47 protein-coding genes and 1 other RNA gene (2 of these 48 cut by a window edge) are annotated in these 57671 nt (G+C 45.2%); 15 read left to right on the forward strand and 33 right to left on the reverse strand.

Features of this window, described 5'->3' with window-relative positions:
* The 4 genes from dnaJ to grpE all read right to left on the reverse strand — a co-directional run.
* Nucleotides 1–693 carry the 5' portion of a molecular chaperone DnaJ gene (dnaJ, locus tag F0231_RS04540; RefSeq protein ID WP_171758535.1) on the reverse strand. It extends 453 nt beyond the left edge of the window, so the window shows 693 of its 1146 coding nt (coding positions 1–693); the start codon lies at nucleotides 691–693; its stop codon lies beyond the left edge, outside the window.
* A gap of 284 nt (nucleotides 694–977) precedes the next feature.
* Complete coding sequence (dnaK, locus tag F0231_RS04545; protein WP_171758536.1) at nucleotides 978–2891, reverse strand: molecular chaperone DnaK; 1914 nt, start codon at nucleotides 2889–2891, stop codon at nucleotides 978–980.
* Nucleotides 2892–3113: 222 nt separating this feature from the next.
* Nucleotides 3114–4385 (reverse strand): dicarboxylate/amino acid:cation symporter, encoded by a 1272-nt coding sequence (locus tag F0231_RS04550; protein ID WP_171758668.1) that lies wholly within the window; start codon nucleotides 4383–4385, stop codon nucleotides 3114–3116.
* A gap of 283 nt (nucleotides 4386–4668) precedes the next feature.
* A complete protein-coding gene (gene grpE / locus F0231_RS04555; RefSeq protein ID WP_171758537.1) occupies nucleotides 4669–5265 on the reverse strand; it encodes a nucleotide exchange factor GrpE in 597 nt (198 codons plus the stop codon).
* 144 nt (nucleotides 5266–5409) lie between these two features.
* Between grpE and nadK the strand changes: the two genes are divergently transcribed.
* From nadK to bamE, 3 genes are all read left to right on the forward strand, one after another.
* Entirely contained in the window at nucleotides 5410–6294 is an 885-nt protein-coding gene (gene nadK / locus F0231_RS04560) for an NAD(+) kinase (protein WP_171758538.1), read from the forward strand.
* 189 nt (nucleotides 6295–6483) lie between these two features.
* Nucleotides 6484–8148, forward strand: a complete 1665-nt coding sequence (recN, locus tag F0231_RS04565) for a DNA repair protein RecN (RefSeq protein WP_171758539.1) — start codon at nucleotides 6484–6486, stop codon at nucleotides 8146–8148.
* Between the two features lie 175 nt (nucleotides 8149–8323).
* Nucleotides 8324–8683: an outer membrane protein assembly factor BamE gene (gene bamE / locus F0231_RS04570; RefSeq protein WP_171758540.1), complete on the forward strand. Its 360-nt coding sequence runs from the start codon at nucleotides 8324–8326 to the stop codon at nucleotides 8681–8683.
* 94 nt (nucleotides 8684–8777) lie between these two features.
* Here the strand turns inward: bamE and F0231_RS04575 are convergent, their stop codons facing one another.
* Both F0231_RS04575 and F0231_RS04580 read right to left on the reverse strand, forming a co-directional pair.
* A complete protein-coding gene (locus F0231_RS04575; protein ID WP_171758541.1) occupies nucleotides 8778–9134 on the reverse strand; it encodes an RnfH family protein in 357 nt (118 codons plus the stop codon).
* Nucleotides 9124–9567, reverse strand: coding sequence for an SRPBCC family protein (locus F0231_RS04580; protein WP_171758542.1), 444 nt, complete (start codon nucleotides 9565–9567; stop codon nucleotides 9124–9126). Before F0231_RS04580 ends, F0231_RS04575 begins: the two co-directional genes overlap by 11 nt.
* 118 nt (nucleotides 9568–9685) lie before the next feature.
* On the opposite strand from F0231_RS04580, the gene smpB reads away from it, so the two are divergent.
* The gene (gene smpB / locus F0231_RS04585) at nucleotides 9686–10171 is read left to right on the forward strand and encodes an SsrA-binding protein SmpB (RefSeq protein ID WP_171758543.1); all 486 of its coding nucleotides are present in this window, start codon (nucleotides 9686–9688) and stop codon (nucleotides 10169–10171) included.
* Between the two features lie 67 nt (nucleotides 10172–10238).
* Nucleotides 10239–10605: a transfer-messenger RNA gene (ssrA, locus tag F0231_RS04590) on the forward strand.
* A 94-nt stretch (nucleotides 10606–10699) separates the two neighbouring features.
* Here the strand turns inward: ssrA and F0231_RS04595 are convergent.
* Entirely contained in the window at nucleotides 10700–11497 is a 798-nt protein-coding gene (locus F0231_RS04595; protein WP_171758669.1) for a M15 family metallopeptidase, read from the reverse strand.
* 30 nt (nucleotides 11498–11527) lie between these two features.
* The gene (locus F0231_RS04600) at nucleotides 11528–12220 is read right to left on the reverse strand and encodes a DUF429 domain-containing protein (protein WP_171758544.1); all 693 of its coding nucleotides are present in this window, start codon (nucleotides 12218–12220) and stop codon (nucleotides 11528–11530) included.
* Between the two features lie 85 nt (nucleotides 12221–12305).
* Between F0231_RS04600 and F0231_RS04605 the strand changes: the two genes are divergently transcribed.
* Complete coding sequence (locus tag F0231_RS04605; RefSeq protein WP_171758545.1) at nucleotides 12306–12722, forward strand: VOC family protein; 417 nt, start codon at nucleotides 12306–12308, stop codon at nucleotides 12720–12722.
* Here F0231_RS04605 and lhgO read toward each other — a convergent pair.
* Nucleotides 12717–13934, reverse strand: coding sequence for an L-2-hydroxyglutarate oxidase (gene lhgO, locus F0231_RS04610; protein ID WP_171758546.1), 1218 nt, complete (start codon nucleotides 13932–13934; stop codon nucleotides 12717–12719). The two genes, F0231_RS04605 and lhgO, sit on opposite strands and share 6 nt — an antisense overlap.
* Before the next feature lie 206 nt (nucleotides 13935–14140).
* On the opposite strand from lhgO, the gene F0231_RS04615 reads away from it, so the two are divergent.
* From F0231_RS04615 to F0231_RS04630, 4 genes are all read left to right on the forward strand, one after another.
* Nucleotides 14141–15100 (forward strand): L-threonylcarbamoyladenylate synthase, encoded by a 960-nt coding sequence (locus F0231_RS04615; protein ID WP_171758547.1) that lies wholly within the window; start codon nucleotides 14141–14143, stop codon nucleotides 15098–15100.
* A gap of 428 nt (nucleotides 15101–15528) precedes the next feature.
* Nucleotides 15529–16809 carry a hemolysin family protein gene (locus F0231_RS04620; RefSeq protein ID WP_171758548.1) on the forward strand — a complete coding sequence of 427 codons (1281 nt, stop codon included), beginning with the start codon at nucleotides 15529–15531 and terminating at the stop codon, nucleotides 16807–16809.
* 61 nt (nucleotides 16810–16870) lie between these two features.
* Entirely contained in the window at nucleotides 16871–17596 is a 726-nt protein-coding gene (locus tag F0231_RS04625; RefSeq protein ID WP_171758549.1) for a DUF3581 domain-containing protein, read from the forward strand.
* Between the two features lie 147 nt (nucleotides 17597–17743).
* On the forward strand, nucleotides 17744–18280 hold the full coding sequence (locus F0231_RS04630) for a hypothetical protein (protein ID WP_171758550.1): 537 nt from the start codon (nucleotides 17744–17746) through the stop codon (nucleotides 18278–18280).
* Nucleotides 18281–18288: 8 nt separating this feature from the next.
* Here the strand turns inward: F0231_RS04630 and F0231_RS04635 are convergent, their stop codons facing one another.
* Together F0231_RS04635 and F0231_RS04640 are read right to left on the reverse strand one after the other, a co-directional pair.
* Entirely contained in the window at nucleotides 18289–19266 is a 978-nt protein-coding gene (locus tag F0231_RS04635) for a pentapeptide repeat-containing protein (RefSeq protein WP_171758551.1), read from the reverse strand.
* A gap of 98 nt (nucleotides 19267–19364) precedes the next feature.
* The gene (locus F0231_RS04640; protein WP_171758552.1) at nucleotides 19365–20249 is read right to left on the reverse strand and encodes a LysR substrate-binding domain-containing protein; all 885 of its coding nucleotides are present in this window, start codon (nucleotides 20247–20249) and stop codon (nucleotides 19365–19367) included.
* A gap of 104 nt (nucleotides 20250–20353) precedes the next feature.
* Between F0231_RS04640 and F0231_RS04645 the strand changes: the two genes are divergently transcribed.
* Together F0231_RS04645 and F0231_RS04650 are read left to right on the forward strand one after the other, a co-directional pair.
* Nucleotides 20354–21604: a D-amino acid dehydrogenase gene (locus F0231_RS04645; protein ID WP_171758553.1), complete on the forward strand. Its 1251-nt coding sequence runs from the start codon at nucleotides 20354–20356 to the stop codon at nucleotides 21602–21604.
* 304 nt (nucleotides 21605–21908) lie between these two features.
* The gene (locus F0231_RS04650; RefSeq protein WP_171758554.1) at nucleotides 21909–23447 is read left to right on the forward strand and encodes a sodium:alanine symporter family protein; all 1539 of its coding nucleotides are present in this window, start codon (nucleotides 21909–21911) and stop codon (nucleotides 23445–23447) included.
* Between the two features lie 132 nt (nucleotides 23448–23579).
* Here F0231_RS04650 and F0231_RS04655 read toward each other — a convergent pair whose 3' ends face one another.
* From F0231_RS04655 to guaB, 5 genes are all read right to left on the reverse strand, one after another.
* The gene (locus tag F0231_RS04655) at nucleotides 23580–24173 is read right to left on the reverse strand and encodes an acetate uptake transporter (RefSeq protein ID WP_171758555.1); all 594 of its coding nucleotides are present in this window, start codon (nucleotides 24171–24173) and stop codon (nucleotides 23580–23582) included.
* 200 nt (nucleotides 24174–24373) lie between these two features.
* On the reverse strand, nucleotides 24374–26065 hold the full coding sequence (locus F0231_RS04660; RefSeq protein ID WP_171758556.1) for a chitinase: 1692 nt from the start codon (nucleotides 26063–26065) through the stop codon (nucleotides 24374–24376).
* Between the two features lie 212 nt (nucleotides 26066–26277).
* Nucleotides 26278–27801 (reverse strand): Na+/H+ antiporter NhaC family protein, encoded by a 1524-nt coding sequence (locus F0231_RS04665; RefSeq protein WP_171758557.1) that lies wholly within the window; start codon nucleotides 27799–27801, stop codon nucleotides 26278–26280.
* A 154-nt stretch (nucleotides 27802–27955) separates the two neighbouring features.
* Nucleotides 27956–29509, reverse strand: a complete 1554-nt coding sequence (gene guaA / locus F0231_RS04670; protein WP_171758558.1) for a glutamine-hydrolyzing GMP synthase — start codon at nucleotides 29507–29509, stop codon at nucleotides 27956–27958.
* Between the two features lie 242 nt (nucleotides 29510–29751).
* Nucleotides 29752–31215 (reverse strand): IMP dehydrogenase, encoded by a 1464-nt coding sequence (gene guaB, locus F0231_RS04675; RefSeq protein ID WP_171758559.1) that lies wholly within the window; start codon nucleotides 31213–31215, stop codon nucleotides 29752–29754.
* 263 nt (nucleotides 31216–31478) lie between these two features.
* On the opposite strand from guaB, the gene xseA reads away from it, so the two are divergent.
* Nucleotides 31479–32801, forward strand: coding sequence for an exodeoxyribonuclease VII large subunit (xseA, locus tag F0231_RS04680; protein ID WP_171758560.1), 1323 nt, complete (start codon nucleotides 31479–31481; stop codon nucleotides 32799–32801).
* Here the strand turns inward: xseA and F0231_RS04685 are convergent.
* The 14 genes from F0231_RS04685 to F0231_RS20930 all read right to left on the reverse strand — a co-directional run bounded on the left by F0231_RS04685 (nucleotide 32794) and on the right by F0231_RS20930 (nucleotide 46996).
* Entirely contained in the window at nucleotides 32794–33015 is a 222-nt protein-coding gene (locus F0231_RS04685; RefSeq protein ID WP_171758561.1) for a zinc ribbon domain-containing protein, read from the reverse strand. The genes xseA and F0231_RS04685 overlap by 8 nt on opposite strands.
* A 68-nt stretch (nucleotides 33016–33083) precedes the next feature.
* Nucleotides 33084–34079, reverse strand: a complete 996-nt coding sequence (locus tag F0231_RS04690; protein ID WP_171758562.1) for a sensor domain-containing diguanylate cyclase — start codon at nucleotides 34077–34079, stop codon at nucleotides 33084–33086.
* Between the two features lie 310 nt (nucleotides 34080–34389).
* Complete coding sequence (locus tag F0231_RS04695; protein WP_171758563.1) at nucleotides 34390–35259, reverse strand: alanyl-tRNA editing protein; 870 nt, start codon at nucleotides 35257–35259, stop codon at nucleotides 34390–34392.
* A 95-nt stretch (nucleotides 35260–35354) separates the two neighbouring features.
* Nucleotides 35355–36857 carry a ribosome biogenesis GTPase Der gene (der, locus tag F0231_RS04700; RefSeq protein WP_171758564.1) on the reverse strand — a complete coding sequence of 501 codons (1503 nt, stop codon included), beginning with the start codon at nucleotides 36855–36857 and terminating at the stop codon, nucleotides 35355–35357.
* A gap of 214 nt (nucleotides 36858–37071) precedes the next feature.
* Nucleotides 37072–38229: an outer membrane protein assembly factor BamB gene (gene bamB / locus F0231_RS04705; protein ID WP_171758565.1), complete on the reverse strand. Its 1158-nt coding sequence runs from the start codon at nucleotides 38227–38229 to the stop codon at nucleotides 37072–37074.
* Between the two features lie 9 nt (nucleotides 38230–38238).
* Nucleotides 38239–38853 carry a DUF6880 family protein gene (locus F0231_RS04710; RefSeq protein WP_171758566.1) on the reverse strand — a complete coding sequence of 205 codons (615 nt, stop codon included), beginning with the start codon at nucleotides 38851–38853 and terminating at the stop codon, nucleotides 38239–38241.
* 64 nt (nucleotides 38854–38917) lie between these two features.
* Nucleotides 38918–40186 carry a histidine--tRNA ligase gene (gene hisS / locus F0231_RS04715; protein ID WP_171758567.1) on the reverse strand — a complete coding sequence of 423 codons (1269 nt, stop codon included), beginning with the start codon at nucleotides 40184–40186 and terminating at the stop codon, nucleotides 38918–38920.
* 59 nt (nucleotides 40187–40245) lie between these two features.
* Nucleotides 40246–41364, reverse strand: coding sequence for a flavodoxin-dependent (E)-4-hydroxy-3-methylbut-2-enyl-diphosphate synthase (ispG, locus tag F0231_RS04720; protein ID WP_171758568.1), 1119 nt, complete (start codon nucleotides 41362–41364; stop codon nucleotides 40246–40248).
* Between the two features lie 8 nt (nucleotides 41365–41372).
* Nucleotides 41373–42359, reverse strand: a complete 987-nt coding sequence (rodZ, locus tag F0231_RS04725; RefSeq protein ID WP_171758569.1) for a cytoskeleton protein RodZ — start codon at nucleotides 42357–42359, stop codon at nucleotides 41373–41375.
* Between the two features lie 327 nt (nucleotides 42360–42686).
* A complete protein-coding gene (locus tag F0231_RS04730; RefSeq protein WP_171758570.1) occupies nucleotides 42687–43814 on the reverse strand; it encodes a bifunctional tRNA (adenosine(37)-C2)-methyltransferase TrmG/ribosomal RNA large subunit methyltransferase RlmN in 1128 nt (375 codons plus the stop codon).
* 172 nt (nucleotides 43815–43986) lie between these two features.
* Nucleotides 43987–44415 carry a cysteine desulfurase sulfur acceptor subunit CsdE gene (gene csdE / locus F0231_RS04735; RefSeq protein WP_171758571.1) on the reverse strand — a complete coding sequence of 143 codons (429 nt, stop codon included), beginning with the start codon at nucleotides 44413–44415 and terminating at the stop codon, nucleotides 43987–43989.
* Nucleotides 44416–44437: 22 nt separating this feature from the next.
* Nucleotides 44438–45247 carry a tRNA cyclic N6-threonylcarbamoyladenosine(37) synthase TcdA gene (gene tcdA / locus F0231_RS04740; protein WP_171758572.1) on the reverse strand — a complete coding sequence of 270 codons (810 nt, stop codon included), beginning with the start codon at nucleotides 45245–45247 and terminating at the stop codon, nucleotides 44438–44440.
* Between the two features lie 77 nt (nucleotides 45248–45324).
* A complete protein-coding gene (mltA, locus tag F0231_RS04745; RefSeq protein WP_171758670.1) occupies nucleotides 45325–46437 on the reverse strand; it encodes a murein transglycosylase A in 1113 nt (370 codons plus the stop codon).
* Nucleotides 46438–46507: 70 nt separating this feature from the next.
* The gene (locus F0231_RS20930; protein WP_253825724.1) at nucleotides 46508–46996 is read right to left on the reverse strand and encodes a DUF2850 domain-containing protein; all 489 of its coding nucleotides are present in this window, start codon (nucleotides 46994–46996) and stop codon (nucleotides 46508–46510) included.
* Nucleotides 46997–47136: 140 nt separating this feature from the next.
* Between F0231_RS20930 and argA the strand changes: the two genes are divergently transcribed.
* Both argA and F0231_RS04760 read left to right on the forward strand, forming a co-directional pair.
* On the forward strand, nucleotides 47137–48474 hold the full coding sequence (gene argA / locus F0231_RS04755; RefSeq protein ID WP_171758573.1) for an amino-acid N-acetyltransferase: 1338 nt from the start codon (nucleotides 47137–47139) through the stop codon (nucleotides 48472–48474).
* 214 nt (nucleotides 48475–48688) lie between these two features.
* Nucleotides 48689–48865: a hypothetical protein gene (locus F0231_RS04760; RefSeq protein ID WP_171758574.1), complete on the forward strand. Its 177-nt coding sequence runs from the start codon at nucleotides 48689–48691 to the stop codon at nucleotides 48863–48865.
* 30 nt (nucleotides 48866–48895) lie between these two features.
* On the opposite strand, the gene recD is transcribed toward F0231_RS04760, so the two are convergent.
* From recD to recC, 3 genes are all read right to left on the reverse strand, one after another.
* The gene (gene recD, locus F0231_RS04765) at nucleotides 48896–51004 is read right to left on the reverse strand and encodes an exodeoxyribonuclease V subunit alpha (RefSeq protein ID WP_171758575.1); all 2109 of its coding nucleotides are present in this window, start codon (nucleotides 51002–51004) and stop codon (nucleotides 48896–48898) included.
* A 2-nt stretch (nucleotides 51005–51006) separates the two neighbouring features.
* Nucleotides 51007–54624 carry an exodeoxyribonuclease V subunit beta gene (gene recB, locus F0231_RS04770; protein WP_171758576.1) on the reverse strand — a complete coding sequence of 1206 codons (3618 nt, stop codon included), beginning with the start codon at nucleotides 54622–54624 and terminating at the stop codon, nucleotides 51007–51009.
* A 296-nt stretch (nucleotides 54625–54920) separates the two neighbouring features.
* Nucleotides 54921–57671, reverse strand: the 3' portion of a protein-coding gene (gene recC, locus F0231_RS04775; protein ID WP_171758577.1) for an exodeoxyribonuclease V subunit gamma. Its footprint extends 711 nt past the window's final position; 2751 of the gene's 3462 nt are visible here — the last part of the coding sequence; its start codon lies off the right edge, out of view — the gene reads right to left on this strand; its stop codon occupies nucleotides 54921–54923.

Genomic DNA, 57671 nt, shown 5'->3' on the forward strand with positions numbered 1-57671 from the left:
AATACGATCGCCTGTATCCACGCCTGCTGGGATCTTAACGTTAAGAGTTTTCGTTTTCTGTTTGCGGCCTTGACCATGACATGATTTACATGGGTTCTTAATGATCTTGCCTTTACCGTTACATGTCGGACACGTTTGCTGAACCGCAAAGAAGCCTTGACGCATTTGTACTTGGCCATGACCATGACAGGTGCTACAAGTCTCTGCTGAAGAGCCTTTCTCAGCACCGCTACCATCACAAGTATCACACTCTACCAGTGTTGGTACTTCGATCTCTTTAGACACACCACGAACCGCTTCTTCAAGCGTTAATTCCATGTTGTAACGTAGATCTGAACCACGCTGCGCACGATGACCACCGCCACCACGACGACCACCACCGAAGATATCACCGAAGACATCACCGAAAATATCGCCAAAGTCAGCACCGCCGCCACCGAAGCCGCCACCGCCGCCCATGCCACCTTGTTCAAAGGCAGCATGACCGTACTGGTCATAAGCGGCACGTTTTTGAGCGTCAGTAAGAATTTCGTACGCTACTTTTACTTCTTTAAACTTTTCTGCAGCGCTGTCATCACCCTGGTTACGGTCTGGGTGGTATTTCATCGCTAAGCGCTTGTACGCTTTCTTAATATCGCGCTCTGATGCATCGCGGCTTACGCCTAATACTTCGTAAAAATCACGTTTTGACATGTTCTTCGTCACCAATGTAGTACTGCAAACAGTGGGTTAGTCGGCCACCGCTTGGTGTTTGTATCATTCTAGATAAAGGCTTTAGCTTTAAGAAAAGTGCTTATCTGGAAGGACATTGTATTTACAAACATACGGGCGTGTGAGTTTCCCCAAACGCCCGTATTTAAATTGTTAAAAAGACATTTATCTATGCTAGAACGCGTTAGTTCAAGGAGAAGGCACGGAGCTTACGGACGTAAGTGAGTACCTTCGACGCAGACATCACGTGTTATAGCGATGATAAATTATTTTTTGTCGTCTTTAACTTCTTCAAACTCTGCATCTACAACATCGTCGTCTTGCTTAGGCTGTTCACCTGCATCCGCGCCTGCTTGTTGTGCTTGAGCTTGCTGCTGAGCGATTTCCATCAGTTTTTGAGCTGCTTGCATTAGCTCTTGAACTTTAGCGTCGATCGCTTCTTTGTCGTCGCCAGACTTAACTTCTTCTAGCGCCTTGATTGCAGCTTCAATCTTCTCTTTCTCGTCTGCAGGTAGAGCTTCACCAGCTTCTTCTACTTGCTTACGAGTACCGTGAATCATTTGGTCTGCTTGGTTACGTGCAGTTACTAACTCTTCGAACTTCTTGTCCGCTTCTTTGTTAGCTTCTGCTTCTTGTACCATTTTCTCGATTTCTTCGTCTGATAGACCGCCAGAAGCTTGGATAGTGATCTTCTGTTCTTTACCAGTCGCTTTATCTTTCGCAGATACGTTTAGGATACCGTCAGCATCTAGGTCGAAAGTTACTTCGATTTGTGGCATGCCACGTGGTGCTGGCTGGATACCTTCTAGGTTGAACTGACCAAGAGACTTGTTGTAAGTCGCTTGCTTACGCTCACCTTGTAGTACGTGGATAGTTACCGCGCTCTGGTTGTCTTCAGCTGTAGAGAACACTTGGTCCGCTTTAGTAGGGATAGTTGTGTTTTTCTCGATTAGCTTAGTCATTACGCCGCCCATCGTTTCGATACCGAAAGATAGAGGAGTAACGTCTAGTAGAAGTACGTCTTTAACGTCACCTGCTAGTACACCACCTTGAACTGCAGCACCCATTGCTACTGCTTCATCTGGGTTCACGTCACGGCGAGCTTCTTTACCGAAGAACTCAGCAACTTTAGCTTGAACCATTGGCATACGAGTCTGACCACCAACTAGGATTACGTCAGTGATGTCGCCTACAGATAGGTCAGCATCCGCTAGAGCAACTTTTAGTGGCTCAAGAGAACGTTGAACTAGGTCTTCAACTAGAGATTCTAGTTTCGCACGTGTCACTTTAACGTTCATGTGCTTAGGACCAGTTGCATCAGCTGTTACGTAAGGTAGGTTTACGTCAGTTTGAGTAGTAGAAGAAAGCTCGATTTTCGCTTTTTCTGCTGCTTCTTTAACACGCTGCATTGCTAGTGGATCAGTTTTAAGATCGATACCTTGCTCTTTCTTAAACTCTTCTACTAGGTAGTTGATCATGCGGTTATCAAAGTCTTCACCACCTAAGTGAGTATCACCGTTAGTTGCTAGAACTTCGAAAGTCTTCTCGCCTTCAACTTCATCGATTTCGATGATAGAGATATCGAATGTACCACCACCAAGGTCGTATACCGCGATAGTGCGGTCGCCGCCTTGCTTGTCTAAGCCGTAAGCTAGAGCAGCTGCAGTTGGTTCGTTGATGATACGTTTAACGTCTAGACCTGCGATACGACCAGCATCTTTAGTTGCTTGACGCTGAGCATCGTTAAAGTAAGCAGGAACAGTTACAACAGCGCCAGTTACTTCCTCACCAAGGAAGTCTTCAGCTGTTTTCTTCATTTTCTTCAGGATTTCAGCTGAAACTTGAGGAGCCGCCATTTTTTGGCCTTGTGCTTCTACCCAAGCGTCACCGTTGTCAGCCTTAACGATTCTGTAAGGCATGATTTCGATATCACGCTGAACTTCTTCATCTTCAAAGCGACGGCCAATAAGACGCTTAATTGCAAATAGCGTGTTTGTTGGGTTTGTAACCGCTTGACGTTTAGCTGGTTGGCCTACTAGCGTTTCACCTTCTGTGAATGCAACAACTGATGCTGTTGTACGCTCACCTTCTGCGTTTTCGATTACGCGTGGTTTGTCGCCGTCTAGTACAGCAACACATGAGTTAGTAGTACCTAAGTCAATACCAATGATTTTACCCATCAGGCTATCTCCGAATAATTTTCTATTTTCGTTTTGCTATATCCCCTATGTGGGGATGGAGAATCGGGTTTCAACCCTTGCTCACAAACAAAAATATGGATGTTTGCTTCTCGTATGCCACATAGATAAGGGCGGCAAATGGCTTTTCAAGGGAAGAAGTGAAAAAAAATGAAAAAAAAGCGAACCCTTGGGCTCGCTTTTGATATTTCGAAACTTTGCAGATTAAGCTTGAGCAGTTTTAACTTCTACTTCCGCTTCTTCTTTACCGATTTCACCTTCAGTTTTCGCAACGATTGTGTTCACCGCTGTGTCACCTACTACGTTAGAAGACGTACAGAACATATCGTTGATACGGTCTACTGCTGCGATAATTGCAAGACCTTCTGGTGGAAGACCTAGTTGGTGAAGAAGAACACCCACCATTACAACACCACCACCAGGAACACCACCAGCACCAATAGATAGAAGCAGGATAGTTAGACCAAGAGTAAATACATCAGCCGTGTTGATTGGTTGACCAAACGCGTTTGCTACAAAGATAGTTGCTAGTGCGATGTAGATAGATACACCAGACATGTTCATTGTTGCACCTAGTGGTACACCGAAACCTGCCACTGACTTAGACACTTGCAGTTTTTCAGTCAAAGTGCGCATTGTAACTGGAATTGTCGCGTTCGAGCTTGCTGTTGATAGAGAGAATAGGATCTGCTCACGAGTTGCACGTAGGAACGTTTTAGGAGAAGTACCTGTCGCAATACCTACCGCTGTTGGGTAGAACACGAAAATCCAGAACACAAGCATAGCAATAACCAGTGCTACGTAGCCCGCTACAGACATAAGCGTGTTTGCATCTAGTGTCGCACCTAGTTGAATCATTAGAGCGAATACACCGTATGGCGCTAGGCTCATTACTAGGCCAACCAGCTTCATCATGATTTCATTCGCCATCTTGAACGTACGGATAGCTGGGCCGCCACGTGAATCAAGCGCTTGAATTGCAAGACCTGTCAGGATTGCCATGAAGATGATTTGCAACATGTCGCCATTCGCAAACGCTTGAACTGGATTGCTTGGTACGATGTTAACAACAAGAGAGAAAATGTCAGGTGTTTCAGTCGTTGTCAGCTTCACTGACTCTGAAATAGTACCCGCAAGGTTTGCATCTGCACCCGGTTGGAAGATCATGCCAATAGTTAGTGCAGCAGTAATCGCGATGATGGTGTTAATAATGTATAGAGCAAAGGTTTTACCACCAAGACGACCAAATGCAGTGATGTCTTTTAGATCAACGATACCACACACAATCGATACGTAGACCAAAGGAACTACAAGCAGTTTAATCAAAGATACAAACATACCACCAGCGCCTTCCGCAGCACCAAGAAGGTAAGTATCAAAGATAGCAACGCCACTGAATAAGTACTGAATTGCTGTACCGATCAGTAGACCAGCAAACAAGCCTACAAAAATCTTGCTTGAAAGCGATTTATCCATCATTCATCTCCAGAATGTTGTGTTTATAAATTATGTTTTTATAGATAATTCCGCCACTATTCTGGGCGGAGTTCGCACATAATACACACAAAAGTTACAAAATAAAGATTTTGTTTACGATAGTGTTACAACTTTCAAATTGGAAATAAATTTTATAGAACAACTTGATTACAAGATTTATCCACTGCATCAACTAGTTAATTGGTTGAAATTCCCTTTACCGTACAAACAAAAAAAGAGAGCCAATTTAGGCTCTCTTTTTAAAAGTTAGATCTCGGTTAGATTATTTAGAAACCATAACCATTGCTGGGCGAATCACACGACCATTCAACTCATAACCTTTCTGCATCACGAACATAACCGTGTTTGGCTCATGATCTGGGCTTTCTTGAATAGACATCGCTTGATGCAGTTCAGGGTTGAATGCTTCACCTTCAGGGTTAATCTCTTTCAAACCGTTTTTGCTCAGCGTATCTTGGAAAGTCTTGTGCGTAAGCTCAACACCTTCAAGAATCGGTTTAACCACTTCGTTTTCTGCGTCAGCCGCTTGAATAGCACGCTCAAGGTTATCAATAACTGGCAGTAGTTCTTCAGCAAACTTGTTTAGTGCAAACTTGCGTGCTTTGTCGATTTCAGTTTCAGTACGACGACGCATGTTCTCTACTTCCGCTTTTGCACGTAGAACGCTGTCTTGCTGATCTTTCACTTTCGTTTCGCTTGAAAGAAGCGCAGCTTCTAGTTGAGCAATCTTAGCGTCTTTTTCATCACCAATTTCTTCAAGCTCAGCTTCTGCTTCTTGTGCAGCCGCCTCTACTTTTTCAGCCTCTTCGATGATTTGATCCAGCTCTTCTTCTGTAACTTTGTTTTCTTCGTTGCTCATGATATCTCCAGAATTCATATCTACTGGTACCCAATACATCACGTTTATCGTATTGAGTTACACAAAAACTCGCATAAATAGCTAACTTGCCATTATTATGGGGATGAAGATTGTCGATTCAAGCCTATTTGGTGCGGAAAACCTATGAAAAAACCTTTTGAAGTGATCGCTATCATCGGAAAACCTAGAGATCAGCAAGCAATCGCCACCCATAGAGAGCTCTATAGCTGGCTAACTGCAGAGGGTTATAAGGTTTACATTGATGATCGTTTGAGTGAAATTTTAGATGATATTCCTCAAGATGACTTTGCGAGCTTAATTCAACTCGGTCGCAGTGCTGACCTAGCGATTGTCGTCGGTGGTGACGGGAACATGCTTGGTGCAGCGCGCGTTTTGTCACGTTTCGATATTTCAGTCATAGGTGTGAACCGTGGAAACTTAGGCTTTCTTACCGATCTCAATCCTGAAGATTTTCAATCTGCACTCAAAAAAGTGCTCGAAGGCGAGTTCATCGAAGAAGAGCGTTTCCTATTGGAAGCAGAAGTACATCGCCACGGCCAAGTAAAAAGCCACAACGCTGCCCTCAACGAAGCAGTCCTCCACCCGGGGCAAGTCGCCCACATGATTGAATTTGAAGTCTATATTGATGATAGCTTTGCGTTTTCATTGCGTGCAGACGGCCTAATCGTTTCAACACCAACAGGCTCTACCGCTTACTCATTATCCGGTGGTGGTCCGATTCTGTCGCCAAGCCTCAATGCGATTTCACTTGTCCCAATGTTCCCTCACACCTTATCGAGCCGTCCTTTGGTCGTTGATGGAAACCGCCGTATTAAACTGCTGGTCTCGCCAGATAATCGCGGTACACAAGAAGTGGGATGTGACGGCCAAGTCTCTTTACCTGTATCACCAGGTGATGAAGTGCATATTTACCAAAGCCCAAACATCTTAAAACTGATCCACCCTAAAGATTACAGCTACTACCATGTACTGCGTAACAAGCTTGGTTGGTCTAGTAAGTTGTTCTAAATCCTCACCATCTTAAAAAGTCGGCTATTTAGCCGGCTTTTTTCGTTAAGACATTAGAGACCACCTAGTCACTTAAAACCTCAACTCTGATCCTTCTCACAAAAAATTCCACCTGTGACTTTACTGTATAAAGAAACAGTATATACTGATCTTATACACAGTATTGTTCATTTAAACAGGTACAACAAAATGCTGGCTCATCTAAGCGTTAATAATTTTGCAATTGTTAAGTCTCTACAGCTAGAGCTATCCAAAGGAATGACAACCATCACTGGTGAAACTGGCGCGGGTAAATCCATCGCTATTGACGCTCTTGGTTTATGTTTAGGCGGGCGCGCGGAAGCCAGCATGGTACGACAAGGGGAAGAAAAGACCGAAGTAAGTGCGGCCTTTTCCCTAGAGAACAACATCAACGCAACACGTTGGTTAGAAGATAACGATCTACTTGACGGTAATGACTGCATATTACGTCGTATCATCAGCAAAGAAGGTCGCTCTAGAGCATTTATCAACGGCAGCCCTGTTCCACTTTCACAGCTTAAATCACTGGGTCAGCTACTGATCAACATTCATGGTCAGCATGCACACCACCAGCTAATGAAAAGTGAATACCAAATGGCAATGCTTGACCAATATGCAGGCCACTCTAATTTACTTAAGAGCACTCGCAACGCCTACCAAACTTGGCGACAAGCAGACAACAGCTTAAAACAATTGAAAGAGAACAGCGCGGCAAACTTGGCTCAAAAGCAGCTACTTGAATACCAAATCAAAGAGCTTAACGAACTTTCTTTGGGAGAGGACGAATATGAAGAACTCGAACAAGAACACAAGCGACTATCCAACAGTGGCGAACTTGCCTCTACCTGCCAACAAGCCATCGAGCTTATTTACGAAGGTGAAGAAGTTAACGCGCTTGGTATTTTGCAAACAGCCAATCACTCCTTAATCCAATTAGCAGAGCTAGACGAAAAATTATCAGAACTACCGAACATGGTGGCAGAAGCGATTATTCAACTGGAAGAAGCCAACGCGGAGTTACGCAACTACCTCGATAACATCGACGTAGACCCTGCGCGTATGGTTTATGTTGAAAAACGTTTTTCTAAAGTGATGTCGATGGCAAGAAAGCACCACGTTATGCCTGACGAGCTTTACCAACACCATCAAGATCTATTGGCTCAAATTGAAGCCCTCGACTGTTCTGATGAAAGACTTGAAGAGATTGAGCAAGAGGTAGAAGCGAAGTACCAACACTTCTTAGTTACAGCGGAGAAACTGCATAAATCTCGCACTCGTTACGCCAAAGAACTTAATAAGCTGATCACTGCAAGTATGCACGAACTGAGTATGGAGAAAGCGCAATTTAGCATCGAAGTGAACAACGAAGGTATGCACCCATCACCACTAGGTATGGACGCTGTTTGTTTTGTGGTATCAACCAACCCAGGCCAACCAATGCAACCTATCGCGAAAGTGGCGTCTGGTGGTGAGCTGTCCCGAATATCTCTCGCGATCCAAGTCATCACCGCTCAGAAAGTCGATACACCAAGTTTGATTTTCGATGAAGTGGATGTAGGTATTAGTGGCCCAACCGCTGCTGTTGTCGGCAAGATGCTACGCAAGCTAGGAGACTCGACGCAGGTACTTTGTGTGACTCACTTACCTCAAGTAGCAGGTTGCGGTCACCAACAATTGTTCGTCGCTAAGCAGACAAAAGCAGGAAAAACAGAAACTCAAATGCGTCGCTTAGACAATGAACAACGTGTCTCTGAACTCGCGCGCTTACTAGGCGGCAGTGAAATCACCGATTCCACCCTAGCGAATGCCAAAGAGCTACTTATTGCCGCTTAACTTCAATTTGAGGAGTCAAAGTTCCATTTGTTAAGAAATTTTGACTCCAGTTTGCAACCAAATTCAAAAATCATGGTCTGAAACAATTCAAAACGCTCTCAGCTTTTTACTTTGGCGCCTAGCTTGTTTATTATCGGCTGAGTTTTAGAATTTATCAGTTACAAAGAATTTAAGTATGCAATTTAAAAAGTGGCTTATCGCTGTTCCACTCGCTATGACAATGCTGACAGGCTGCTCCCTTCTCGAAAAGCTGGTATATCGCATTGATATCAACCAAGGTAACTATGTCGAGCAGTCAGCTGTAGAACAGCTTAAGTTTGGTATGACTAAAGGACAAGTTCGTTATGTGATGGGCTCACCTATGCTCATTGAAAACGGCTACCCTGACACTTGGTACTACATCTACCATCACACAGAAGGTCATAACGATTCTGTACAAAAGAACTTAATCGTAAATTTCAATGGCGAAGGGCAGCTAGTCGATATTTCTGGTGACTTCCCTGCAAGTACTGAGTTTTTTGAGAGCATCAACTAGTACTAATGAAACACTATAAAGGCTGACGCATGCGTCAGCCTTTTTCATTTGAACTCGTAAAGCGTTTGAGTGAGTTTTTCAGAAATGAGGCTCGTTATGCCTCTTCCTTTCTCAATGGATTTTTCTTTCCACCCGTCACAGGATCAGCATTACCCGCCGCTTTTGCTTGTTCTGCGCGCTTTCTGCGAATCTCTTTTGGATCAGCCAGTAATGGCCGGTAGATTTCAATACGATCTTTATCTTGAATCGTCGCATCAAGCTTAACGTTGCGGCTAAATACGCCAACTTTATTCGTTTTCAGATCAATCTCAGGGTAAAGCTCCAAAACACCTGATTGTGCAATGATCTCTTCGACGGTCATTTCTTTGTTTACAACCAAGGTAAACACACGTTGCTCTTGCGGAAGTGCATAAACCACTTCTACATGAATCATGTCAGACTCAATACTCATAAACTGGGTACACCTGCTTAGCACGTTTTGTAAAAGCATTAACCATGTTACTGGTCAGCTCGTTGAAAACCTTTCCAAAGGCCATCTCAATCATCTTGCTTGAGAATTCAAACTCCAATTTAAGTTCTACCTTACAAGCTTGATCATCCAGAGGGGTAAAGAACCAACCTCCTTTTAAGGTTTTGAACGGCCCATCAACAAGGTTCATGATAATGGCTTCACCACTCACTAACTCGTTTGATGTGGTAAATGTTTTGCTAATCCCTGCTTTTGCTACATCAACCGAAGCGACCATGGCATTTGGGTTTGATTCAATCACACGTGAACCCGAGCAACCTGGTAAGAACTCAGGGTAACTCGCAACATCATTCACCAGATTGAACATCTGCTCGGCACTAAACGACACCAATGCAGAACGGCTGACTTGCTTCATATTGATTCCTCTTCACATCTGCTTGAACCTCAAGCATGATGCAATTTTACTTTTATTTGCACTCAGCGCAAATAAAGGGATTTCCTAACTTAAATCCTAACCGTATAATGCAGCTATTATGGCAAAGAAAAAATCTAAACAAAAAGCGGGTAGCAATACCATCGCTGTTAATAAGAAAGCTCGCCACGAATATTTTATCGATGATGAAATTGAAGCCGGCATGGAGCTACAAGGCTGGGAAGTTAAGGCACTTCGCGAAGGCAAAGCAAATATCGCAGAAAGCTACGTCTTTATGCGTGACGGCGAAGCCTTTGTCAGTGGCATGACTATTACTCCACTTCAACAAGCATCGACTCACGTTGTCGCGAACCCGACACGTGTTCGTAAACTACTTATGAGCCGTCGCGAGTTAGATAACCTGTTAGGTCGTATCAATCGCGAAGGTATGACGTTAGCTGCGCTTTCACTATACTGGTCTCGCTCTTGGGTGAAGATGAAAATCGGTGTGGCGAAAGGTAAGAAGCTGCACGATAAACGTACTGATCTTAAAGAAAAAGATTGGGCTCGTGAAAAAGCGCGCGTAATGAAGAGTTCACTGCGCTAATATTGAGCACTTAAACGCACAAGGCTAGACAGGTTACACTTTTCTGGTACTATGCGAAGAACACTTTGGGGCTGATTTAGGATTCGACAGGAATTTTGCAGTCTGAGGTGCATGCCGTGGGGCGGTTGGCCACGTAAAAAGCCGCAAAAAAATAGTCGCAAACGACGAAAACTACGCACTAGCAGCTTAATAACCTGCTCAGAGCTCTCTCGCCCTAGCTTTCGCACGTAAGACGGGGACCAACGAGAGATCAAACCCAAACGCGCTAGCCCGGATTCTCCCGCCTGAGAGATGAACGGCGAAATTTAATTCAGGATAGTCATTTACTAGCGTGTCGGTTCGCAGGTACTTGGTGAATTTAAAGATCGACTAAGCATGTAGTACCAATGATGAATGGTTTTTGGACGCGGGTTCAACTCCCGCCAGCTCCACCAAACGTTTGGAAAGGCGCTAACTCTTTGAGTTAGCGCCTTTTTTATTTTCTATTACCTGTGAAGTACATCCGTTGTACTAAACATTGGTACTAACCTAAAACGCCTTCACCGTCTTATATGCGCACATGGCTCTAGCCTTCTCAGCACCTTGCCCTTTGTTTTGCTCAAAGCACGTTCGGTACGTACTGATGTAGCGGTTAAACAGCTGCGTCGCTTCTGGCTTGGGTTTGGAGATCAATTGGTTTACGAACTTCCTTGAGCCAACTTCAAAGTGTTGTGTATCAATTGGTGTGTTCCAGTCCCCACCCCAAATAAGAAATCCGTGATGGGCAAATAGATCGACCACCTCTTCCGCCATGCCTGTTCGGGTTAGCTCTGAGCGGGCACGAAACTGAGTTCGGTTGATGTATTGAGTTGCGGATTGAGTCGGTTTCACTTTAATTGTTCCGTTATCCCCAAACTCTAAAAATGGGTTTTGCACTGGGTTAATATCAACCGCTACGCCATAAGCATGCTTCGACCAACTGTTACCACCTGTTATCGCCCGAGCATTAAATGCGCTGCTGTTGTTGGCATCCATCGAGGCATTATCATCGCCTTTAAACTCTCGCATTAAACGTGCGGAATGAAGAGGAAATTTACGCTGCTTTAATGTCTTAAAGATTTGATCGACAGAGGGGGCCACGATATCCAAGACAATCACACTTCCTGTCTTCATTTCACCAGCAAAGTTTACAAACTCAAAATCAACTTTGCTTAATCGCTCACACCCTATCGGTGCATTGCTTGGCAAAACACCTGTCTTTTTCATCATTCCGCATTGCCACTCCGAAATAGGGGCGACGTTTGCACTTGCACCTGCGCTGGCTACAAGCAATAACGCAGTTAACATTGTTTTTATCGTCATTATTCTCTGTTTCATTTAACTCGCCTGCCAATACACGATTTCGTTAGCCAACGGCGCTTTCATTTCAGGTAGCGTCGACAATTTCGGCCATTTTGAGGCAATAAACATCAACGCAAAGGCATCAATCAAGTCATCAGGTTGAGCCATGCTACGCTTAGTTTGCTCGATGGCATCGGTCAGTATAGAGATCCACTGTGGGCAATACTGATTCAGAATAGCAAGCCGCTCTTCCCTGCCCTCTATCGTTTTTTTACTGTGAGATAGAGGCTGTTTATTAAGTGCTTTGAAAGCAACTTCGGGGTGAGACTCCCTAAGCATGACCGAGTTATGTTGACTTAGTAGCGCATCGACTTCGCGTATTTTCGGCAAGATATACCAAGTTTGTTTAGAGATCTTTTTCCCCAATTGTTCCATATTGATTTGGCACGCCTGCTGATACGTTTCTGCATAGGCAGCCTCCTTGCAAGGAACAGGAAATACCGATGAGCCTCGCTTAGGCGCTAAGAACTTTCTCGCGGCTTTATCACATAACCTATCTGGCTGTGAGATATCACTAAAGCCAATCGGTATGTCGATCAACGCTCTGCTCTGGGTAAGTAAATTTGCTATTTCACTCAAAGAAGTCACAATTTGAAAAGATGGCGAACCACTGTTGATCTGCCAAACAACCCAGCCTGCTTTGCAACCGTCAATCCCAAGGTATCGCATCTTGTCTCCATCGTTTATTCAGATAGCTAATCGAGCCGAGTCATTTTTTCGTATAGTTAAAACAAGCAAACGACTAAGGCTCTCTATGACTGCATCAAATCCCATTCGCATACTTGCGATTGACCATATTGTGCTAAGAACCTCTAACTTAAAAAGAATGCTCGCCTTTTATCAAGATATTCTTGCGTGTCCATTAGAAAGAGAGCTGCCCGAACTCGGCTTAACTCAACTCAGAGCAGGCAGTGCACTGATCGATATCGTGACGGTAGACAGTGAATTGGGACAACTGGGAGGCAAAGCCCCCCAACAAAATGGTCGTAACGTTGATCATTTCTGCCTACAGATAGCCGCGTTTGATGAACAACAACTGCGTGATTACCTTCGTTCACACAATATTGCGACCAATGACTTTGTTGAAAGGTATGGCGCGCAAGGCTTTGGACGCTCCGTTTATATTGAAGATCCTGAGGGCAATGTGGTCGAACTCAAACCTCAGTTATAGTTTTTGCTTGTCTGCAATCTTATCGCAAATATAGCCACCAATCGGGATAGCAGAAGTCGCCGCTGGAGATGGCGCATTACACACATGCAAAGAGCGCGGGCTTTCGGCAAACAAGAAGTCGTGCACTAAGCTGCCATCTTTGTCTACGGCTTGCGCCCTTATGCCTGCGGGATATGGCTGCAAGTCTTCAACTTCTATCTGTGGGCAGTATTTATTCACCAGCTTGAGATAACCCGCTTTCGACCACGAGTTTTTAAACTCCACCAGCCCAGTTTTAAAATGCTTAGCCGTAACCTTCCAAAAACCGGTAAAGCTCAGCATCTCTAGGGTATCTTTGATATCAAAGTTAAATCGCCCATACCCTTCTCGCTTAAAGCCTTGTACTGCATTTGGCCCAACAGTGACACTGCCATCAATCATGCGAGTTAAATGCACACCTAAGAATGGTAAGTTTGGATCTGGGATTGGGTAAATAAGGTGACTAACAACATCATTGTGCTTGGCGGGTAGACGATAATATTCGCCTCGATACGGGATGATTTGAAAGTCGGTCTCTAGACCCATCATCCTTGTCATGCGATCTGCCATTAGCCCAGAACATACCACTAAAAACCGGCCCTTAAATGATGACGACTTGGTCACTCTTTTAGTGGTGACCTCAACATGATCTGAATGCTCAGCTATCCCAGTCACCAAAGTTCCAATCATTAACTCTCCACCAGTTAATTCAAACTCTTGAGCCATCGCTTGAGTCACTTGCCTATAATCAACGATACTCGTTGTAGAGACGGCAATAGCGCCTAGCCCTATAATGTTTGGCTCTCTGCGTTTAAGTTCCTGTTGATCGATAAGCTCTACGTCTATGCCATTTTGCTGGCAACGTTCAAACAAGGCATTCATTCGCTGTAGTTCAACTTGGGTGGTCGCCACTAACAACTTACCGCAGTTCTCTACCTTAATATCATGCTTGAGACAAAACTCAGTCGTTGCTTTGACACCGGCTTTGCATAACTCCGCCTTGAGACTGCCAGGGGCATAGTAAACTCCCGCATGAATCACACCGCTGTTATGACCGGTTTGATGGAAGGCTAAGCTTTGCTCCTTTTCAATCAGCAAGATAGATTTATTAGGATGACGCTGCTGCAATTGCCAAGCCGTCGACACACCAACAATACCGCCTCCAATAACGATGTAGTCGTATATTTGCTCCAATCTATCGCTCCTTTAGCCAAGTTAAGCCCTTCCCCCTGTGCATCGAGTTAATATTTCTTGCTCAGTAAATAATTGAAAGTAGTGCTTATATAGAGGAATTTTATCAATCGATACAATTCATGTTCAATTAAACGTCGAAAGTTTGTGAAACATGGTTAAAATAGCCGGCTCAGATTTTTATCCATCGGTTCTTTGAGGAAGAGACATTGAAGACGCAACACCTTGCAGCAAGCAATAGTAAAGATATTGAACAAGCCAAAGAGATTCTCGCTTCTGGCGAACTTGTTGCGATTCCGACCGAGACCGTTTATGGCCTTGCTGCCGATGCTTCAAACCCAGAAGCGGTGAAAAAGATCTTTGCTGCAAAAGGTCGCCCCGCAAACCACCCACTGATCGTTCACATCGGCAGCGTGGAACAATTGACTGACTGGGCAACGGATATTCCTCAAGAAGCTTATACTATTGCCAGCGCTTACTGGCCGGGTCCTGTAACGCTATTACTGAACAAAGCAGAGCAAGCAACGCCAGTGGTAACTGGTGGTTTAGATACGATTGGTATTCGCATGCCAGCGCACGATGTGTTTGCATCGCTATTATCTTCCGGCATGGCAGTCGCGGCGCCATCGGCAAACCCATACAAAAAGCTCAGCCCAACATCAGCAGAGCACGTGATGAACTCACTAGGTGGCAAGATTGCCGCAGTGCTTGATGGGGGCGATTGTGTACACGGCCTTGAATCGACCATTATCGACCTAACACAAAAGCCGTTTCGAGTTCTTCGTACCGGCCCAGTGACGGCGACACAACTATCTGCAACCTTAGATGAAGAAGTGCTCGCGCCTAAAGCTCACGCGGTTGCGGTACCTGGCAATGTCACTAGCCACTATCAACCGAATACAAAAGTGCGCTTGGTTGATCTTAACGATATTGAATCAGCAAATGGCAACAACATCGCTTGTTTGCACTACTCATCAATTGAAGCTTCACTTGGTTTTAAATCTAAACTGATGCCGCAAGATGTTGCTCAATACTCGCATGATCTTTATCGCGCGCTTGATGAAGCCGATAAATGGGGCTGCGATGAAATCTGGGTTGAGCGCCCGCCAGTGAGCGAAGAATGGTTTGCTGTTCATGACCGCTTAAATCGAGCGCAATCAAAACTGTAATTGTTCCAAGCCCGGTTCACGCTGGGCTTTTTATTTTCATCTCACGTAAACCTAGTATCCACCTAATATTCAGCGCACACGCGTTCACACTTTTCCTTTTTAAAAGAATGAGTTAAGAAGCTACCCCCTCCGTTTTCCGCTCACTGCCATACTCTTATGGCACAGAGAATTGCTGAATTGGATGCCGAAGTCGCCCAACTAGAGACAACCAGCCAAAAACGGTGCTCTTAATCCATGGTGAACCCCAGACTAAGGGGCATTTGTCCGTCAGGTAAAAGAGTTACAGTACCAAGTCATCGACTGAGAAAACAACATCATAAAAGATTATCGCCAAGGTAAAAATTATTCGCCGACATTTCCTTTGAACTGCATATCTTTTGTTCGGTCGTGCCGTTATGCTTTCAACGTGTTTATAACTGGACCAATTAATGGACATTTTCATACTGGTGGGGCTTATCACCCTTAACGGCATTTTTGCCATGTCAGAACTTGCGCTTGTCGCTGCAAAGTCGAGTCGCCTAAAAAAACTCGCTGAAACCCAATCCTCAGCCAAGCTTGCTCTTGAGCTTAAAAATAATCCAACCCGCTTTTTATCTACGATCCAGATCGGTATTACTGCCATTGGTATCCTGAGTGGTATTTTTGGCGAAGCGACATTGTCAGCACCTTTTGCTGCGTGGCTTATCACCCAAGGTTTGGAACCAGAGCTCGCTGCGATTGTCGCAACGGCGAGTGTCGTCGTATTAATTACTTATTTTGCCATTGTGGTTGGTGAACTAGTACCGAAGCGATTTGCTCAGCGCAATGCAGAGCGTATTGCCGTCATTGTTGCCTACCCTATTCATTGGCTAGCGATGATTGCTTCGCCGTTTGTGGTGTTACTTAGCACGTCTACGGACGCATTACTTAAGCTGTTTCGCCAACATGGTGATGACAATGATCAGGTTACAGAGGAAGACATTTTCGCCGTGGTAACGGAAGGGTCTGAATCTGGCGCGATTGAGCCACAAGAACAAGAGATGATCCGCAATATTCTTTATCTCAATGATAGGCTCGTGACCTCTTTGATGACTCCACGTTGTGACATCGACTACTTGGATGTGGAGCTGCCAATAGAACAACTGCTTAAACATATTCGCCAGACTCAACATTCAGTATGGCCAGTGGTTCATGGTGGCCTAGACAACATCATTGGTACGATTTCGTCAAAGGTGTTACTTGATCAATATGATGAGCTTTCGATTGAGAAAGTTGTGCGATTAGCACGTAAGCCTCGTTACTTCCCTGAATCGATGAAAGGGCTGCCACTGCTTAATCAAATGCAAAAAAACAACTGTGAAATGGCATTTATCGTCGACGAATATGGCGATATTCAAGGACTGGTCACCCACTATGACATTCTCGAGTCCGTCGCAGGCGAACTGGGGCTTGCTCCTCAACACTCTTGGGCAAGACAACACCAAGATGGCAGTTGGTGGATGGATGCACTTATCCCTCTCAATGAGCTTAAAAAGCGCTTAGAGATAGGGATTGTTGATGGTGAAGAGATCGAAGGATTCCAGACGCTCAATGGCTACTTAACATGGAAGGCTGGCCGCGTTCTCCAACAAGGTGAATCTATCGTCTGTGGAGAGTGGCAATTCGAAGTATTAGCTGCAACTGCAAGTAGAATCGAACAGGTTAAAGTTTCGTCAATATCATCTGATTAGACCATTTAATGGCATAGCTTCATGTATACTTCGCCGCAGTTATAGCCACATGATTAAAAGTATGTTTCTTACACCTTATTTTTCACAAGATAACAACCAGTTCCAGTTCACCCGCCAGCAAGCAAGTCACTTTGCAAAAAAGGTAGCCGGTGACTACAACCCTATCCACGATGAAGATAACAAACGCTTCTGTGTGCCAGGTGATCTACTTTTTGCTGTTCTACTGAGCAAAGAAGGCATCAGCCAAAAAATGCGTTTTGACTTCTCGGGCATGGTGAACGATGGCGTATCCCTGTCTATCGAAAATAAGTGTGATAAAGAAAGCGCGTTGGTCGATGCAAACGCGAAAGAATACTTACACATGTCGCGCGAAGGTGAAGTCAGCCACAACCCAGAGTTTATTGAACACGTAGTAACAAGCTACGTTCAGTTCTCTGGAATGAACTTCCCTCATATCATGGTTCCACTAATGGAAGAGCAACAGATGATGATCAACTGTCAGCGACCATTAGTTATCTATGAAAGCATGGAAGTAGAATTCTCTCGCTTAGATTTGTCTCACCCAGAAGTGGCGTTTGCAGGCGCAACATTTGATGTAGAAGGTAAGCGCGGTGTGGTTACACTAAACTTCGACTTCAAAGAAGATGGTGAAATTGTCGGTAAAGGCATTAAGCGCATGGTCGCAAGTGGTCTAAAACCTTACGACCAAGCATCAGTAGACGATCTGGTAGAACGCTTTAATGCACGTAAAGAAGCTTTCTTAGCAGAATTCGCTGCTGCTGCATAAATGATAAAGGGCTACCACAAGGTAGCCCTTTTTCTTTCTGAATTCACCAACTCTGTTAGCCAGTTCAAAATCCCGCCTGCCTAATTGGCACTGACTCACACGCTGAGTTAGCCTACACACCTTCCAACAACACACAGAAGCTCATTCGTGAACCATTGCTACGCCGCTACGCTTATTCAATTTATCGAAACAGACACTGACGCTATCTCTGACCAATTCCCGCCTGAAGACAAGGTTGAGTGGCAGAAACAAATTGAACTGTTGAAGCTGCAATGTCAGCAATTGCCTCATTTAGCAGGCGACATAGTTTTGTCGTTTTCTTCACCTACATCAGAGCCCGCAATTAGCGCAATAGTCCTGTATCGTGGTTTAGTGTTCGTTCTCGGATTTGGCTTTGAAAGCCAAACCTACCAACCTGCTCAATTGGACGCTCTACACAACCAAGCGAGAATGCTCAAAGATCAACACATTGGAAGCCAAGCCAAATTTATTATTCCGGTAAGCATCGAAACACAAGCAGCCCCTCAAGGTGGCGCAATCCATGTTTCAGAAGATTTAGTCGCCGATACCATGTGCGATAATGGCGACCATTTGGCAGCACTGATTGAACACTTTGCTAACCAGTACAAAGACGATCAAATCATTCTTTCGGACTGGTTAGCCAGTGGCTTTCGGCCCCATTAATGCCCCTTTCAACGCGTCATCTTTTTTACAAACACCACGACAAAAAGTGCCATGGTAAAGCTGCCTAAGAAGGCCTCACAGGCAGCGATAAACCTCGCCACTCCAACGGGAGATATGTCTCCATAACCCAAAGTGGTAAAGGTCACGACACTAAAATAGAGCGAGTTAAAGAATTCTAAAACATAGAATTTCCACCCCGTCACCCCTTCATATATCGGGTGAGCCCCCGTGGTATCGAGAAAGAAATACGCCAACGCGCAAACCAAAATAAGGAAGATAGAGAACCCGACCACCCGAATTGGATCTTCTCCATAGCCACAAAACACATCCACCAGCTTGGAAACAATTCGCTTCAGACTGAAGAGTGGCATTTGATAACGACGAAAACGCATTTCTCGTTTAAAGAAGTCCCCCGCCATCTCAAACAGCCCTTGCTTCTCACACTGTTTGCGAATGTTTCTGCACACCTCTTCCGCCTCTTGGCAATACATCATGGACTCTTTTCTATCGCACCGTTTACGTGCTTTTTTAGCCGCCCGCTCCTGTTTTAGGTGAGATCCCCATTCGATGTTCTCCAGTTTGGCCCGTGAAAGTGAAGCACCCAGTAAATTGCAATTATCAAGTTTGGCACAATGTAAGTTTGCCCCAATTAGTTTGGCTTTCATCAATGAAGAGCCACGTAAATCTAAACCAAAGAAGTGAGCATCCGTTAAATTTGCTCGGTAGAAGTCTGCATCTCGACATGAATAACCCTCTTTACACCCTCGGTTAACCAAATCAATGTCTTCTAAGTCTGTTTTTGCCAACTGAAATCCGTCTAAAGGTTTACCTGCTGCGGCCCATTGCTCAACCTTGTCTTTTACATCATCTTTGCTTTTATCGATTTTTGGGTCGTGCCAGTAACAAAGTCCTGACTCGCCACACGGTTGATCGCAGCACCAGCCATCAGGGTTTTGATAGCTGCATCGGCCCTGGTGAGATTCCATAATGCGCTGCCCCTAAATACACTTGATGGTGAAACTCCTCATCAAGCTCACTACTAAGTGTAGTGGGTGCATATCAACCCGTCATCACTATTTACAAATCACTCATTATCAATTTGTTCTCGCAGCCATTTTTTAAAAAGACGGGTATAAGGTGTTTCACTATGAGTCAGCAGAAAATAACCTGCGTTCGCTAGGATGGCATCATAAGGCGCTACCAAAGTGCCTTTATCTAACTCATTAGTGAGTAGCGCTAGCCTTGCTAAAGCCACCCCAACCCCAGCTTCCGCAGCAGACATTGCCATATCGGTTCGATTGAAAAAGTGGCCGCGGTTTGTCTCAACATCCAATCCGTGACTGTCCGCCCAGAAGCGCCATTCATGGTCTTTATGAGCATTCTGCCAAGGCATCGCGTCGTGCAAAAATGTAACACTCGACCATTGGAATCGGCCTGCACTCTGGTGACGCTCTAAATAGTCAGGACTCATCACAGGAACAAGTGACTCTTCCAGTAAGAGCTCTGCATGTTTATGAGGGTAAGGGATGGGGCCATAATCGATAGCGATATCAAAATCTCGGTTTTCACTATCCACCAACGCCCCTTCAGCAAAGGTATGAACTTGTATGTCTGGGTATTGATTATGAAACTTCTCTAACCTCGGCACTAACCATTTAAACGCAAATGAAGGCGTCAGTTTTAGTCGGATCTGCTTTTGTTCAGAAACATTGGTTAGCTTAAACACATTGTCTTCAATCGCCGCTAAATGAGGCTCAGTGGCCTCAACCAATTTACGGCCTTGTTCTGTCAAACGTATCCCACGAGCATGACGTTCAAATACACTAAACCCTAAGCGATGTTCTATTTGCTGAAGCTGCTGACTAACCGCACCAACCGTTAAGTTTAAGGCTTTAGCAGCACTTGTTAGGCTTTGATACTTCGCCACTGTACAAACTAGATTAACCCCATGAAGCAATGTCGATTTCATAGCTACCTTTTAGAAATACTAAAACCTACTATCAATTCTTATCGATTGTTAAATGAATGTAAAACACGCAATGTAAGCAAAATTTCAAACTGTGAGAAGAGACTGTGAACGTTGTAGTGTTAGGAAGTGGCGTTGTGGGATTGACCAGTGCTTGGTATTTAAATCAAGCTGGCTATCAAGTGACAGTGATTGACCGACAAGATCGCTCTGCAGAAGAAACCAGTTTTGCCAATGCAGGACAAATATCTTATGGCTATTCTTCTCCTTGGGCCGCACCAGGTATCCCGACCAAAGCCATTAAGTGGTTGTTTGAGCAGCACGCTCCTCTCAAAATCCAACCGACTCTTAACCCTGAGCTAGTGAGTTGGGCTTCCAAGATGCTACTCAACTGCCAACTCGACAGATACAAAATAAACAAGTCGCGCATGTTAACCGTGGCGAATAGAAGCAGAGAGTGCTTAACCCAACTAAACAAGACCTACAATTTAGACTATCAGGGTCGACGCCAAGGTACGTTGCAGATCTTTCGCAAACCCTCTCAATTGCAAGCGGTTGAAAAAGACATCGCTCTATTAGAAGAGAGTGGAACACGCTATCAGCTGATGGACAAAGCAGCTTGTTTAGCTCAAGAGCCTGGGCTGGCCTCTATGCACGGTGCTCTGGTCGGTGGGCTCTATCTACCTGATGACGAGACAGGAGATTGCTACCTGTTTTGCCAACAGCTTCAGTCGATGGCTAAACAAGCTGGCGTCAAGTTCCTGTTCAATACTCAAATAAAAGAGTTGGTAACAAATGGAAGAAAAATAGATGCAGTTTGCACCGATCAGGGTGATATTGTCGCTGATCGTTATGTTGTGGCTTTAGGCAGCTACTCCAAGCAACTGCTCTCTCCACTTGGCATTGAGTTACCTATTTATCCTGTCAAAGGTTACTCTCTAACGCTTCCTGTCCTTGATGAGCAACATGCCCCTAACTCGACCATTATGGATGAGACTTATAAGGTCGCTGTTACCCGCTTTGACAATCGAATCCGAGTCGCAGGCACAGCAGAGTTAGCTGGTTTTGATCCTAACTTACCGCCTAAACGACTCGCCACCCTCAATCATGTTGTTAGCCAACTATTTCCTAACGGTATCGATTTAAAACAAGGTGAATATTGGAGTGGCTTTAGACCAATGACACCAGACGGTACGCCAATCATTGGCCGAACAGCACTAACAAACCTCTACACCAATACTGGTCATGGCACGCTCGGTTGGACAATGGCTTGTGGTTCAGCGGATATTCTCACCGAACTGATAAGCTCAGATGACGACCAGAGCTTTGCCGATCTTAGCTTCCAACGTTACGCTTAATTGTTACACTCAATTCGAACCACACAATCAACTTATATGAGTTTAATTTACAAAACATATAATTAGTTGATTATTGTTATTTTGATGAATACAAATCTCCCTTCAACCTCGTTATTCAACCGAATAACGAGGCAATTAATAAACCTCAAGCGAACAAACACTATCCATTAACATATTTTTAGCATTTTGTGCCTCGAGTCACGCAAACAAACTTCAACCAACAATTTAATTAACAAATCCGTTACAGAAAGGGTAATATCCTGCTCAGAAAACAACCATTACAAAACAAACAGGGAAACTACTTATGCAGTCAATTGTTGATTTTTTGAATGGAATCATCTGGAGTCCAGTATTAATTTACTTATGCTTGGGCGCAGGTCTGTTCTACTCAGTCATGACACGATTCGTTCAGATCCGTCACTTTAGTGAAATGTGGCGTCTACTTCTTTCAGGCAAAAGCTCATCGAAAGGGATCTCCTCTTTCCAAGCACTTGCCGTTTCACTTTCTGGCCGTGTCGGTACAGGTAACATCGCAGGTGTTGCAGCGGCGATCGGTTTCGGTGGTCCAGGTGCTGTATTCTGGATGTGGGTCGTTGCATTCTTCGGTGCGGCAACAGCATACGCAGAGTCAACGCTAGCGCAGATCTACAAAGAAGAAGATAACGGCGAATTCCGTGGCGGCCCTGCTTACTACATTGAAAAAGCAATGGGTCAAAAATGGTATGCGTGGATCTTTGCAATCGCAACAATCTTTGCATGTGGTTTCCTACTACCTGGCGTTCAGTCAAACAGTATCGGTAACGCAGTAGAAGCAGCGTTCGGTTCTGGCGCAATGATTGAAACAGCTATCGGCACATTCAGCTTCGCTAAGATCCTGACAGGTACTATCATCGCTGTGATTCTAGCGTTCATCATCTTCGGTGGCGTTAAGCGTATTGCAAACTTCACTCAAATCGTTGTTCCTTTCATGGCGCTTGCTTACATCGTGACAGCGTTCATTATCATCCTTCTAAACATCGGTGAAGTTCCACGCGTATTTGCAATGATCGTTGGCGATGCATTCACACCTATGGCTGGTGTTGGTGCTGCAATCGGTTGGGGTGTTAAACGTGGTGTTTACTCTAACGAAGCGGGTCAAGGTACTGGTCCTCACGCAGCGGCAGCAGCAAGTGTTGACCACCCTGCACAGCAAGGTCTAGTTCAGTCTTTCTCTATCTACATTGATACACTACTAGTATGTTCTGCAACGGCGTTTATGATCATCATTACAGGTGCATACAACGTTCACGGTGCAGAAGGCTTCCTAGTTCAGAACGTAGCAGCGGACATCGCAGCAAATGGTCCTGTATTTACTCAGATGGCAATCGATAGTGCATTACCAGGTATTGGTAAGCCGTTCATCGCAATCGCGCTATTCTTCTTTGCTTTCACAACGATTCTTGCGTACTACTACATCGCAGAGACAAATATTGCGTATATCCGTCGTACCTTCAAAGTTAACGGCTTAATGTTCATGCTAAAAGTCGCATTAATCGCAGTTGTGTTCTACGGTACAGTTAAGACAGCAAACCTTGCATGGGCAATGGGTGATGTGGGTGTTGGCCTAATGGCATGGCTAAACATTGTCGGCATCTTAATTATCTTCTTCATGTCGAAGCCAGCGCTAAAAGCACTACACGATTACGAAGAACAGCAAAAACAAGGTGTTACTGAGTACACATTTAACCCAGTAAAACTTGGTATTAAAGGCGCGGACTACTGGGAAGACAAATACCGTCGTAAGACAGGCAAAGAGCCTTCAGCAGAGGTAGAGTCAAAACCAGTTGAACAGCCTTCAACCTAATAGCGAAAAGCTATAGATAAAAAAGCAGTGGTAAGAAAAAGGGGTTAGCAAATGCTAACCCCTTTCGTATTAAGGTTCCCAAATATCAGCTGTCGTCACTTCAGGCGATCAGACAACTAAATTTAAATTCAATTAAGCCGCAACTTGTTCTAGTTCTACTTGAGCAGACTTCTTCTCACCAATCGGTAGGATTGTACGGCCGTATTCATTGTTCAGTACTTGAGCCATAGCGAAGTAAATTGCGCTCGCGCCACAGAAGATACCTTCAAAGCCAGCAATCGTGCCGATAAGTTCACTACCCGTGAAATCACGAGCCGCAAGTAGGAAGAACAGAATCGTTAGTGAGCCAAACACCACTTGTTTTGCCACTGGGTAGCACAGAGAACCAATAAACATGAAACCTGTGAATACGCCCCAAAGTAGCAGGTACCAACCCATAAAGCTTGCTGGGCTTGCTGGTAGACCCATGTAAGGCATAACGATAAGACCAACCAGTGTTAGCCAAAATAGGCCGTAAGAAGTGAACGCTGTCGTACCAAACGTATCACCACGTTTGAAACACATCATGCCAACTAGCACTTGGCTAAGACCACCATAAAAAATACCCATTGCTAGGATCATAGAGTCAATAGGGAAAAAACCTGCATTGTGGATGTTAAGCAGGATGGTTGTCATACCGAAACCCATTAGGCCCAGTGGAGCCGGGTTTGCCAGTTTTGTTGACATTTTGCGCACCTTTAAAAAAAGTTAATAAAATTTACGCGCAGATTTTAATCCTGTTCAACAAAAAAGATAGATCTTGGTTATGCAATCTAAGATTTCGAAAATCATCCTATCTTAGATAAAAAAACCGAGCACTTATCCCTCTAGGATTAGCACTCGGTTTACTTACCTCTACCACACTTAAAGCAGCTTAGTCGGTCTTACTACTGACAAGAGATTTCGTCCCAGAACCAATTTGATTGAGTCGGAGTATCCCATACACCTGGGCCATTTTTAGCGATAAAGCATTTACCAGCGTGCGTCACTTTATCTCCGTTAGCTACCTGACTGACACCCGCTTCCCATTGAATAAAGGTACCTGGAACTGGCTCTGGATCAGGCGTAGGTACTGGATCCGGTGTAGGAACGGGATCTGGCGTTGGATTCGGTGTTGGCTCTGGAGCAGGCTCAGTAGGCGTGCCTGATACCAATTCCCATGGACCACCAAGTGACGGATCATCACCTTGAGTCCACCACTTCGCTTGGTAAGTTGCACCTTGGTGAGTGACTTGGTCTCCTGTGTTATACACCTTATTTAGATCCCAATCGGTTCCTGTGCCAGGGCCTGTACCTGGGTCAACGGGATCCAACTTCTCAACAATACGAACTTCAGGCCAACTTGAATGCGAGCCATAGAAATTCGTCACACACTTCTCGTAATCTCCAGGAACAAGTGCGGAATAGGCTGTTTGGAAACCAACCAATTCACATTCAAATGAATAGCCGCCTGGACGGTCTGGGTAGTACTTCCAATTACCGTCCCAGTTGGTGTAAAGCACATCCGTTGCACCGTTAAGATTTAAGCCGCCGTAAGGCGTTTGTTGCCAACAGGTATTTTTTTCATCCGCTTCAATAGGGATTTGATAATGAGCCGACAGCCCTTCCCAATAACGAATACGATTGACTGGCTGACCTTTGGTCTTGTTTTGTTCGCCACACTCAATACCACCGTTAATGATGTTGATTGTGGTACCAAAACCATAACCAATACCCGCGTCAATTTCGCGTTGAGAAGGTGTCCATGTCTTATCAATCACATGGAGCATAGCTGGTTTTGGCGCTTGTGGTGTTAAGAAGAACCAAATAGCCGAAGCCAGATTGAGCCATGAATCCGCCACTAAGCCTGGGTTGTTGAGAAGCACAGAAGCGTCACCATCAAACATGACTTCTGAGAACGCGCCGTAGTTAAAGTGGTAAGAAAGCTGTTTCGCACCACGACCAAAATAGCCCTGCCCTGTGGCACACGGCCATTTTTTGTTTTGCCAATCATTCTGGCCACAACCCGTGGTATAACCCTCTTGTCCTTCAGACCAACCCATTTCACGAACATGCACTAAAGCTTGTTGCCACTCTTCAAGCGCAAGAGGGTTATCGGAAATATTATCCTTGGCGATGTGTCCACCTGTCTCTTGGGCGAAGTGAGCAAAGGCAGTAACGACAGAGCGTTTACAAATCGCATCAGAGTCACGGCCATCAGTGTACTCAGCACAGAAAGCAGGAAACTTACCGATCGCGCGTAAAAAACGAGTATAGGTGTACTCGGGCGCGGCCATACTAGTTAAAAAGTCCCACTCCGATCTTGGGAATACTCGCTCTGCCCTTTTTACGTTATCAGGGTTTGAAGCTAGTCCAGCGTCAATCGCTTCAACGACACTGTTCGGTGCTGTTCGTAACGCTTGAGACCAGATCTGGTACATTGGGTCGGCGGTTTTTTGGTTTTCGACTGTTTGAATATCCGCTCTAGACACAACATAACCTGTCGGGTTTTGTGGATCCGGCTGAATATTCATTGCCGCCCAGCTGGAGGATACCGCTGCCAGCGAAATTGCAGCAGCCAGGTAGCTAACCTTCTTCATGATACTGTTCCTTGTGTTAAATGCTGAAAAAAGGTTAGAAAAAGAAGAATAGATAATCACGATGAATAGTTCAGTGCTTTGTGAAGTTGCGAGCCATCTAAGGCTTACAACATAAGGCGTAAACAGCGGGAATTGAGAAAGTGTGTGGTCGTTCCAAAAAATAAGGGCGCTTAAATAAAAGCGCCCTTATATACAATCATTTTCATTAAAAATCAGTTAGTTGCATATTCACATTTCAGCTGACTAAGCTTGCTGCGACTGATAAAAACATACACAACAAGCTGGCAGACCAAAGCCCCAAGCAACACTATTGGGCTAGCAGCAAAGCCTGCAATAATAAAGCTAGCAAATGCGATTGCACCATTTAGAAGCGCATATGGAAGCTGAGTTTTAAAGTGTTCGTACTGGTTACACGCCGCGCCTGTAGAAGACAGAATCGTCGTCTCTGAGATTGGAGAGCAATGGTCGCCAAATAGGCCGCCTGAGAGCACAGCACCTATCGCAACCAATAATGGCGCATCAATAGCCACACTCGTTGGGATCACCAATGGCATCATAATGGCGAACGTTCCCCATGAAGATCCCGTCGCAAATGAGATAATGGCAGCCAGAAGGAAAGCTACAGCAGGGAGTAACCAAGCTGGGAATCCCGATTGTGCTTGTTCAGCAATGTAAGCCGCAGCGCCAAGTTCTTTACCCACTGAGCTAAGCGCCCACGCCAGTACAAGAATGACCGCAACCGACATCATGCCCGACATCCCTTTTAGATACACTTGAATACTATCGGCAATCTTTCTCACGCCATAAAACGCCATCAAGCTCACCAAGGTAAACGCCGCAAAAAGATACGCAGTCGACAGCGCAGCTCTAAAGGTTGAACCCGCCACTTTTTGGAAAGGGAAACCTTGAGGAATCAGCATAGAACAAAGCACCACAAGCATGACTAGCAGAGGTGCCCATACAAAAGAAGCCTTGGCATTTTGATGAGAAAACGCCTTATGCGTGTCCGCTTGATCGTGGATAGAAGTATTCCCCTGCTTAGCGTTCCATTCTGCCTGCGCCATTGGCCCAAAATCACATTTCAAAATCGAAATAATTGGCACAATCGCAATCGCTAAGAATGCATAGAACTGGTATGGAATCGCGCCAATAAACGCATCCCAATCAGTCATCGCAACATCGAGTTGAGAGAACTCTTTTTGAATCAAGCCCATGATATAGACGCCCCAGCCAATGAAAGGGATCAAAATGGCGACTGGAGATGAGGTTGAGTCAATAATGAACGCCAGTTTCTGGCGTGACAGCTTTAACTTGTCGAAGAGAGGGCGGAAAACCGGACCAACGATTAATGGCGTACCAAGGTCGGAGAAAAAGATCACAATACCGCCAAACCAAGCGGAAATTTGAGACTGTGACTTGTTTTTAACCCAAGTCGTTACACGCTCAGCAAAGGCAACACCGCCACCCGACTTTTCCATCAGCGCAACAAAACCACCAATGAAAACAAGCAGCAAAATGACACCTGCATTGTAGCTGTCCGTCAATTGAGGCAATAAATAGTTTTTCATCAGAGCGCCAAACGACTCAAGTGGGCCGCTTGCAACAAAGGTTTTCTCTAACATAGCCACACCTGTCATGACACCTGCGAAAAGGCCGACAACGACATTTCGAGTCGATAGTGCGAGAGTTAAAGTGACTATAACGGGGAGTAACGAGGTAAATTCAGCTTGTTCCATTAGCAAATACCAAACAACATAATTAGATATTAAAAGTGAATATACATTCAAAATATCGCATTGTATATGCTTTAAGGAACTTTATCGGTAAATTGCAGAAACAAAAAAACCAGCTCGAAAGCTGGTTTTTAAATGATTTATTCAATCGTGGGGATTATTCCCACTCGATAGTTGCAGGTGGCTTACCAGAGATGTCGTAAACAACACGTGAAATGCCGTCAACTTCGTTGATAATACGGTTAGAAACCTTACCTAGGAAGTCGTATGGTAGATGTGCCCAGTGAGCAGTCATGAAGTCGATTGTTTCTACAGCACGTAGAGACACAACCCAATCGTACTTACGGCCATCGCCCATTACACCAACAGAGCGTACTGGTAGGAATACCGTGAACGCTTGAGATACTTTGTGGTAAAGGTCAGCTGCGTGAAGTTCTTCAATGAAGATAGCATCAGCACGGCGTAGCAAGTCACAGTACTCTTTCTTGATTTCGCCAAGAACACGAACACCTAGACCAGGACCTGGGAATGGGTGGCGGTAAAGCATGTTGTATGGAAGACCTAGCTCTAGACCAATCTTACGTACTTCATCTTTAAACAGCTCACGTAGAGGCTCAACAAGACCCATTTCCATATCATCAGGAAGACCACCAACGTTGTGGTGAGATTTGATAACGTGCGCTTTACCCGTCTTAGATGCTGCAGACTCGATTACGTCTGGGTAGATTGTACCCTGCGCTAGCCATTTAGCATTCTTCAGTTTCTTAGACTCTTCGTCGAAGATGTCTACGAATACGTGACCGATGATCTTACGCTTCGCTTCTGGATCGTTCTCGCCTTTTAACGCTTCTAGGAAACGGTCTTCAGCGTTAACGTGAATGATGTTTAGGCCAAACTTGTTGCCGAACATCTCCATCACTTGCTCAGCTTCGTTCAGACGAAGTAGGCCGTTATCGACGAATACACACGTTAGTTTGTCGCCGATTGCTCGGTGAGCAAGCATCGCAACAACTGATGAATCAACACCACCAGATAGACCAAGGATAACCTCGTCGTCACCTACTTGTTCTTTAATGCGTGCAACTGCATCTTCTATAATTGAAGCTGAAGTCCACAGACCTTCACAACCACACACATTAAGAACGAAGTTCTCAAGCATATTTAGGCCATTTTTAGTGTGCGTTACTTCTGGGTGGAATTGAACGCCGTAGTATTTCTTCTCTTCGTTTGCCATTGCAGCAAATGGACAAGTGTCTGTTTCACCTGTCTTAACGAAGTCTGCTGGAATTTCTACTACTTTGTCACCGTGACTCATCCAAACATCTTGAGATGCTTCTAGGCCAGCAAACAGTGCAGATTCACCAGAGATTTGTACTGCAGCATAACCGAACTCACGCTCAGTAGACGTTGCAACTTTACCGCCAAGTTGCTCAGCCATCGTTTGCATGCCGTAGCAGATACCGAATACAGGAACACCTGAATCGAATACGTACTGAGGTGCACGTGGAGAGTTCTCTTCCGTAACACTTTCAGGGCCACCAGATAGGATAATACCGTCTGGATTGAATTCACGAATATCCGCTTCTTCTACATCCCAGCTCCATAGCTCACAGTAAACACCGATTTCACGAATACGGCGTGCAACTAGCTGAGTGTACTGAGAACCGAAGTCCAAGATCAGAATACGTTGGTCATGAATATTTTTAGTCATTTTGAGCAGTCTTTTTAGTTAATACCAGTGCCCGTTGAGCTAACGACACTGGTATAGAAATATGATCGGGGGCGAGTTTACCCGCCCCTTTGAAATGCTTCAAGAAAAAAGCAAACGTTTCCGCAAGGTTTCTTTTACCCGTTTACGACGGAATTTTGTTCGAGAACAAGGAGAAGACGCGCAGTTTATAAGTATAAATGAGCATCTTCGACGCCGTTATCGGACAAAATAACAAGTAAAAATTAACCTAGGCGGTAGTTTGGCGCTTCTTTAGTAATCTGAACGTCGTGTACGTGAGACTCTTTCATACCCGCGCCAGAGATGCGAACGAATTCAGCTTTTGTGCGCATATCTTCAACCGTTGCAGAACCTGTTAGACCCATGCTTGAGCGAAGACCACCCATTTGCTGGTGAACGATCTCTTTTAGGCGACCTTTGTATGCGATACGGCCTTCGATACCTTCAGGTACTAGCTTGTCTGCTGCGTTATCAGACTGGAAGTAACGGTCAGAAGAACCTTGAGACATTGCGCCAAGAGAACCCATACCACGGTAAGACTTGTAAGAACGACCATTGTAAAGAATCACTTCACCTGGTGCTTCTTCAGTACCCGCGAACATAGAGCCAACCATCACACATGATGCGCCAGCTACGATTGCTTTACAGATATCGCCAGAGAAACGGATACCGCCATCTGCGATAACTGGAATGCCGAATTCATTTGCAACTTCTGCAGCATCTGCAATAGCCGTTACCTGAGGAACACCAACACCAGTAACGATACGAGTTGTACAGATAGAACCTGGGCCGATACCTACTTTAACTGCACTTACACCTGCTTCGATAAGAGCACGAGCGCCAGCGCCTGTTGCTACGTTGCCACCGATGATTTGTAGATCTGGGTATGCAGCGCGAGTTTCGCGGATACGGTTAAGTACGCCTTCAGAGTGACCATGTGAAGAATCGATAAGTAGAACGTCTACGCCAGCTTCAACAAGAGCAGCAACGCGCTCTTCATTACCAGCACCAGCACCAACAGCTGCACCTACACGTAGGCTGCCGCGCTCATCTTTACAAGCATTTGGTTTACGTTCTGCTTTGTGGAAGTCTTTTGCAGTGATCATACCCGTTAGCTGGAACTCATCGTTCACTACCAGTACTTTCTCTACACGAGCTTCGTGCATTTTCTCTTGTACTTCTTCACGAGTTGCGCCTTCTTTAACCGATGCTAGGCGGTCTTTTGGCGTCATAACTACTTCAACTTTCTTAGAAAGATCAGTAACAAAACGTACGTCACGGCCAGTGATAATACCAACAAGTTCGTTAGTCTCAGTTACCACAGGGAAACCAGCAAAGCCGTGCTTTTCTGTCAGTGCAACAACATCAGCGATGGTTGCATCTGGGTTTACTGTTACAGGATCTGTTACCACACCCGCTTCAAACTTCTTAACCGCACGAACCTCTGCTGCCTGCTGCTCGATAGACATGTTTTTATGGATGAAACCGATACCGCCCTCTTGCGCTAACGCGATCGCTAGGCGAGCTTCAGTAACTGTATCCATAGATGCAGAAATCATTGGGATGTTAAGCGTGATGTTTTTAGTCAGCTGTGTGCGAAGATCAGCTGTGTTTGGGAGAACGGTGGAGTGTGCTGGCACTAGCAGTACGTCGTCGAATGTCAGCGCTTCTTTGGCAATTCTTAGCATTTGCAATATCTCACAATAGAAAGTGTAAAAGGAATTAATCCATCTCATCGTTTCGCATAATGAGGGCAGTCAATAAGGATTTATTAGCCGCATTTGGATTAGATATTGCGGTGGGATTATACGGTCAAGGTAATCGCTTGGCTACACATTTTTCTATTTTTTATTTGCATTTTACCCCTTGATATGTATTATATTGCCGCTATCTTCCATACTCACGTCCGGTGAGACTCTGCCTAAAGAGTATTCTTTAAAGATAGTCCTCTATGACCAATCCAAACATATTTACTGTTTCTCGCCTCAATGCTGAGGTTCGACTTCTTCTTGAAAATGAAATGGGCATCGTTTGGTTGGTTGGTGAAATCTCTAACTTCTCTGCACCGGTTTCTGGTCACTGGTACCTCACCCTTAAAGACTCTCGCGCTCAAGTCAAATGTGCCATGTTCCGTGGCAATAACCGTCGAGTAACCTTTAAGCCACAAAATGGCAATCAGGTTTTAGTCAAAGCGCGTTTATCTCTCTATGAACCTCGTGGTGATTATCAATTGATCATCGAGAGCATGCAGCCAGAGGGTGACGGGCGACTTCAGCAGCAGTTCGAAGAGTTGAAGATGAAACTTGCAGGTGAAGGGTTGTTTGCCCAAACCAGTAAGAAGCCTCTTCCTGAGCACCCAAAACGAGTGGGAGTTATCACCTCCAAAACGGGCGCTGCTCTGTATGATGTTCTTGATGTATTAAAACGTCGTGATCCTTCTTTACCTGTTGTTGTTTACCCAACCATGGTTCAAGGGGAAGAAGCTGCAATTCAAATTGCTCAGGCGATTGGATGTGCTAACAGCCGTAATGAATGTGATGTTTTGATTGTGGGACGCGGTGGCGGCTCATTAGAAGACCTTTGGTGCTTTAACAACGAAATACTGGCAAGAACAATTGCAGCAAGCCAAATCCCAATCATCAGTGCGGTTGGTCATGAGGTGGATGTCACTATTGCGGATTTTGTGGCTGATATGAGGGCGCCAACACCATCTGCTGCCGCCGAGTTAGTGAGTCGTGATAACAGCCATAAAGACCAAGCGCTACTGTCACGTCAACATAAGCTTATCAGCGCAATGCGCTATTACTTGAGCGAACAAAAACAAGCGAACGCTCAACTAACGCATCGGTTAGAGCGACAGCACCCTAGCTACCAACTGCAACGTCAAAGCCAACAACTTGACGAGCTAGAAATACGACTGCATCGTTCAATGGAGCGTTATCTTTCGTCACGTCAGCAGAAAGTAGAGCGACAGCAACACCGCCTAGCATTGAACTCCCCGGTGAAACGACTCGCTGAGCAGAAAGGTAGCCTGCAACGATTAGAGCAAAAGCTGCTCGATGCAATGGATCGACGCCTTCTTAACACTCGCCATCAACTTGCTTTAGCCGCAGAAAAGCTTGAGACAGTGAGCCCACTTGCAACTCTGAAGCGTGGTTATTCGATCACACAAACAGAACAAGGTAAGGTAGTTACCCGTACTGAAGATATAAAAACAGGCGACACATTGGTCACCCGTTTATCTGATGGTGAAGTTCGCTCTACCGTTAACTAGGTTGAAACTCGAATCGAACTTTTGATTTCGACTTTAACTCATTGCAGGTGTGGCAGAAATAATTTGCCGCTCCACACGCCTGCAGCTTTTCTAACTCAGCATCACAATCTGGGCAGAACCCTACTTTTTTAAAGTCTTCATCACAGCTTTGACAGTGGTACTCCCCTGTCCAGCTCAATTCATCTTCACATATTGGGCAATTGTTCTCGTTCATCGCTCTATTCAACCACAATCAATCTAAGATTACTTTAGCTTCTGAGAGCTAAGTTACCATGATCTTTGTCATGAGTGAGTCGCGTGTTTGACCTTATACATTTTGAGATCAGCTTGTTTAATCAGAGCTTGAAGACAAATCAGTTTATCAACTTCAATCACCGAGCTTCCCATACTGACACGTATATCAACCTCATCGCTCAACACAACTTGCTGCAGTTTTTGATGGAACATCACCGCTTGCTTCGAGAATTGGTTTGGATCATCGGAAAACGAAAACGCAACAAACTCATCCCCACCATATCTGCCTGCTAAACTCGTTTCCTGAAAAACGTCATTCATCACCTCTCCAACATTCGCTAGCACTTTGTCTCCCAAACTATGACCATATCGATCATTAATCTGCTTAAACTTATCTATGTCAGCAAAAAAGCAGGCAACGTACTTTAGATCCGTATTCAAACAGTCTTGAGCTTGCTGTAAAAGCGCGCGGCGGTTTAAACAACCTGTTAAGCTATCGTATCGAGCGTGATAGTGGAGCTGTTCTTCCAATTGGTACTTTTCCCATGCAACCGCATACAAAGACGCAAGCATCTCTAACACTTCTAGTTCATGAGGTTCAGGTTCAGATGGAGATGAACTATAGATAGCAAATGTTCCCATTACGGCTTCCTGGGTAGAAAGAATAGGAACTGACCAGCAAGCATGTAAGTTGGCTTCTTGGGTTAAAGAGGTAAACGGCGCCCAGTTAGGGTGACTATTAATATCATCGACGACAACAGATTGTTTGAGATATGCAGCGGCACCACAAGATCCTACTTGCGGGCCAATCTCCACTCCATCGATCGCATCATTATAAAAAGCAGGGAGACTAGGGGCAGACTCCAGATACAATCTACCTGTTTTCTCTTCTAGTCGTAAAATAGACGCAGTTCTTTCACCAAACCAGTGCTCTGATAGATCGACGACTCGACTGTTGAGCTCTGCTCTTCCCATCCCCAATGCTAATTTAGTCAGTAACTTATTGACCTCCCTATGGGCGGTCAGCAGCTTCTCTTGACTCATGTTCCGACTTTACCTTTATAATATTTATCCGAACACGGTAGCATATATGGATAATTTATAACCCGATCCCGACCTCATAACTCGCTTTCAGCCTGTTATATAATCGTGCCTGTTTAAACATCACACTAGGATCAACGACTGATCATCGGCAAAATACAATCTGATCAGCGATCTGCCTTAAAAAGAACATTTATATAACCACATACCGAAAGCATAAGTTACATATGCTGCATTTGGATTTTTAATAGCATTAAATATCAATAGTGGTTTAAATATCGAAATTGTTAGAATTTAATAAAAAGATCATTTCTCATTGAGCGGGTTTTACATGAGTGTGCATTTCAATGTTCTGCTCATCCAGCTTCACCAACGTCACCTCAATTTCAGAGTAATCTTCTAGAGAACTCGCATGGGTTCCGCCACAAGGAATAACCGCAACCTTGCCCTCTTTTAAGTCACATGACCAATAGCGTGAGTCCGTCAGAGCATCACCATGACACTCTACTTGAATATCAGAGCCTAACTTGAGCCAAGTAACTAACTGTTGATTTACATGGTGCTGAATCTGCTCCAAATCTGTGAGCATATCCGCACTGTTCAAGCCTCTCTTACGTAAAGTTTTTCCAAGACGGTACGTATCTAAACACTTGTCTTCAGTGACAAAACTGGTGACTTGAGCATAACTGTTAAAGTCGTAGTTACCGTGTGGATCTTTTCTATCTGCGTCTTTACGCCAATAGCCATGTTCTACCAACACTTTATTTAATGCTAAATAGGCAATATGGCCTGCACTGTGCCCTCGGCTCAACGCATCTTGATAGGCTTTATCCACTGATAGAGCGACGGCATCACCGACTTTTACATCTTGAGTAGAAGCATCAAGACAATGCACAACCACAAACGCCCACCCTTCTTCATCACGTTTAACTGGGATTTCTTTTCCGACATAAAGTTCGCCGCTCGAAAGCTCCACAGCGCCGACTTGGCAGTCCTGTAGCGGATAAGCATTGAGTGTACCCTTATCTGCCGGATGATCAGGCCAAATGTGACTCACAGGGTGAAAAGGTGTTTTTTCTGTCACAACATACAGAGCGTGTTGTCCTTGCTCAACCAGCAGAACATTCGACTCTAGTTGCCAGGTATCATGGCAAAATTGAGTAATTGTAGGGGTAATGTGCATTATCGCTTCAACCTTAAACAAGTATAAAAAAAGCGCCATTAGACAACTAAGGCGCTTTTTAAAAGTTCGATCGTTTACAAATAAGTCAAAGAGAATTACTTCTTAACGTTCTTTGTATTACGGTTTTTCACCATCGTCATTAAGCGTTTACGTTTACGCTCTTGAGAGATAGTAAGTTTGTTTGTCTTCGTTTCAAATGGGTTTTCACTGTTCTGGAATTGAATACGAATTGGAGTACCCATGATTTCCAAAGACTTACGGTAGTAGTTCATCAGGAAGCGCTTGTATGAATCTGGCAGCTCCTTGACCTGGTTACCGTGAATAACAATGATTGGTGGGTTGTAACCACCTGCGTGCGCGTATTTCAGCTTAACACGGCGACCACGAACCAATGGTGGCTGGTGATCATCTGTCGCCATCTTCATGATACGAGTAAGAACAGAAGTACCTACACGAGTCGTTGCTGACTTATAAGCTTCTTGAACAGATTCAAACAAGTGGCCAACACCTGTACCGTGAAGTGCCGAAATAAAGTGAATGCGTGCGAAATCAACAAAGCCAAGACGACGATCCAGCTCTTTCTTAACGTGCTCTTTCACGTCAATATCTAGACCATCCCACTTGTTTACTGCAATCACGATTGAGCGACCTGCATTTAGTGCAAAACCTAACAGACTCAAATCTTGATCTGAGATGTTTTCACGAGCGTCGATAATCAACAGTACTACGTTTGCATCTTCAACCGCTTTAAGTGTTTTAACGACTGAGAATTTTTCTACTGTTTCATTGATACGTTTACGACGACGAACACCTGCCGTATCGATAAGAACGTACTCACGACCATCACGCTCCATTGGGATGTAGATAGAGTCACGAGTAGTACCCGGCATATCGTAAACAACCACACGCTCTTCACCTAGAATACGGTTAGTCAGCGTCGATTTACCAACGTTTGGACGACCAATGATTGCCAGCTTGATTGGTTGATCTTGAAGACGCTGAAACTCGGCTTCAGCTTCTTCCTCAGTGTAATCCAGCTTCTCTTCTTCTTCGTCTTCAAAACCAGTCAGATCTTCGATCTCACCTTTTGCTTCTTCAAGCATCTGCTCTGCAAACGGGTTTAGAGCGCGATCAATCAGTGCGCCAACCCCACGACCATGAGCCGCAGCGATTTGGTACATGTTTTCAACACCAAGTTGCCAGAAGTCAGCAGACGCCGCATCAGCGTCGATACCATCAACTTTGTTTACTACTAGCATTGATGGCTTTTCTAGCTTACGAAGGTGGTTAGAGATAGCAATGTCTGACGGCGTAAGGCCGGCACGGCCATCAACCATGAATAACACAACATCAGCTTCATCAATCGCGGCTAGCGACTGCTCTGCCATTTTAGTTTCTACACCTTCTTCAGTGCCATCGATACCGCCGGTATCAATAACAATAAATTCGTGCTCGCCAAGTTTCGCTTGGCCGTATTTACGGTCACGAGTTAAGCCAGGGAAATCCGCCACTAACGCGTCACGAGTACGAGTTAGTCGGTTAAACAACGTTGATTTACCAACGTTTGGACGCCCTACCAGAGCAACTACAGGTACCATAATAACCTCTACAATATGCTTTTCTTTATGTAGTTATAGGTAATAACTCCACAGAATCCACTGTTGGAACCCGTTACCTATAACCACACTTTGTTTATTTTAAAACCAATAAAACGGCTCCCAACCGTTACCGATTAGGAGCCGAATGTGAATTATATCACATGTTAATTAAGGGTGTGACCTTTCGAACTGAATTTGTTTCGGGTACTGCGCCTTAATCTAACGTCAGTTTCTTCACGTCACCGTCGCGTGTCGTCACCACGTATCCACCAGGAACGGCGATAGGGCCTACAGCAAAGCCGCTGCTGTCCACTTCTTGTTGAGAAACGAACTCGCCACTGCTGCGATCAATCCAGTGCAGGTAACCTTCACTGTCTCCGACAACCAAACGATTTTCAATAATCGCGGGGGCAGTTAGCAAGCGATACTCAAGCTGGTCGTTACTCCATAGCTCCGTACCACTGCGAGCATCAAATGCGACAAGATGATCACGCTCAGTCACAATGAAGATTCGGCTGCCATCGCTCGCCATATCCGTTGCTGACGAAAACGCACGTTTCCACATTGGTTTTCCTGAACGCAGGTCAATCGCAGTCAGCTGACCGTTATATCCAATAATGTAAAGCGTACCGCCTAAAATTAGAGGAGAAGCATCAACATCAACCAGGCGATCAATTTCTGTCGCGCCTTGAGGCATACCAATTGGCTGTTGCCAAATCAGCTGGCCACGCTCAACGATTGCAGCCGCAAGTCGACCGTTTGCCGTGCCCCAGAAAACACCACCAGAGGCAGCCACTGGAGTACTTGAACCACGTAACGTTAGGTTTGGAACTTCAGTACTGATCGTCCACTTGCTCTCACCAGTAACTTGATCCAGTGCGATAAGCATTCCGCTATTGGTATGAACAATCACTAAGTTGCTATCAACAGCTGGTGCAGTCAGAACTTCACCATCAACTTCTGACATCCACTTCTGTTCGCCAGTCTCTTCATCAAAGGCCAGCACACGTCCGTTCTCACTTCCGATAAAGATCTGACCATAAGCAGCGGTAATGCCGCCAGAAAGACGAGCAGAAACATCAGACTCAACTTCAGATTCCCAAAGTGTTTTACCTGTCTCTTGATCGAGCGCTTTAACAATACCATCACGGCTTGCAACAAAGACTTTATCGTAAGCGTATTCAGGTGTCAGCTTAGAGTAGTATTGACCTACTCCTTTACCCACTGAAGCGCTCCACTCAGACTTCGGCGTGAACTCACTATCAACAATAGGAAGTGGTGCCATGATGATGGTATCTTCTTCACTTGCACAACCGGCAAGGACACCAACAAACATCGCCGTAGTAAGTGCCTTTTTCAGCATATTTTTCATGCTATGCCCTTACTTGGCTAAATCGTCCAGTTTCATTTGTAGCGTTTGACTTGCATCGCCAGACTGCTGTGCTTCGGTATAAGCCGCGTATGCAGCTTGCTCATCACCTTTACGCAATAGAATGTCACCTTTCAGTTCAGCAACACGACCAGCCCAGCTTTCATCTGTAATGTTAGCTAGCTCTGCAACTGCTGCATCAAACTCGCCTTGCTCTGCTTTCAGACGAGCTAGGCGGTAATTAACAACTGAAGAAACAGCCGCGTCTTTTGTTGAAGACTTCGCCCATTCAAGCTGTGCAAGAGCTTCATCGAAATTACCTGCTTCTACCTGAACTTTTGCAAGTTGTAGAGCCGCAAGTACTGAATATTCAGTCTCTTTGTTGCCGTCGATAAACGCTTGAACGTCACCTTCCGCATCAGCGCCTTTCGCCGCTAAATTTTGAACTGCTTTTGTATAGCTTTCTGACGCAGCTTCTTGAGCCGCTGTCACTGAGTCTTGGTAGTAACGCCAACCAAATAGGCCACCAAGACCGACTACAGCACCTAAAATCACTGCTTTGCCGTTCTCTTTCCACCAATCTTTGATTGCTTCTACTTGTTGTTCTTCAGTATCGTAGAGTTCCACTTCCTGTCCTCATACATCAAAAAGTGGTGATGAAAACCACCACTCAAAAAATCAATAAATATAATTAAACTAACTCAGCTAGCTTAGCAACAACGTCTGCTTGGCTGTAAGTCTCTTGTGTACCGCCAATAAGGTCTTTCAATACTACAGTATTATCAGCCACTTCGTTCTCACCAAGTACCAATGCCACTGCAGCACCAACTTTGTCAGCACGCTTGAATTGTTTCTTAAAGTTACCGCCACCAAAGTGGTTCATTACTCGTAGGCCAGATACTTGCTCACGTAGAGTCTCTGCCAGTTTCATGCCTGCCATCATAGTGCCTTCACCGGCAGTTACCATGTAAACATCAACACTGCGACGTACTTCTGTTAGTTCAAGAGTTTCAAGCATCAATACTAAGCGCTCTAGGCCCATAGCAAAACCAACTGCTGGTGTTGCTTTACCGCCTAGCTGTTCAACTAGACCGTCATAGCGACCACCACCACATACTGTACCTTGAGCACCTAAGCTCTCAGTAATCCACTCAAATACTGTGCGGTTGTAGTAATCAAGACCACGAACTAGACGCTCGTTTACTGTGTATTCGATACCTGCTGCATCAAGAAGTTCACACAGACCTGCAAAATGTTCTTTAGACTCTTCACCAAGGTACTCAGATAGACGAGGAGCATCACCAAGGATTGCTTGAACATCTGGATTCTTTGTATCTAGAACACGCAGAGGGTTTGTGTGCATACGACGCTTACAATCATCATCCAATACATCGATGTGCTGCTCAAGGAAAGCAACCAACGCGGTACGGTAGTTAGCACGATCTTCAGTAGAACCGATTGAGTTCAGCTCTAGACGCACATGTTCATTAATACCCAGCTCACGCCATAAACGAGCAGTCATCATGATCAGCTCTGCGTCAACGTCAGGACCATTTAAGCCAAATACCTCAACACCACATTGGTGGAATTGACGGTAACGACCTTTTTGAGGACGCTCGTGACGGAACATAGGACCCATGTACCATAGGCGCTGCTCATCACGGTTGATTAAGCTGTTCTGAATGCATGAACGAACACAACCCGCGGTACCTTCAGGACGTAGCGTTAAGCTGTCGCCGTTGCGATCATCAAACGTGTACATCTCTTTTGAAACAACGTCTGTCTCTTCACCCACCGCGCGGCTAAAAAGGTTCGTCTCTTCAACGATAGGCATACGAACTTCGTTATAACCGTATGCGCTCACGACTTGCTTAACCGTGTTTTCTAGCTTCTGCCAAAGTGGAGATTGAGTTGGAAGGCAGTCATTCATGCCTCGGATAGCTTGGATTGTTTTTGCCACAGTAATTACCGTAATTTGTTTAGTTCATCGCTGATAATCATTCTTTATCAGCGATGAAATTAATCTTGTTGTTTAATATCGATGCGGTTTTCTTGATTCAAGATCGACGCTTTAGCACGAATTTTCGCTTCAAGTTTGTCTACAAGATCATTGTTGTCGAATCGCTCTTTCTGACGCTTACCATCTTCATAGAAAGCACTCTTACGTGCACTTCCGGCAAGACCAAGATGTGACACTTCTGCTTCACCTGGGCCATTCACAACACAACCAATAATAGACACATCCATTGGTGTTAAGACATCTTCCAAGCGCTCTTCCAATGCGTTAACCGTGTTAATCACATCAAACTCTTGGCGAGAACAGCTTGGGCAGGCAATAAAGTTAATGCCTCGCGAGCGGATTCTTAATGATTTAAGGATATCAAAACCGACTTTGATCTCTTCTACCGGATCAGCCGCAAGAGAAATACGCAGCGTATCACCAATACCTTCTGCGAGAAGCATACCCAAGCCAACCGATGACTTAACCGCTCCTGCACGAGCACCGCCCGCTTCGGTAATACCTAAGTGAAGTGGCTGGTCGATTTTCTTCGCTAATAGACGGTATGAATCCACCGCAAGGAAGACGTCAGACGCTTTAACACTCACTTTGAACTGATCAAAGTTGAGACGGTCTAGGATATCAACGTGACGCATTGCCGATTCAATCAGCGCTTCCGGTGTTGGCTCGCCATATTTCATCTGGATGTCTTTCTCCAGAGAACCACCGTTTACACCAATTCGAATTGGAATGTTTTTATCACGTGCACAATCAACCACTGAGCGAATACGGCTTTCATTACCGATATTCCCCGGGTTGATTCGTAAACAGTCTACGCCGTACTCCGCAACTTTAAGCGCAATACGGTAGTCGAAGTGAATATCTGCCACGAGAGGGATCTTCACTTGCTGCTTGATCTGTTTGAATGCTTCAGCCGCATCCATTGTCGGTACAGAGACACGTACAATGTCTGCACCGACATTTTCCAGAGCTTGAATTTGAGCAACAGTCGCCTCAACGTCTGTTGTTCTGGTGTTCGTCATTGACTGCACAGCGATAGGTGCGCCATCACCAATAGGCACATCGCCCACGTAGATACGAGTCGATGGGCGACGTTTGATCGGGGATTCGTATTGCATAGTAATTTCTAAGGTAAGTTAAATCTTGCTACTTTGCCTGAAGTATACCCAGAAAGGTCGACAGGTTCACTTGCTAATGTCATTGAGACGTTTTCAGGTGCGCCTAAAATGACGCTATATGGCAAGTTACCAGACAGTTCTAGGCTTTGGCCCGCTTTTTTAACGCCAGTTGATAGCGTTTTGCCTGTTGAATCTTTCACTTGAATCCAACAGTCGTCAGTAAATGACATTGAGAGTAAGTTTGGGGTCGCTTCTGCTGCAGGTTCTGCCGCTGCTGTCGAAGCCTTTTCTTCCACTGCAACCTCTGCCACTGGAGCTTCTTCAGTTTTTGGCTCTGACTCAACAACCGGCGTTGTTTCTGTGCTTACTGCCTCTTCAACAACAGGGCTTTCAAGCGTGACTTCAGTTACTGCCTCTGCTGGCAGCACTTCTTCAGTCGCAGGTTCTGACGAGGCAATCTCACTGCTATCTTCTTCAGCTAAGGTTGTAAAGTCGAGTGATGGCTCTTGCTGGGCAGCTTGCTCAATTTCAAGCTCTTGCTCGGTTTGGCTAGTAAGATCAACCATAGTGGTCTCTTGATTCTGCCACCACCAAACTGAAGAGATACCAATAATGATCGCAAAGATACCCCATGTTAGCGTCATAATACGGCTGTCATGTTTCTCTCGGTTTGTTTGACGAGAGAAGCTACGCATCTCTTGCTCTTCGGGTGTCGTATCTTCACAGCCATCAAGTGCACAAAGTACCACCGACTCTTCTAGGCCAACAGCGCGCGCATAAGATCGCAAGTAACCACGCGTGAATGTTGCAACTTGATCGGATGAAAAGTCATTGTTATCAATGTTTTCGATAATAGAAACACGAAGACGAAGTCGGTCTGCCACCTGTTTTTGAGTCAGGCCAAGCTCTTCGCGTCTGTTTTTTAATAGAGTGCCCGCTTCTACGCCCGTTTTTTCGCTTTCGCTGTACTCTGGTGTCTGTTGTTCAGCTGTCATAATGCCAATTATTCTCTTGGTCGTAGAGTCTCGTCTGTTTGCGTCTTCGTTATTAATTTTTAGTTGAACACAAAACTACAAAGCTCTGAATTATTTGGAGGTCACATTACCTCATAGAAAAGTACTAACGCTTCACTAAATAGACAGAGGGAATTCCTCTAAAGCGTTAACCCTTAATTCTAATAGATATCTTGAGCGAAACAACATAGAGAAAGTGCATATTTTACAAGCAGCTCAAGGTTTTTCGTTATTTTGACAAAGAGATCGCTACTAGATGTAACAAAAAAGCCAGAGCAAAGCCCTGGCTATCGATATTTGACGTCTTTTTTATGAAATCGCCTTCACTTCAATCGCTTCACCTTTCGCGGCGCGATTTAAAGCTGTACGTTTTGTTCGGTCTATTACGTCACCAACTAACTGACCACAAGCCGCGTCAATATCATCACCACGAGTCTTACGTACTGTTACGGTATGTTCGTATTGCATCAAGGTTTTCTGGAAACGGTCGATGCGAGAATTACTTGGTTTCTTGTACGGAGAACCTGGGTAAGGGTTGAACGGGATCAGGTTAATTTTACAAGGCGTATCTTTTAATAGCTCTGCAAGCTCGCGTGCGTGGTCCATATCATCATTAACATGGTCTAATAATACGTACTCTACTGTCACTTTACCGCGGTTTGCGTTTGACGACTCAATGTAACGGCGAACAGAAGCAAGGAAGTCTTCAATGTCCCAGCGGTCGTTGATCGGCATGATTTCACTGCGCAGCTTGTCGTTTGGCGCGTGAAGTGAGATTGCCAATGCTACGTCAATCTTACCTGTCATTTGATCTAAACCAGATACGACACCTGACGTCGATACCGTAACGCGGCGTTTAGATAGACCAAAAGCCAAATCATCTAGCATTAGCTCTAACGCAGGGATCAGGTTTTTCATGTTCAGAAGTGGCTCACCCATACCCATCATTACGATGTTAGTAATTGGACGACGGCCAGTCTCTTTCTCAAGACCAACTTCACGTGCAGCACGCCACACCTGACCGATGATTTCAGATACTTTTAGGTTACGGTTAAAGCCCTGCTGCGCTGTTGAACAGAATTTACACTCTAGTGCACAACCTACTTGTGACGATACACACAGTGTTGCACGGTCATCCTCTGGGATATAAACCGTTTCAACGTCTTGGTCGCCAACTTTCATTGCCCACTTGATAGTGCCGTCTGATGAATGTTGTGCTTCAGCAACCGTTGGTGCTTTGATTTCACAACGATGCAGCAGCTTTTCACGTAACTTTTTATTAATGTTGGTCATGTTGTCGAAGTTATCGACACCGAAATGGTAGATCCACTTCATTACCTGATCTGCACGGAATGCCTTTTCACCGAGTTCCTCAGCAAAAAACTTACGCATACCTTGACGATCAAAGTCGAGTAGATTGATTTTTTCAGTGGTCATATAGCCTCTCAAAAGACGGAACAGTAATTAAGGGCGCGAATTGTACAGCCTTTACGCAGTGACAACAAGCACTGTAAAGCCATGTATTTACTAAGGCGTTAATATAACTGTGATTAAAAATTATACAGAAATAAAGAGCCCACCAAATTGGTGGGCTGCTTTAAGAATTTTGTTAATGAGCGATATGCTTTATCTGCTCTACAATCGCTTTTAGACCATTGCCTCGTGATGGGCTCAAATGGGCGATTAAGCCAAGACTTTCAAAGTATTCATCAACATCAAAAGCTTTAATCTCAGCAGATGTTTTGCCATCAAACGCGGTCATTACCAAGGCGATCAGGCCTCGTACAATACGAGCATCCGAATCGGCGCAAAAGTACCATTTATCGCCAACTTGTTCACTCACAAGCCAGACGAGACTTTCACAGCCAGCAACTGTCACTTGTTCGGACTTCAACTCTTCAGGCATTTTAGGCAGCTTTTTACCCCATTGAATGACCTGACGGTAACGCTCTTCCCAACCTTTAAATCCAGCCATTGTGGTAATGATGTCATCAAGGGTAATCTCTTGCCCAAACGGGGATTGTGGATACGGTGACATAAGATTCTCCAAACCTATCAACCTACTTTGCGTATTTCTGAAGTAGCTTTTCAACAATTCTTGATACTGCAACAAAACCAAATGTCGCCGTCACTACCGTCGCTGCGCCAAAACCACTCGCACAGTCCATACGCTTAGGGCCTTCAGCCGTTGATTTCACGCCACACACTGAGCCATCTGGCTGTGGGTATTTCAGTTGCTCAGTTGAGAAGACACAATCAATACCAAACTTACGTGCAGGGTTAGTCGGGAAGTTGTGATGACGACGCAGTGTATCTTTAATCTTTTTCGCAAGAGGATCTTGGATAGTTTTCGTCAAGTCCGCGACTTTAATTTGTGTCGGGTCTATCTGACCACCAGCCCCCCCCGTAGTAATCACTTTAATCTTATTGCTGCGGCAGTACGCTAGCAGGGAAGCTTTAGCACGAACACTATCAATCGCATCAAGTACGTAGTCATACTCTTTGGTTAAGTATTCGTGTTGATTGTCCGGCGTAATGAAATCATCAATCAGATTCACTTTACACTCTGGGTTAATCAGTTTGACGCGCTCCGCCATGACTTCAATTTTGCTTTGACCAACGGTACCCGACATTGCATGGATTTGACGGTTGATGTTAGTCACACACACGTCATCCATATCAATCAGAGTCAATTCACCGACACCCGTTCGAGCTAATGCTTCAACAGCCCAAGAACCTACGCCACCAATACCAATGACACATACGTGGGCAGCACGCAGAACTTCGACTTCATTGTTACCATAAAGACGACGTGTACCACCAAATCGTTGGTTGTAATTATCAGAAGCTGGAGTGTCGAGTTCGCGCATAGTGTTTTTCCGCTGGGTCCAAAAACAAAGAGTGCGATTTATACGCACTCTTTATTAAAAAGTCTAGATGTGAAGCGCTATTGTAGCTTCTCTGGCGGCTGCGCCCAAGGTGCTTGGGTTGCACTACCATCAAGGCCAAGCTTCCACACGCGGCCAAAGTGTTTGTAATGACCGGCTTCAGTTCCTGCTCTTGGGCCCATTCCATGATAGAGGTCTAGGTGGTTCTGTTTCACCGCACCACCAGTATCAAGCACAATCAACAAACGAAGTTGATGCGCCCCACTCCAAGTACCGTCAGGATTTAATAACGGAACCTCTGCCAAAATAGGCGTACCCATCGGGAAGATTGAACGATCTCCAGCAACAGACGCCATCGGTAGCAGCGGAATACCCGCAGAGCCTGTCACTGGCGCATCGGCTCTTGGCTCAAAAAAGACAAACGAAGGGTTCTGTTCTAGCAGTTCCTTCACCGTTTCTTCGTCGTTCTCAAGTACCCACTCTTTGATGGCTTTCATTGACATTTTTTCACGCGGCACTAAGTCGCGCTCAATTAATACACGGCCAATACTGACATACGCTTTGTTGTTCTTACCGCCGTAAGCAAAATACTCAAGCGTGTCGTCATCTTCGAAATGGACAAAACCACTGCCCTGAACTTCCATCAAGAATGGATCAATCATATTTGCAGCGTAACCAAGCTCTAACCCTTTCCCTTCTAATGCACCATCATAGATTTGCGCTCGCGTTGGGCAGTCACTTTCACAATTAGGCTTGGAGTAGACTGGGTATTTGTAGGTTTCGTTTGGCTCGTGACGCAGTTCCATCACTGGAGAGAAATAGCCCGTAAATAACACATTACCTTGCTTGTCCCCGCCCCCTAGTTGAGCGGCTTGGATACCAAAGTTAGCCAGATCCAAAGGCTCACCACTTTGTAACACCCACTCATTCAGTTTTTCATAAAGAGGCTGATAGATTTTTGCCATTGAAGGTGAGTTCGCCACGACTTGCTCAGCTTGGCGATGAAACTCCGTAAAATCTCTCGGTTTATCAGATTCCACCGACGGCGATTTATTTAAAATAGTATTAAATTCTTGATCCGTATATTGCTGAGCACGGTCAGTAGGTTGAGCACAGCCGAAAAGAAGAGTCGCGGCTGCAATAGGAAGATATTTTTTGAACACTGGTTTGATCCCTTTCAAGCGATGCATCGAGCATGACAAACTTGATTCTAATTCGCAATCAAACAGAGGTTAATGAATGTTATTTTTGACTTTTTCTGACACGAAAGACAGGTTGATAATGTGGTTCAGAGACTTGACGCATCTCTGTGAAGGTTTCGTTTAGGGTTCTAAAACGACGTACCTCATCACCGACACGAAATTCTAAGTGTGTTCCATCCCACTCATATTGCGTATCAACAATACCACCGTTAATCGACACTCCAGATGGCCCAAGCACAAATTCACTCGCGGCATACCCTGCGACATTTTGCTCAACCCAAGTACCATACACATTAGATTTGGGATAAGTCGCTGCTAAGTAATACTGATAGAGCTGACTACTTAACATTACGGCGGCAATACCGACAATAACCGCGCCGATCAGAATTGACCTTTCGACCCACTTTTTACTTTTTCCGTCGTTTACGCTCACGTTATTGTTTACCAATGCCGATTTGATAATGCCACCTTTATAATTGTGCGCTATAAACAGCCAATTAGCGAATAGCCATACGTATAGTTTTATCAATGAGGAAGTTTCACTATCTCATTAAAACTCAAAATTAACAACATACCATTCTATTTATGCAGTTATTTGATAAAACCACTTGCTGAAAAGGGAATAAAATTGCAGTATTAATGTATATAAATTCATTAATTGGTCAGTTTGTGAAAATTAGAAGTACTGCTCTCGTAAAAGGATTTAGACAGTCCGCTCCCTATGTTAACGCTCACCGCGACAAGACGATGGTTATTATGCTTGGTGGTGAAGTTGTTGCTGATGGAAACTTCTCAAATATTATCAGTGATCTAGCTCTGTTACATAGCTTGGGCGTTAAAATTGTTCTCGTTCATGGAGCGCGCCCACAGATTAATCATCTTTTCGAACAAAATAAGCACAGCACTCCATACCACAAAGGTATTCGCGTCACTGATGAGCAATCACTTAATTATGTTATGCAGGCTGCTGGGCAACTCCAATTGACCATTACCGCGCAACTTTCGATGAGTTTGAGCAACACCCCAATGGCGGGAACTCAGCTGAACGTCGTCAGCGGAAACTTCATCACCTCCCAGCCACTTGGGGTCGATGATGGTGTCGATTACTGTCACAGCGGTCGCATTAGACGAATTGATGTAGATGGCATCAACCGCATGTTAGACCAAGGGTCGATTGTACTACTTGGTCCTATCGCAAGTTCAGTAACGGGAGAGTCTTTCAATCTTTTGTCTGAGGAGGTCGCGACTCAGGTTGCCATCAAACTTAAAGCAGACAAGCTGATCGGCTTTTGTTCTGAACAAGGCATTATTGATGAACAAGGCAACGTGGTTGCTGAACTCTTTCCTAAAGAAGCAGAAAAACTTTTGTCTCGCATGGAAGTCGAAAGCTTAGAGGAACATGACTCCTCAACGGGAACACTTCGATTCTTACGTGCAGCAACCGCAGCCTGTCGTTCTGGTGTACCAAGAAGCCACCTTATTAGTTACAAAGTCGATGGCGCATTGATCCAAGAACTATTCTCTCTCGACGGTATCGGAACTCAAATCGTTAAAGCGAGTGCTGAGCAAGTTCGAGTGGCTGATATTGATGATATTGGCGGCATACTGGATCTGATTCACCCTCTGGAAGAACAAGGTATTTTGGTTCGCCGTTCGCGGGAACAACTAGAGCAAGAATTACACCAATTCACCATCATTGAAAAAGACGGATTAATCATCGGCTGTGCAGCCCTCTATCCCTATCAAGATGAAAGAATGGCGGAGATGGCGTGTGTGGCGATTCATCCAGAGTATCGAGATGGTAATCGTGGCCTGTTGTTGCTTAATCACATGAGACTGCAATCCAAAGCACAAGGAATAGAGCACATCTTCGTCTTAACCACCCACAGCCTGCATTGGTTCCGTGAACAAGGCTTCCAAGAGATGGATATCGACTTTTTACCGTCACAAAAACAAAATTTATATAACTATCAGCGAAAGTCTAAGATATTGACTCTAAAGCTTTAAATTGGAAGGTGTCGCAATGGTGACACAAGGTTGCGACTTTTTGCTCAATTATTCCCTTTATTTCATATTTTAGTTTGGTTAAAATTTCGGCTCCTTGGTGCAATAGCATCACGGAGCCGATTGGATTCATTCTCCACTTAATCTCCTACTGAGGTAGATTAAAGCGCAAGGATTGCTTGAGGTTACTAATAACGTCACTAAGAGCAAACGATCGATGAAAAAAATTATCTGTAACTCTGTACAGAGTTTCTGGGATATGGCTGACAATGAACTACTAGAAAATCTTGATGTTCATTGTGTATTCCCAGTAACAGAAGGCTTAAGGGCGTTCATCTTGAACTACCAAGAGAAATACCGCATTCGCAGTATCTCTTTCTCTAAAGCACTTTAATCGTATTATCAGGTAGCCAGGGATGGTTATCTATAATTGCTGCAATCGTTCAATCAACCCACTCGCTCTCTCCGTTCTCACTTTGATTCCTCGTTTCATTACTCTCTCATCAGCAAACAGACTCAGTCGCTTTTTCGCACGCGTGATGCCAGTGTAAATCAATTCACGAGTCAGTATTGGCGTGAAGTCTGGGGGTAAGATCATCAGCGTATGTTCAAATTCACTCCCCTGCGATTTGTGAATCGTCATCGCATAAGCCGTTTCATGTTCTGGAACTCGACTTGGCAATACCGATTTTACACTCCCGTCAGGCAGCTCAAAGTAGACCTTCAACCTTGGTTCATCTTCAGAGGTGTCACGAATACAGATACCAATATCGCCATTATATAAACCAAGAGCATGATCGTTACGTGTGACCATCACAGGCCTACCGTGATACCAAAGCTCATCTTGAGTCCGAATATACTTTCTTGCCGATAGAGCACGTTCAATTCGCTGGTTAAGACCTTTCACACCAAAGTCACCTTCGCGAATGGCACACAGAAGGCGACAACGTGCAAACTGATCCAGAACCGCCTTTGCTCGCTCAGAGGTCGTTTCTGGTTCACCGCTGTTTGGGTTCAGCTCAGTGCGCTCGATACGCTTCAAGTAGTGGCTGTACTCCTCGACTAAGGTTTGAATAAGTTGACTGTAGTGCTGGCTATCAATTGGGAACTTACTAATATCTGAGAACTCTTTCTGCCACACCCAGTCCACCTTTTGAGCAGAACCACTGTTAACGGCTTGAGAGAGTTGGCCGATACCAGAGCGTGCGTCGAATCGATAGCTCTTTTTCAACATGCATAGGCTATCGGCAATACTCGGCTGTGAGTTAGCGGTGTGCGCTAATGTGTCAAAGCCTGTCAGTTTAGCGACTTGGGTTGCTTGCGCATGACTGAAACCAAATTGATTAAACGAGCAGATATCGCCTAATACTGCCCCCGCTTCAACCGACGCAAGCTGGTCTTTATCACCCAGTAAGATAAGTTGAGCGTGTTTTGGCAATGCATCAATCAATTTGTACATCATAGGCAAATCGACCATTGACGCTTCATCCACCACCAAGATATCAAGGTGCAGAGGGTTACTACCGTTATGTCTGAACTCAGCACTATTCGGGATAGCGCCCAATAGACGGTGCAGTGTACTCGCATCCGTCGGGATCGCCGTTTTTAATTCTTGGGAAACAGGCAGCTGTGCTACCGCTTTACCAATTGACTCAGTCAGACGTGCAGCGGCTTTACCTGTTGGTGCCACCAGCTTGATGGTCGGTTCATCACCATTGGTTTGTGCTTGTTCAATCAACGCAGCCAACAACTTGGTTACGGTGGTGGTTTTGCCCGTACCAGGACCACCTGAGATAACGGCAAACTTTCTGGTCAAGGCAACTGCCGCCGCAACCTTCTGCCAGTTAACGCAAGCAGAGAGAGGAACCAACTCATCAAGTACCTTGAGCTGCTCTACCGTTTTCGCCGCCAATAGCTTTTGGTCTATGGTAGGCCAATCGAGTGTCTCTTCGGCTACCACATCTAAAAAGTCACACACTAGTCGCTGGCGAACAACAGGACTCAGCTCTTTGCTATCGTTAGCTTTATTCAAAGAATCAAACAGGTAGCGGTAGTTTCGCGCAAACAGATGGTCGAGTAATTGCGACAACTTAACGACATCATCAGGCTTTAGGATCATGGGTGACCCAAAGCTATTTAAACGCTGTGACAACGCGACTTCATAATGCCAATAACGGTGCAAGTAGAGGCGTTTACCGTCGAAAATCAGTGGTAGTGCCTCACCTGCCAAGCCGACCAGTTTCGCTTGATTGAGCTTGCTTACCCAATCGACAGATACACACGATTGATTCAGTTCAAGTGCAGATTCCCCAAACAAACCCAGTTTTGAGGCCAAGTCGACTGGCTGTCCTTGTTCATCAAACAGAGGCAGACAAATGTGCCCTTTACCTAGCTCGCTACTGACAATGCCCGCGATAAAGGCCAGTTCATCATCTTGAGATTGACCTTCGATGAATCGAGCAAACTGATAATCGAGTTGGCGAATGTTGCCTTTGGGAGCGAGCTGTTTCAGTGTATTAAGTAGATTCGACATGGTTACAGTAACTCCATCTGACCAGCACTGTTTTGTTTAACATCGATAGGCTGGCCATCAATAAGCTTATCCATATCATCAAGAAATTCGAGCGTCGGTTTTGCCGAGAAAATACCATGGTCGCTCTCTCCATCCATGCCGCGTAAGAAGAGGTAGTACACACCTCCAAAATGCTGTTCGTAGTCGTAATTAGCAATACGACTGCGTAGAAAACGGTGCAGCGCTAAGGCATAGATTTGATATTGAAGATCGTACCTGTGATCGGCCATTGCTCCATTTAATGCCTGGCCATGATAGTAACCCACATCATCACCGAGATGGTTTGATTTCCAGTCGAGAACGTAATACTTGCCTTGATGCTCAAACACCAAGTCAATAAAGCCTTTCAGCATCCCTTGCACCGTATGGAAACCAAGATCGCCCGCTTTGGCTGACAAAGTATCATGACGCTGAATAACACGGTTAAGAGCAGGCGCTGCCAATACTTCTATCGGCAATAAGAACTCCATTTCCACTAATCTCTGACTTGGCCCTTTTTGGTTAAGGACAAGCTGTTTACCATCAAGCGGTGTCGCAAGCACGGTATCAATCAGCTGTTGTAAAACCGGTAACCAACTCGGGTCAAGCTGTTCGCTTTCAAGCAAACTCATGATCACTTGGGTGTTTTCTTCACTGTTTGCAGGCTCGGTAAACTCAACCTCTTCAAACAAGGTGTGCAAAAACGTACCTGGACGAGCCCCTCGTGGGAAAGTGAAGATAGATTGCTCTGGCTCGATTTGTTCGTCGTCATCTTGCTCATCGGAAGAATCAATATCGAGGTGCATCAAATCAGTAAAGGCGTCATCACTGTGATGTGAGCCTTGTTTAATCAACCCAGAATAACTGGTTATTCGCCAGTTACGGTCAATCTCATTGGCAAGCTCTTTGGCTGTTAAAGTTTGAGGTTGCTGCTCTGTTTGCACAAAAGCCGTTTCACACTCCGGCGGTAAATCTTGCAAAGAGACGCTGTTTAATCCATCGCAATGCTTTTGGATTGCCGCAGTCAAATCGCTAATGCCACCTTCTTGACCATCTTGAAGCAAGTAGCCCATTGCACTGTGATGAACGCCGGTTGGCTCTTTGGTGGAACGCCCATTTCGTAATGGCGCTGCACCAATGAAACAGCCATAGACCGCACGTGTCAGCGCAACATAAATCAAGCGTAAGTCTTCCGCCAAACGCTCTTTATCAGCTTGAGCAAGAGAGGCGTCTTGAGCGGTAATATCAAGAATGGTGCGATCTTGAGTCGCATCGTAATATTTAGCTTCGCTCGCTTCTCGATAGCTCAAAACAAAAGGCAGAAAGACGAGGTCATATTCCAAACCTTTAGATTTGTGGATCGTGACGATTTGAACAAGGTTACGTTCAGACTCTAAACGTTGAATCTGATCCTCACTGCCGCCGAGTCCATTTTCTGCATCACTGATCGCTTGGGCTAGCCAGCGCAATAGACCATGATCACTGTCTAGCTCTTGGCTTGCTTGTTGAAGCAGCTCACCGATGTGCATAAGATCGGTCAGTGCACGTTCTCCGCCCTCTTCCTCAAGCAACCTTTCTGCGATATGACGTTTGCTCATCACACTGCGCAGCATGGGTAACACACCACGCTGAGTCCAAAGCTTGCGGTACTCTTTAAACTCGTTGATGGCACTTTCCCACTCATTCTCATCATTATTAAGCTTGTCGAGTGTTCCGGCATCAAGGGCAAACATTTCAGAGGCCAAGCTTGCACGAAGCGCTCGGTCGTTTTCAGGTGTTAATACCGCTTGGAGAAGACGCTGAAGGTCTTGAGCAATGGTCGAGACAAACACACTGTCTCGGTTTGACAGGTAAACACTGGCAATACCTTGTTTCGCCAATGCTTCTTTGACCATGCGTCCTTCTGTACCAGTCCGAACCAAAACCGCAATATCACCAGCCTGTATCGAATGCTGGCCTTTTCCATCTTCAAAGAAGGCTTGGTTATCTTGCGCGGAGGTCAAAATACGTTGGATTTGATCCGCCGTCGCTTTAGACATCGCCTTGAGGTATTCACCTTTCGGTAGTGGTTTTTCATCGGCCTCTTGCAGCCAGTAGGTCAATGCAGGTTGCTTTTGACCACCCATAGTCCAAATGCGTTTTTCGGCATTAGGACTATGGCTGACGGGTAAGAATGGAATGTCTTGATCATAGATAAATGGGCTTGTCGGCAATTCAAACACTTGATTGACTGCGGCAACCATATCAGCACTTGAGCGCCAGTTGGTACCAAGAGTGAAGTGCGAAGAGACCTGATTACGCGCTTTGATGTAGGTAAAGATATCGGCACCACGGAAGCCATAAATCGCCTGTTTAGGATCACCGATCATAAACAGGCCGCACTCTGGGTTGTTTAGATAGATTCGACTAAAAATACTGTATTGAAGAGGGTCGGTATCTTGGAATTCATCGATCATCGCAACAGGGTAAAGCGTACGAATTCGCTCTGCTAACAGTTCAGTATCATCACTGTCTATCGCTGCAGATAGGTTGGTTAACAGGTCATCAAACGAGAGCCACTGTTTTTGCTGTTTCGCTTTCGCCAACATCTCGCGACAATGCTCAATCGCATGAGCCAATATCGGTGCCTTTAAACTGATTGGTGAAGCGAGAAACGACTCAATAGCAACAAACACATCATGCTGAGGTGCGCTGCCTTTCGGGGTTTTCTCAAGCAATACGTTTTGAGCAAATTTCTCTAACTTATCAGGGTATTCGTATCCTGTTGTTTCAAGTGCTGCCCATGCGTTTACGGCTTCCAGCCAAGTCGGTAGCGATTTTTTAGTGTAGCTGCGCTTGTTAACGTCCGATTCACTGATCAAAGCGAAAAAATCATCTTGATGCTCACGCCACAACGCTTTGAGTTCATCAATTTTAGCTAGATTTTGCTGATGAAGATCGGCAAGCGAGCCACTCATTGCCGCTACAGACAAGGTAAGTGGCGCACCCGTTAAATAGTTCGTAACATCACCAAGCAATGCCGCTGGCGAGCTCCAAATTCGTCGCACCTCACCTGCTAACTCTAACGGCAGAGGATAGAAATTGCGTCGCCAATAGTCGGCAACAATTTGTGCTTTTAGATGGCTTTCATCGGTGACAAATTCATTGTTAAAACGGCTGCCTGATTCAAATGCATTTTGCGTTAGCATTCGTTGGCAGAAACCATGAATGGTGTAAACCGCTGCTTCATCCATCTGTCTTTCTGCCTGCAACAACACTTCGGCTGCCTGCTTATGATCGACAACGTCTTCAAGTAGAGGTGCGATAACTGGGTCAGCGCTTTTACCACGAGCAAACGCCAAACGCGCATCATGAATACGAGCACGAATTCGATCGCGCAGTTCTGCCGTTGCAGCTTCTGTAAAGGTTACAACCAAGATCTGATCAACCGTCAACGGGACTTGGTGTTTGGTTTCTGGACTACCATGACCCAAAAGCAATCGAAGGTACAAACCTGCAATGGTAAATGTTTTACCTGTACCTGCTGACGCTTCAATTAACCTTGCGCCATGCAAAGGAAAAGTCATGGTATTGAGTGGAGTCACCATTGACGTTGATATCATAAAATTCTGCCTTTTGTGCTGAAACTTAGGGATCCTAAAAGATATAAGTGTGATCCAGACTTAAAAACGGTTGTTACACGAAAAAATCCCAAAAAATGTAGGATTTTATGCGATCTCACTCACGGCACAGATTCGCTCTAGCCGTTAGTATTCGCGCCATGTGTTGAGCAGCTATTGCACTCTAGTCGCAATAGTTATGCAAGAAACCAAACGAATCATGGTCCCTCTGACCTGTGGCCGTACAGCGAACGCCCTACACTATAATGATTTACTGGCGGCCACCTACTTTCCTTCGACTATTCAATATCATCACTCTGCTTTGCCGCTAAGCGCGGTGCTTGTAACACCAATGCAGTCATAGTGCGTAGTTGCGCTGCGAGCTCGTCATTCCAGCTCGGCCAGATACGAGAAATATAGGCGTTGCCCCCTTCTCCTGCAGCCATAAAGCTGTCGTTGAATGTATCCGCCATCTTCTTCAACGATTTTTCTTCATCATCTACCCAATTTCCACGGTTAAACCCTGCTTCCACACAGGCTAATGACGTTCTTGGAAAGTAAACCAGTGGCTCGGTCATCCCCTGATAAAACAAACGAACAAGCTCTGATAAAAGTGATTTGGCAGACTGCGCATCGTCGATTGGCGGGTAGACCAAATGTACGACGCCCTCTTTTCGGTCATAACCGATCATATGAGTGCGCTTACTGTGCCCCATCGCTGACATTGCAAGGTGATCAATCCAAGCCGATAAGTAATCTTGAGAACGAATTTTCCCGCTGCGATAGCGAACAAGCCCAGATTGATAATTTTGAGTTAACCAACCTGTCAAATGAACATTTTTACTTTCCCCCAACACATCTAACGTTAGTTTCACTTCAAGATCGTCACCCGCCGAGCCACATAGGAATGTTAGTTTCTCCACTAGCTCTTCCGCCTGAACGCGGTTGGTTTCAAACTCAATATCACCAAAGGCACCAACGGGGAGCTTACCCTTCGCGCGTTGCTCATCCACAAATGCTTTAATAATCGACTTCGTCTCACTAGGCGCTGCGGTGAGTTGATGCTTGAGTAGGTTATCGAGCAATCCATCTCGCATCTGATAGCTTTCGAGGCCATTAAGAATAAAGGGTTCATCATCCTCCATTACAGGCAGTGGCGGCTCAAACATCACTTTTAAACGGCGATTAAAGAAGTACTGCACAGGTAGGCGCCAGAATCGTTGCAACTCAACCAAATCTAGGTCCAGCGGATAGGTTGCATCCAACAAATAGTCAGCCAAACGTTGATTAAACTCGCCGCTAACTTGCCCTTGTCGGTTCGCAGCAGGCAACCACTCTTTCGCGTAACTTGGCTTTTCACCAGTAAAAGCGTTGGCACTAAATGGCACCATTGAATGATGGTTAACTAGCTCGGCTAACAACCTTTCGCCAGACTCATCGCTGGCTAAAGGATCGTCCCCCTCCAAGCAGTAATTTTGATGGCAATATTCCATCAACTCAGACACCAACACTGAAGGGACGCGTTCAGTGTTGTCTTGAATCGATCGGCCAACATAACTGATATAGAGCGTTTGCTGCGCTGAGAGAATCGCTTCCAAAAATAGGTAGCGGTCATCATCTCGACGAGAACGGTCACCCGGTTTAGTGCGTCCGTTCATTAAATCGAAACCTTCAGGCGGGACAGAACGCGGATAAACGCCATCATTCATCCCGAGAAGGCATACCGCTCTGAACGGGATAGAACGCATTGGCATCAAGGTACAAAAGTTCACTTGGCCTGCTAAAAAGCGTTGACTGACTCGGGTGCCAGACAATTTGTTTTGTAGATACTGCGTAAGAATGGATGGCGCTAGCTCTTGCTCAAACGCAGCATCGACTAACTGCTCTTTGAGGTTTGATAAGGTGTCTCGAATGGATTTGAGCGCCGCCTCGCCTTCAAGCTCAACGCTAAAGAAATCATCAAGTAACAGAGTCAGCACTTCACGCCAACTGTCGATCGACTGAGTTTGCTGCAACTTAAAACGATAATCGCTAATAGTTTCAATAAAGTGCGCTAACTTACCAGCCAGTTCTGATCCTAAGCCTTGCACTTCGTTGTAAGGTGCTAGGGTGCCAGAAGTGGACTCAAACAGCCCTGCAGATTCTGGCATAGCGTAGCCCAATAGCATCCGCTCAATGCCAAACTGCCAAGTATTTTGCATCGTTTCAGGCAGATCAAACTCTTGCCCTGTCGACGAGTTTAAACCCCAGCGAATGCCGGACTCTTCGACCCACTGCTTGGCAAGAAGAAATTCGTCTTCAGTGAGCTCAAATCTCGCCAAGATCGCAGGCGTCTCGAGCAGTTCAAGTAACTCAGTGGCAAGGCAGCGAGTATTAGGTAAGCTGACGAGCTGCATAAAGGCATTTAAAATCGGGCTTTCTTGATCGGCCGTTCGGTCAGAAATCGAGTAAGGGATAAAACGCTCACCAGGCGCATTACCAAACACCGCTTGAATCGCTGGGCTGTAGGCATTGATATCTGCCACCATGACAATAATGTCACGCGGCTTGAGGCTTGGATCAGCATCAAACATGGCGAGCAGTTGGTCATGTAACACTTCCACTTCACGCATCGGGCTGTGACAAGCGTGCAGAGTGAGTGAATTGTCTCCCAGCTGCATCACCTGTTTATGAGCGCTACTCTCTAACTGCTCATCATCTTGGTGCTCTTCTAGGTTAAGAATATCGGCCTGCAATTGATGGAGCAGTGAGTCACGCTCAACGTCAACAAAAGCTTCAATTTCATGAGACTCAAGCTGAGACAGCAAGTACATGTTATCTCGACCTAGTTTGCCCATCGACGCCAGTAGACTGTTACCTACGGCATCGGTGTGAAGCTCATCAATCAGATTATCTTCAATCGAACCTTTTAGTTGCTCACTCTCACCTTGCTGCTCAGAATGATCTTGCTGCCACACAACGTGCTTACGATGTTTAGCCGCCAAGCGAGCGAGAAACTTTCTGTCACGCACTTCACCCCAGTAGTATCGACAAGGGTTGGTGAACATCAA

The sequence above is a fragment of the Vibrio sp. RE86 genome, from assembly GCF_013114545.1.
Lineage (GTDB): Bacteria > Pseudomonadota > Gammaproteobacteria > Enterobacterales > Vibrionaceae > Vibrio.

Excerpts from the sequence above, each read along its gene's own strand:
- dnaK (WP_171758536.1), bottom strand. The coding sequence starts at position 2,891 with ATGGGTAAAATCATTGGTATTGACTTAGGTACTACTAACTCATGTGTT.
- F0231_RS04550 (WP_171758668.1), bottom strand. The coding sequence starts at position 4,385 with ATGGATAAATCGCTTTCAAGCAAGATTTTTGTAGGCTTGTTTGCTGGT.
- grpE (WP_171758537.1), bottom strand. The coding sequence starts at position 5,265 with ATGAGCAACGAAGAAAACAAAGTTACAGAAGAAGAGCTGGATCAAATC.
- nadK (WP_171758538.1), top strand. The coding sequence starts at position 5,410 with ATGAAAAAACCTTTTGAAGTGATCGCTATCATCGGAAAACCTAGAGAT.
- recN (WP_171758539.1), top strand. The coding sequence starts at position 6,484 with ATGCTGGCTCATCTAAGCGTTAATAATTTTGCAATTGTTAAGTCTCTA.
- bamE (WP_171758540.1), top strand. The coding sequence starts at position 8,324 with ATGCAATTTAAAAAGTGGCTTATCGCTGTTCCACTCGCTATGACAATG.
- F0231_RS04575 (WP_171758541.1), bottom strand. The coding sequence starts at position 9,134 with ATGAGTATTGAGTCTGACATGATTCATGTAGAAGTGGTTTATGCACTT.
- F0231_RS04580 (WP_171758542.1), bottom strand. The coding sequence starts at position 9,567 with ATGAAGCAAGTCAGCCGTTCTGCATTGGTGTCGTTTAGTGCCGAGCAG.
- smpB (WP_171758543.1), top strand. The coding sequence starts at position 9,686 with ATGGCAAAGAAAAAATCTAAACAAAAAGCGGGTAGCAATACCATCGCT.
- F0231_RS04595 (WP_171758669.1), bottom strand. The coding sequence starts at position 11,497 with ATGTTAACTGCGTTATTGCTTGTAGCCAGCGCAGGTGCAAGTGCAAAC.
- F0231_RS04600 (WP_171758544.1), bottom strand. The coding sequence starts at position 12,220 with ATGCGATACCTTGGGATTGACGGTTGCAAAGCAGGCTGGGTTGTTTGG.
- F0231_RS04605 (WP_171758545.1), top strand. The coding sequence starts at position 12,306 with ATGACTGCATCAAATCCCATTCGCATACTTGCGATTGACCATATTGTG.
- F0231_RS04620 (WP_171758548.1), top strand. The coding sequence starts at position 15,529 with ATGGACATTTTCATACTGGTGGGGCTTATCACCCTTAACGGCATTTTT.
- F0231_RS04625 (WP_171758549.1), top strand. The coding sequence starts at position 16,871 with ATGTTTCTTACACCTTATTTTTCACAAGATAACAACCAGTTCCAGTTC.
- F0231_RS04635 (WP_171758551.1), bottom strand. The coding sequence starts at position 19,266 with ATGGAATCTCACCAGGGCCGATGCAGCTATCAAAACCCTGATGGCTGG.
- F0231_RS04640 (WP_171758552.1), bottom strand. The coding sequence starts at position 20,249 with ATGAAATCGACATTGCTTCATGGGGTTAATCTAGTTTGTACAGTGGCG.
- F0231_RS04650 (WP_171758554.1), top strand. The coding sequence starts at position 21,909 with ATGCAGTCAATTGTTGATTTTTTGAATGGAATCATCTGGAGTCCAGTA.
- F0231_RS04655 (WP_171758555.1), bottom strand. The coding sequence starts at position 24,173 with ATGTCAACAAAACTGGCAAACCCGGCTCCACTGGGCCTAATGGGTTTC.
- F0231_RS04660 (WP_171758556.1), bottom strand. The coding sequence starts at position 26,065 with ATGAAGAAGGTTAGCTACCTGGCTGCTGCAATTTCGCTGGCAGCGGTA.
- F0231_RS04665 (WP_171758557.1), bottom strand. The coding sequence starts at position 27,801 with ATGGAACAAGCTGAATTTACCTCGTTACTCCCCGTTATAGTCACTTTA.
- guaA (WP_171758558.1), bottom strand. The coding sequence starts at position 29,509 with ATGACTAAAAATATTCATGACCAACGTATTCTGATCTTGGACTTCGGT.
- guaB (WP_171758559.1), bottom strand. The coding sequence starts at position 31,215 with ATGCTAAGAATTGCCAAAGAAGCGCTGACATTCGACGACGTACTGCTA.
- xseA (WP_171758560.1), top strand. The coding sequence starts at position 31,479 with ATGACCAATCCAAACATATTTACTGTTTCTCGCCTCAATGCTGAGGTT.
- F0231_RS04685 (WP_171758561.1), bottom strand. The coding sequence starts at position 33,015 with ATGAACGAGAACAATTGCCCAATATGTGAAGATGAATTGAGCTGGACA.
- F0231_RS04690 (WP_171758562.1), bottom strand. The coding sequence starts at position 34,079 with ATGAGTCAAGAGAAGCTGCTGACCGCCCATAGGGAGGTCAATAAGTTA.
- F0231_RS04695 (WP_171758563.1), bottom strand. The coding sequence starts at position 35,259 with ATGCACATTACCCCTACAATTACTCAATTTTGCCATGATACCTGGCAA.
- der (WP_171758564.1), bottom strand. The coding sequence starts at position 36,857 with ATGGTACCTGTAGTTGCTCTGGTAGGGCGTCCAAACGTTGGTAAATCA.
- bamB (WP_171758565.1), bottom strand. The coding sequence starts at position 38,229 with ATGAAAAATATGCTGAAAAAGGCACTTACTACGGCGATGTTTGTTGGT.
- ispG (WP_171758568.1), bottom strand. The coding sequence starts at position 41,364 with ATGCAATACGAATCCCCGATCAAACGTCGCCCATCGACTCGTATCTAC.
- rodZ (WP_171758569.1), bottom strand. The coding sequence starts at position 42,359 with ATGACAGCTGAACAACAGACACCAGAGTACAGCGAAAGCGAAAAAACG.
- F0231_RS04730 (WP_171758570.1), bottom strand. The coding sequence starts at position 43,814 with ATGACCACTGAAAAAATCAATCTACTCGACTTTGATCGTCAAGGTATG.
- csdE (WP_171758571.1), bottom strand. The coding sequence starts at position 44,415 with ATGTCACCGTATCCACAATCCCCGTTTGGGCAAGAGATTACCCTTGAT.
- tcdA (WP_171758572.1), bottom strand. The coding sequence starts at position 45,247 with ATGCGCGAACTCGACACTCCAGCTTCTGATAATTACAACCAACGATTT.
- F0231_RS04760 (WP_171758574.1), top strand. The coding sequence starts at position 48,689 with ATGAAAAAAATTATCTGTAACTCTGTACAGAGTTTCTGGGATATGGCT.
- recD (WP_171758575.1), bottom strand. The coding sequence starts at position 51,004 with ATGTCGAATCTACTTAATACACTGAAACAGCTCGCTCCCAAAGGCAAC.
- recB (WP_171758576.1), bottom strand. The coding sequence starts at position 54,624 with ATGATATCAACGTCAATGGTGACTCCACTCAATACCATGACTTTTCCT.